The following is a 57,671-nucleotide window of genomic DNA, read 5'->3' as shown; positions in this document are numbered from 1 at the left end:
ATGTCGCTTTCCTCAATTATGATGGGGTTCACCATCTCTTCGAACCCCAGATTAATGTAAGCTTCGCGGAGCCTGTTCATCGTTTCATAGACGGGGTGGGCTTTACCCTGCTCCATTTTCATAGAATAGTCTTTAACTGGGTCCACCGGCGTCAGATATTTAGTGCTCTCGCTCCACGCCTTGTCAAAATCCTCTTTGGTCTCTGTCTTAACCTGTTCCGGATCGAACTTCATCGGAATTGCCTCAATTATTTTAACTGATGATGATTGGATACTACTTAAATTATTTAGCGTTTCCCTATATTCATGCTGTCAAAAAGATAAAATTAATCCATAAAGGGGTTCATAAATAACGATCTTTATCGTTCGTATTGTCAGCGTAAAATCTCATTTACTTATTCTTAGTTAGCGCTATCATTAATTGTTAAATTGTTATCGAGCCAGTCAAAATTACACGTGTTCTCTTTATATGTAACAATTGACCTATGCTATTCAGAGCAATCCTAAAACCGTTTATGGACCCTTTATCCTTATAACCTCGACATAATAAACTGGCAATTTACTGTAACTATTAGTTAACAGATCATAAAAAATATCGCTATAGTGTCAATATATTGAAAGATAATCGATTAAAGAAAAATTATTTATTATTTTATTACGTATATTATTCATTTCTTAATGTGGCTTCTATGAGGATTGACATTATCTCATTAAGAAAAACGGATGATGACAGGATCATAGAAAAATCTCCGGCTTTATTGTGGGAAAGGCTGATATGGGCACCTATCCTGTTAATGGCAGCAGCAATTGCTATTTTCTATTCATCAGGCATCAAGACTACCTATGAGTATCCGGTGCTTCTGACCACGCTCAACACCCTGTTCTGTGGTTCGGCCTCGCTTCTCATTGTATATCTGGCCGCGCGAAGCTATCTGAATACGGGCTCCAGGGCTGTATTGTTCATGGGTTGTGGCATGATGGCGTTTGCCATCACTTACCTGCTCGCTGGAAACTTGCTGTGGGACCTGAACGCGGCCGTCACAGTCCACAATATGGGCGTCTTTCTGACGGGACTATGCTTCCTGGGAAGTTCCTACTGGGCGTTAGCGGAGAGACCTCGCGAGAACATGTTGTCAACCACCACTCGTCAGTTGGGCTTAGCTTATCCGGGAATGTTTATGATCATGAGTATACTGGTCGCGGGCGCCCTGGTCGGGGCTTTTCCGGCGTTCTATGTAGACGGGCAGGGATTTACTCTCTTGCGCCAGGTAGTCCTCTTCGCAACGGTTGCCGAGTTCGTCATCGCATTCGCAAGCATCGGCTTCCTGTATCGCGAGTCCCGTACGCCGTTTCTGCTATGGTATGGTTTGGGCTTGTTACTGATCGGCCTGGGCATGGGTACGTTGATCATCGAGGGCAGCCCGGCCACGCTTCTGAGCTGGGTCGGACGGGGAGGCCAGTTCCTTGGCGGGTTGTATATGCTCGTAGCCGTCCGGAGCCTGAAGATGACCGGTGGCTATGTGGAAATACCGCTGGAGAAGGCTTTGCGGGAGAGCGAAGCGCGTTACAGCTCACTATTCGAAAATATGATGAATGGGTTTGCCTACTGCAAGATGCAATTTGATAACGGTGGAAATCCGATCGATTTTGTCTACATCAACGTCAATAACGCGTTCGGAAGGCTGATAGGGCTGGAAAATGTAGTCGGTAAAAAGGCTACAGAGATATTTCCCGGGATCAAAGAGTTACATCCTGAATTATTTGAGATATATGGAAGAGTCGCTCTGACCGGCCGGCCTGAGATGTTTGAGATCGAGTTCAAGCCTCTTGCAGCATGGTTTTCGATCTCAGTGTACAGTACAGAAAGGGGATACTTCACCACTGTTTTCGATAACATCACCGAGAGAAAGCGGGCTGAGGAAGCACTCCGGGAAAGCGAATATAATCTTGCCGCCGCCCAGGAAGTCGCGCACATTGGTAGTTATACATGGGATATAAACAATCATGTATTAACCTGGTCTGATGAGCTTTATCGCATCCTTGGCTTATGTCCGGGGCAAATACAACCATCCTTCGATGCATATGTCAGCTTTATTCACCCTGACGATAGGAATGAAGCGTTGGGAAAAATAATGACGGTGGTTAACGATGCGAAAGTTGAGCCTAACGAGCATCGTATCCTCCGAAGAGACGGCTCAGTAATAAATATACAGGTCCGTAGTAAAGTAATTTTTAATAATGGTAAGCCGTTAAAACTACATGGAACCGTTCATGATATCACCGAGCGCAAGCGGGTTGAGGAAGAGCTGACAGTCGCAAAACAGCAGGCTGAGTTGTATCTCGATTTGATGGGCCATGATATCAACAACATGCACCAGATCGCGCTGGGCTATCTCGAGCTTGTGCGGGATATGCAGGCTGAAGAATGCGAAAGGGAGCTTCTGGATAAGCCCATAGAGGTGCTACAGCGGAGCGCCCTGCTGATCAAGAACGTGAGGAAGCTGCAGAAGCTCCAGGACGGTGCATTCCAGAACAAGGAGGTCGACCTGGCGAATATACTCTCGGATGTGCAGCGGGAGTTCGGGGCGATGACCAAAAAGACGATCACCTTGAACCTGAACGGATGCGAGCATTATTGGGTCGGGGCGAACGAGCTGTTACACGACGTGTTTGCAAATCTTGTGAGTAATGCTATCAAGCACACCGGGGACTACGCTGATATTAGAATAGACCTGGACTCAGTAGAGGAGAAAGGCATTCGATATTGTCGTGTGATAGTTGAGGATAACGGTACGGGCATCCCCGATGAATTCAAGGCTAGAGTTTTCAAGCGATTGCTAAAGGGATCTATCAAGGTGAAAGGCATGGGCCTCGGATTATATCTGGTCAAATCGCTCGTAGAAAGCTACAATGGAAGGGTATGGGTTGAGGATCGGGTGCCGGGTGATCATACTAAGGGCGCGAAGTTCGTGGTCTTGCTGCCAGCCTTAGAACGATAATGAATTTAATATTCCCGAACCTGTTACGAGAGATGTTGTATCGATTACAAAACCAATTGATGGAGGCTATGTGGTGATCGTACGGGCCACAAAAATATGAGGATATAATATCATTTTATCGACTATTTTTCTCATCTTTGTTTTATAAGAGCCATAAAAGAAAAATAGATAATATAATAAGCATTTATTTTAAACGAAAGTTTTTAAATAGTATCAAATAATATTTTTTTGTTTCATTTTTTACTGGAGAGTATTAACATATGCAGTGGGTAAAATGAAGGAAGAAGATAGAGAAACCGGCATTGAAAAGATAGGAAAGGTCCCCTGGGGAACTCATTTCTGTCTATTTTATAAAACCAGGGATGATCTAATGGAAATTATTGTTCCCTATCTTGTAACCGGTCTGAAGAGCAATGAATACTGCATGTGTATAACCTCGGAGCCGTTCATCGGGGATGACGTTAAAGCGTCTATGAGATCGGCCGTACCGGATTATGATGAGTACGTAAAAAAGGGACAGATAGAGATCATACCATATAATGAGTGGTATCTTGCCGATGGCATATTAAACTTAAAACAAGTCCTGAACGGCTGGATCAAAAAGTTAAAGGAAGCGCTTGATCGGGGTTATGATGGCCTGAGAATTACCGGTAACGTTTTCTGGCTTAATAGATCGTCATGGAATGACTTCATGGATTATGAAAAAGAGGTCAACAGTATAATTCGTGATTACCGTATGCTTGCCATTTGCTCATATTCTCTTGATAAGTGCGATGCATGCGATGTCATGGATATCCTGAACACTCATCAATACGCTTTTTCTAAAAATAACGGTGAATGGAGACTTTACGAAAATTCCGATACCAAACATGCGAGACAGGCGTTGATAAAGAATGAGGAGACGTTTAAGCGTTTATTTGACCAGTCTCCGATAGGGAGTGCGATCGTTTCTTTAGATTATCGTTTTACTCGAGTCAACCCTGAACTTTGCCGCATTCTGGGATATTCCAGTGAAGAATTACTATCTTTAAGCTTTCCCGATATAACTCATCCCGATGATCTGACTGATGATATGGATAAAGTAAAAAAATTGTTATCAGGCGAGATAGCTCATTTTAGTAAGGAGAAGCGGTACATACGCAAGGACGGTAATGCTGTCTGGGTGAACATCTCCGTTCGAATGATAACAGGTCCTGACGGGCGCCCGCTATATTTCTTGCCCATGATAGAAGATATCACTGAGAGAAAGCGTGCAGAAGAAGCGCTTCGCAAGAGCGAGATAGATCTGGCGCGCGCACAGCATACAGCTCATATCGGTAACTGGGATTGGGACATTGAGAAAAACAGGGCGACCTGTAGTGATGAATTTTTCAGGATACTTGGCCAGAAGCCTGCGGAGTTTATTACACTGGAGACTTTTTTATCCTTTGTCCATGAAGATGATAGGGAAATTGTTGAACATTCTAATGAAATAGCTAAAAAAGGAACTCCCTATAGTATAAATTACCGTATCGTCAGGCCTGATGGTGTCGAGCGTATAGTTCAAGACGTTGGGGAAGCCATTTTTGATAAGTCCGGAAAACCTGTCCGTATGTTTGGCACTATACAGGATATTACCGAGCGTATAGAGGCTGACAGGGAGAAAGAGAAATTACTTAAACAGCTGGAATCGGGGCGAAGAAGGCTGGAGGCAGTGCTGCAGAACATGCCTTTAGGCGTGATCATCGTTGAAGTGCCCTCTTGCAAGGTCATTATGAAAAACAGGATAATGGAAAGACTGACCACCGGATTGCCGGAATCATTTGATATCAGTTACTATGATAAGCTAAAATTATTCCGGGCGGACGGGAAGCAATACCGTATCGATGAACTCCCGCTTGTAAGGTCGATAAAAAACGGTGAGGTTATCATAGGAGAAGAAATACAGGTCCCTTCCTGCGAAGGTGGCTATAAAGCATTTTCAATAAACTCTACGCCAATATACGATGATGCCGGTAATATCGTAAATGGCGTAGCCATAGTTGTAGACGTGACGGATAAAAAACGTGCCGAAAATGAGCTGTTTAGCGCGAAGGCACAAACCGAATTATATGTAGACCTCATGGGTCACGACATTAATAATCTCAACCAGATAGCCATGGGATACCTTGAGCTGGTGCATGAGATAATAGAATTAGAGGGGTTCCTGGACAAAGATCATGCCAGTCTTCTGGAAAAACCCGTTGAGTCTTTGAAGAGCAGTTCAAGGCTGATCGATAATGTTAGAAAGCTGCAGAGAGAAAAGATGGGCCACTATGAGCCGGGCTTTATAGATGTAGGTGAAGTTCTTAAGGACGTGAAGTCTCAATACGAGAGCGTAGAGGGAAGGGACATAATGATCAATTATACTCCCGTTAGCGGATATCTGGTAAATGCTAACGAGCTGCTATGGGATGTATTCTCAAATCTTGTGGGAAATGCCATCAAGCACTCGAGCGGGCCGCTTACAATCGACATCGGCGTCTCCCATATCCATGATAACGGTGCCGGGGAGTTTTATAAGGTCATGATCGACGATAACGGCCCGGGAATAACCGATGCTCTTAAATCAAAGTTATTCGACCGCCTGAACCTTATTAATACGCGGGCACGAGGAAAGGGATTCGGGTTGTGTCTGATAAAGATGCTAGTAGACGACTATAACGGGAAGTTCTGGGTGGAAGACCGCGTGCCGGGGGACCACACACAGGGATGCAGGTTCGTGGTCATGCTGCCTGCGGTTGTAAAGTAATTTTATCTTATCATGTAATTTCCATTAAACGCTGCTTATCTTGATAATGGTGATTTTTTTAGATGATCATTACTATGAAAATACTGTACTATCGGATCGGTATTCCGGTTATCTTTTGATATACGCCTGTCCTGTTTTTATTGTTATCCAATTAAGAACATTATTATGTACTTTACTCCGATACCTGTATCAATAACAATGTTTATTATATTATAAGGAAAAACCTAGCAAGCAAATATTAGGGGATGCTTTGATGAATAGTCCGGAAAAAATACTTGGTCCAGAGTGGAAAAAAGCTACGCATGGGAAGGTATCTGTCGTATCTATGACGCCAGACTCGTCATATCTCGCGGCAGGCTCCGAGGACCATGATGTTTATCTTATGGACCATAGCGGAAGATTGCTCTGGGCTACCACGACAGGCGACGACGTCGCTTTTGTAAAGGTCTCGGACGACGGAAGGTTCGTGGGCTCATACTCTAAGGATAACGTAGTATCATTCTTTAATAAGACCGGAGAATCGGTATGGTCTAGCCGTATAGGCAGAAAGGTCAACTGCATGGACATGTCAAGCGACGGCTCGCTTATCGTCGCAGGCTCGGATGACGGCGTCATAAGGGCTTTTGACCAGCGCGGCAATATAATATGGACAAAAGAGTGTCACAAGCCCGTTAACTCGGTTTGCATCTCGGGCAGCGGAGCCCTGGTCATAGCCGGCTCGAGCAACGGCAGGGCGTACATGTTCACCCGCGACGGCGACCTGAGGTGGGAGTTCATCGTTAACTCGCCCATAGTGTACGTGTATACTTCATATGACGGGGAGTTCAGCTTTGTGTTAGAGCACATGAACAACACTATCCATCAGGTAAGCGACAGGGGTAACGAGCTATCTAACAACACCTATTCGCAAAATATAATGGACCTGTCGATCACAGAGGACGGCCGGTATATAGCTATCGGTTTTTCTAACGCGTTCATTTATTTCACAGATAAGAACGGCTTGCTGATATGGAAGCAGAGTATTTACGGCCCTATACAGCGCATAAAAGTATCGCCGGACGGAAGCCTGATATTCGCTACGACGATATACAAGGAAGTCTGCGTGCTGAATAAAAAGGGCGAGCTTCTCCTGACCTATAAGTTCGATAACGAGGCATACGGTTTAACGGCATCATACGAAGGAGACTATTTTGCCGTAGGCGCGTCCGATACCGTGTATATGTTCAGCATAGCGAGATACCTGCAGTACATTGCCCGCGAACAGGTCAAGATATTAAAGCTGATGGAAGCCGATGCGCAGAAGGCAGGCAGTGGAGCTCCGGCCACTCACAAGGGCGCCCCGGCTAATATGAACTCATGCAGGCTATGCGGAGCCCCGATCCTTTCGGGCAAGGTCCTGTGCAATTACTGCGAGATGATGCAAAGAAGAAAAATGGGCGGACAGTAGGGTCAGAACTTCAGCGTGCTCTGCCTTGCGCCTTTCTTTTTATTTTTCTCATATCCCGAGAGCAGGTGGTCAAGCTCGTTCATCTGCATGACGACTCCGTTAGACCTGAAAAAAATTGAATTGATGAACCATTTCCTGATAAAATCATAAAGCATGCTATCGTCGATAGCACCGTCAGGTATTCCACATTCTCTTAAGACTGCCCTGCTAAAAGGCGGCCTTCTCTTTATGAACTGGCTCTCCTTGATCTTAACGAAACCTTCGCCTTCTTCCCTGTAAATGCCGACATATGACGGCAGCCATTTCGGTATCTTTTGCTCGCTGCCGACCACCAGCCAGATATAGTCCGCGAACAGGGAATAATGAGGCAGCTGTTCCATGAACCTGTTGACATTATCGTGGTCGCTCTTGAACTCGAACAGGTGCAGTCCCTGTTTCAGCCCGTAGCCCGCGAGAAAACCTTGCTCCCAGCCGAGCCTGTGATCCAGGTATTCGCATCCCTCGCCGTCTTCGTTCACGCCGCATGCCATATGCGAATAGGTCTGTTTTTTATCGTTAATAAGCTCGTTAAACTCCTTTTCTGATAACACGACGCCGGATCCGTTATCCTTGAACCCCATGAGAAGTAAATGGTCATCGTATAACGGCTCGAACTTTTTTAGAAAATCTCTCTTCTTTTCCGAGCATATGCCGTCAAGCTGGTACTTGTTACATGCTCTTACCGCGCTGATCTTTTTACTTTCTTCAATACCTTCGAATATTGTATCTTCCGGGATGTATACTGCCAGGTCGAACATGCCGAAACGCGCTTCTTCGAGCACATACGGGGTCTCCTTTGACAGAATATGAAGCATTCTTCTTTTAAGGACATCCTCGACGGTCATTACTCTCAGATATGAACTAATACTCTAAAAACATTCTCGAAAAACAGAAAAAGAGCAAAGCGTCATTCTTTGCTCTTAATATACTCATCTATTGCTACGGCTGCTTCTTTCGCCTGTCCCATCGCGCTTATGACCGTTGCCGCCCCGGACACGATGTCACCGCCGGCGAACACGCCTTCCCTGGAGGTCATGAACGTATATCCGTCCACGACGAGCGTGCCATCCTTGCTGGTCTCTAATCCCGGCGTGGTCTTGACTATCAGCGGGTTAGGCGATGTCCCTATCGCCACGACGACCGTATCTACATCCAGGATCTCTTCAGAGCCCTGCACGGGCTCAGGCCTGCATCTTCCCGACTCGTCAGGCTCGCATAAGCGCATATGGATACACTCGATGCCTTTGACCCAGCCATTGTCGTCCCCGATGATCCTTGTCGGGTTCATAAGGAGCTTAAACTCTATGCCCTCTTCTTTGGCATGCTCTGTCTCTTCACGCCTCGCAGGCATCTCTTCTTCACCGCGTCGGTATATCAGGTATACGTGGTCGGCTCCCATTCTCTTAGCCGTCCTGGCCGCGTCCATGGCGACATTCCCGCCTCCGATGACCGCGATATTTTTGCTTTTTTTGACAGGCGTATCAAATTCCGGGAACTGGTATGCTTTCATCAGGTTTACCCTTGTCAGGTATTCGTTAGCCGAGTATACTCCGTTCAGGTTCTCGCCTGGTATGCGCATGAACGAAGGTAATCCGGCGCCGCTGCCTATGAATACGGCCGAGAATCCCTGCCCGAACATCTCGTCTATCGTAATAGTCCTGCCAACGATCTCGTTCAGCCTTATCTCGACTCCCAGGCTTTTTACGTACTCTACCTCTTTTTCGACTATGGACTTCGGAAGCCTGAACTCCGGTATGCCGTAGATGAGCACGCCTCCCGGCGTATGTAATGCTTCAAATATGACCACTTTATAGCCCATCTTTGCAAGGTCAGCCGCTGCTGTCAGGCCTGCCGGCCCGGAGCCTACGACGGCCACCTTTTTACCGTTCCACTCCGGTAATTCTGGCTTTACATCGCTTTTCTCGTGATCGGCAGCGAAGCGCTCAAGCTTTCCTATAAAAAGAGGCTTCCATTTCATCCCAAGCGTACAAAGCTTTTCGCACTGAGATTCCTGCGGGCATACCCTGCCGCATATTGCGGGTAGATTATTCTTATCCTTGATGGTCTTGATCGCCTCGTCAAATTCACCTTTTGCTATCTCCGTGACGAATTTCGGTATATCGACTCCAACGGGGCATCCGTCAATACACAAAGGTGTTTTACAGTTAAGGCATCTTTTTGCCTCTTTCATAGCCTCTTCTTCATTATATCCATAAGAGACCTCGTCGAAATTCCCGACTCTTTCAGAGGGTTCCTGCTCTCTCACAGGCACGTGCTTTCGTCTGTCTATGACCTCGTCGGCAGGCATTTGCACTCTCCTCCCTCATGCGTATATTTATCCATCGCATCCTTTTCTTCCGTCCTGTAGAACTTCTGCCTGGCCATAAGCTCGTCGAAATCGACCTCATGCCCGTCAAACTCCGGGCCGTCCACGCAAGAGAATTTCATCTTTCCGCCTACAGTGACGCGGCATGATCCGCACATCCCTGTACCGTCGACCATTATCGGGTTGAGGCTGACTATTGTCTTTATATTATACGGCTTAGTGGTCTTTGCCACATTCTTCATCATGATAGTCGGGCCTATCGCTATTACGCGGTCGACCTTGACGCCTGAATTGATTATATCAAGAAGAGCATCTGTAACGAACCCTTTCTTTCCTTTTGAACCGTCGTCCGTAGCAATATACACTTCATCGCTGGCCTTGCGCATCCTGTCCTCCCAGAAAAGGAATGGTTCGCTTCTCGCTCCCATAATGGATAATACCCTGTTGCCTCTTGACTTGAGCTCTTTTGCTATGGGATATACCGGGGCTATACCAAGCCCTCCTCCTATGCAGACAACGGTGCTGTTCTCGACCATTTCCGTCGGGTTACCTAACGGCCCCGCAAAGTCGCGTATGGTTCCTCCGGCTTCCATCGAGCATAATTGTCCTGTCGTCTTGCCCACCGACTGAACAACTATCGTGACCGTGCCTTTGCCTGTGTCCGTATCGGCTATCGTGAGCGGTATACGCTCTCCCTTCTCGTCGATCCTGACCACCACGAACTGGCCCGGCCGTGCTTTCTTTGCCACTTCCGGCGCCTCAATATCGAATTGCACTGTATATTCAGCGAGTTCTGTTTTTGAAATGATACGATACAATTTTATTTCCATCCTTTCCCGATTTAGCGGCTCAATGTCAATCAAAATCATGATCACGGCTAAAAAATTTAGCCAATGTTAAAGATATCCTGTCATTGTCACTTTTATTTTGTACTAGGAAAATTTTTTCTTACATATAAAATTGTCCCTTGATATACTTTTATCTTGATTATATATAAAGAATTTATTTACATTTTAAGAAATCAACGAGGATTAACCTTATGTTTGGCTTATCTGCAAAAATATCTATTTTTACTGGCATTATATTGATTTATTCTAATATTTACCAAAAAACACCCCTTATAGACATTATTTTTGAGCTATGACTTCGAATTTAATCGTAGTCTAAGTAATATATTAATAGTATACCATTACGAGATTAGTATGACCGTATATGATAAGGACAGAAGAGCTTACTAAAGTGTACGACGGTGTCAAAGCGGTCGACTCATTGAACCTGACAGTCGAAAAAGGCGAAGTGTTCGGGTTCTTAGGCCCGAACGGAGCGGGCAAGACGACAGCCATCGGGATGATGGTAGGGTTGCTCGAGCCGACCGGTGGAAAATGCTTTGTGAATGGCATCGACGTGACAAAAAACCCATTAGAAGTAAAAAAGATCACAGGTTATCTCCCTGACGGGGTTGGATTTTATCCGAACCTGACGGCAGTGCAAAACCTGAAATATTTCTCAAGATTTTACGGGATGAAGGACTCGGAAGCTGAAACAAGGATAAAGGGGCTGCTCGAATACGTCGGGCTCGGCAATGTCGATAAGCCCGTAGGCAGCTATTCCCGTGGCATGAAACAGAGGTTAGGACTTGCCCAGGCCCTCCTGAACGACCCGGACGTGCTCTTTTTAGACGAGCCCACCAATGGGCTGGACCCCCAGGGAGTCATCCAGTTCAGGAAGATCATCAAAGAACAGGCAGAGAAAGGAAAGACAGTGTTCTTCTCATCACACATCCTCGATGAAGTGCAGCACGTATGCAGCACGATAGGCATCATATCAAAAGGCGTTCTGGTCGCGAGGGGAACGACGGACGAGGTCAGGAAGAAAATGAGCAAGGACGAGACCGTAACTATCATAGTTAAAGTCAAGGGCGATATGCCCAGGATGTCCGACCCGAGGATCATAAACGCGGTATACAACAACGGAAGCGCAGTGATACAGGCTTCGGATGACATCAGGGATGCGATATCGGAGGAACTCTTCAGTAAGAACATGAGAGTCAGAGAACTGAGGTTAGAGGAAAAATCGCTTGAGGAGATATTCCTCGAGACCGTCTACAGGAGCGAGTGAAATGAGATCGGAATTTATCGTGGCGGGGAAAGAGTTCAGGGACCATCTCACCAGTAAACGCTTCATCGTCGTATTTGCCATCCTGATGCTATTATCGATCATCGGAATGGTCAACGGCATGAACGATTACAATAACAATCTTGAAAGCTATAAAAAGATGCAGGCAGAGCCGTGGTACCAGGAACAGATAGCGGAACTGCAAAAAAGGATAGCGTACCTTGAGGCGAATGGTGCGTCCGAAGATGAAATAACCGAGATGAAATACCAGCTTGAAAAAATGATAAACCCTGACATGCCTTCGGTAATGTACGTGTTCAACAACATTAACCAGTATTTCGTATTCATAGGGGCTGTTTTGGGTATATCCCTGGGATTTGACCTTATATCGAGGGAAAAGGAAGAGGGCTCCTTAAAGTCGCTGTTGTCGCATCCTGTATTCCGCGACTCAATCCTGAACGGAAAAGCGCTGGGCGCGATCGGCATGCTTACTGCGGTCATGGCGTCGGTCTTCTTCATAATCGTCGCCATCATGTTATTCTACGGCGTCGTGCCTACCGGGAATGATTTTAGCAGGATAGTTGTGTACTTTATCATAGCCCTGGTATACTGCATGCTGTTCTTCGCAGTCTCCCTGATGATGTCCACCGTGGCAAAGAGTTCAGCGATGTCTATACTATATGTGCTCGGCGTGGTCGTAGCATTATTCGTCTTCGGGATGATGTCCTACCAGGTGGTCCAGATCATAGTGGGCCAGCCGCCTCAGCCGCCCGACGGCCCCTATCCCGTTCCTATTGTATATGAAAGCGTAAGCAGCGAGATCAAGTACCAGGAGATCGCTCCCGAAATACCGGATAAAGTTCCGCCTTTAGATCCTGACATACCTCCGATGAGCGACGAATGGAAAAAATACCAGGAAGACATGCAAAAGTACTGGGATAGATACAACATGGTCAGTAATGCGATCGGCATGGTCTCGCCGATGGATAATTTCAACCGGATCTCAGCTACTATCATTAACAGGTACGGGCCTGTGTACGGCCTGATGGATTCCAGGAGTATGATATCGTACCAGGAGCAGACAGTATGGGATTCACTGGTAAGCGTCTGGCCTAACCTGCTCGTCATCTTCGTCGAGATGATAATAGCGTTAGCAGTGTCATATGTAAAGTTCTTGAGGATGGATATAAGGTGAAAACGAATAAGGTCTTAATGCCGCTTCTGGCGCTATGCCTGATAATAAGCGGTATGATAGCGCCTGTCGCGGCGGACAGCGGGTACGAGACGATCTACTCGGACTGGGCGGACAACGGGGACACCGTCACTGCAAACGGCTGTTATGTGAAGTTCACGATACAGAACGGCAGCAGTAACGTGTACGTGTCCGTAAAAAGCCCAAGCTATCCGGATAAAGAGGTGACAGTATCCCCGGGCAACTGGTACTATTACTACAACTTACTGAGGATATACATAGTTGAGATAGATCAGGCTAAGAATAAAGTGCTGGTCGATATAGCCAGGCCGTCCGGTTCTCAGGGTGACACCTCTTCAAGCGGGACAAAGCTTTCCTGCGACGTCCCGGGCCAGCTCGCACTGGGCGGCGATATAGTCTCATTCCCGATATTGATACAGAACAATAATGACGAGGATAAGACCTACACGCTCTCATCGTCCAATAGCGCGAAATGGGACGTGACGTTCACATACGGGGATAAAGGCATCTATAAAGTGTATGTCCCGAAGCACCAGTCAAAAGTCGTCAACCTGATGATACAGACTACGGGCAGCACTTCCGTCGGTGAGAAAAAGGTCATCGCATATGTGGACAGCATGAGCATAGACCTGTATGTCTATATTACCAGCGTTAACCAGACCGTAGATGTCTCTACGAAGGTCACCTCAAAAATATCCTCCATAGGCGACAAGATATTTTATGACATACGCCTGAAAAACCTGCAGTCCAAAGAGAACATCTATAAGCTGTCCGTGACCGGCCTGCCTGAGAACTGGTATTTCAGGTATAAGGAAGACTCGACGAGTTTCGACGAGATGGCTGAAGTGATAGTCCCGGCATCGGGAGAGAAGAACCTTGTACTCGAGATCGTGCCGCCGTACAGCGTGGATGTCGGGGATTATAACTTTATCGCGGTAATAACATCCCCTGACGGCACGCAGATCACAAAAGACCTCACGTTAAGGCTGAAGAGCGGCGTCGGGATGAGCGTCACTACGTCGAAGCTCGCATATGAGGCAAAACCCGGAGAATCCTTCAACATAGACGTCTACGTCTCTAATACTGGAAAGGGCGCAGCTTTGACGAACGTATACCTTGAGACGAGCGCTCCTACCGGCTGGATCGTACAGGTGTCCCCCAACCAGACCAATTCAATAAAGGCGGGGGACATACAGACGTTCAGGGTAAACGTCGTACCTCCGGGAAACATCGTGGCAAGTGACTACGAGGTCAGCATAAAGGTAAAGAGCGACCAGGCTGAAAAGGAAAAGGATTTCCGCGTGACTATCAAGACCGAATCCTATATTCCGTATATCGGCGGCGCGATGATCCTGCTGGTCGTTGTAGGCCTGATATTCATGTTCAGAAAATACGGCCGCAGATAAGCATATAATGGGCCGGCTATTTGCCGGTTCAGTTAATTTTTTTTTGAAGCATCAGAAAATTTGCTTATGGTCTCTTACAATGTATCCTGTCTTAATGCACAACCTGCCGGATAATTATCATTGACACCATCTCCGACAATAAACGATCGGATCTACCTGACATCATCGAACTATGTCTATACGGTTTTCTATGGGGACACGAATAAGTTTATCTATATACGTAGTGATATTTAACCAATCACCAGCATGGAGAAAGGCCGCTATGGATGACCAGGTCTTACAGACAGTGCAACTGGACTCTTTAAAGACGTCCTCAAGTTTTTGCGTTCATTTAAAGGCTGACGGTAGTGTGGAAAAGTTAACAAATCTTTCTTTGACCGACTATCTCGCACCGATAAAGAACTCCAGCGTAGCCTGGATAGACTGCACTACTAAAGACCTGGAAAAAGAGCTGGAAAAAATATCTCACACGATGGGTTTCACCCAGATCCCCATACAAAAACTATTATCGGGTTTCTTCTCTTCTTACGAAGACGCGGACACTGAACTGGGGATAATGCTTCCGGCCGTCGCCCTTAACGGATTGGAGATCACTGTGCGTCCCCTGATAATTCTCGTAAGGGACAACTTCGTTGTGACCGTACATAATGAAGATATAGTGAGGCTGCTGAAATTCTCAAGGTATGCGGGGCCGTTCCTTAAGAAATTGAGGTCAGAGCCCAGGCTAGAGCAGATGACGCTCATCCTTGAAAGGATCATCGACGAGAACAATGACCGTAACTTTGAGTACCTCCGGGAGATAGAGAAACGCGGCGACGACATCAGCAAGAAGCTCATCGACGAGAATATCAGCAAAAAGCAGCTCGCACATGAGATCTATGAAATGAAGCACGTGCTGATAGATTATCTCAATGTACTGTGGGCGACCAAGGACGTGGTGGACTCGTTGCGTTACGGTGACGCGGACCTCATAACTGACGATGAAAAGCTGCTGGGCAGGATAGGCATACTATCGGATAACATTGACAGGCACATAGAGCTATCCGAACAAATGTCGAACGTGCTCGCGTCGGGACTTGAGGTGATGCAGAGCATATATAACAACCAGCTACAGACCATGAACAACAAGTTCGCGATCGTGACGGCTTATCTCACGGTCTTAGGTACGGCTTTCCTGGTCCCGAACACTATAGCTACGATAGTTAGCAGCAGCCCCAGGCTAAGCTCTATGGTGGAAGGTTCCGGGGACGTGTATTTTTATTTATTAGGATTGAGCACGCTGCTGGCTACAGTTATTTCCTACTTATGGGTGAGAAAGGTCTGGTCTAAAAAGGATGATAATTGAATCTTTTTTTCAAAAGATTATTAAATATATAATTAACACATATATTTAATTCAGGAGCTGGTAGATCTATCTAAACACCAGATCCTTGTATTATAATCGCAAAGTATTTAATATCAACATTTGAAAATTAGCCAAGGTGATTGAACCATGTATACAAAATGGGGGATGACAATCAGAAAGATCTTTGTCTACGGAACACTGTTCGTTCTGTTATTCCTCGCGGTAGGAGTACTTATCTATTTTAACGTAAGCCCGTTCTTAATAGCTCTCCTATCAGGAGGTTTCCTGTTCATACAATATTTCTTCTCGGACAAGCTCGTGCTCTGGAGTACCGGTGCGAAAGTAGTGAAAGATGTAGAAGCGCCGGCACTTCATGCTATAATAGAAAAGCTATGTTCGCAGATGGGACTTCCTAAGCCAAGGATCGCCATAATGCAAAACGATATGCCGAACGCTTTCGCGACGGGCAGGAACAGAAAGAACGCCGTAGTAGCCGTTACGACCGGCATCTTGCGCGTGCTTAACGAGCGTGAGCTTGAAGGCGTCCTTGCCCATGAGCTGTCACATATAAAGAACCGGGACATGTTCGTAGTGACCTTTGCCAGCTTTGTCGTATCTCTGGTAAGCTTTGTGATATATATCCTGCTGTCCTCGTTCATGGCCAGAGGAAGCGATAGTAGCTATGGGTCAAGCTACACTGCATGGATGATATCGATCCTGCTGTCCAACACTCTGGGAGTGATACTGGTAAACACCATATCCCGCTACAGGGAATATGGGGCGGACAGGGGAGCGGCTTATGCGACCGGAAATCCGGACGGGCTTATAAACGCCTTAAAAAAGATATCCGGTGCGAGGTATTCGCCTTCCAGCGTATCATCTTTAACCTCGGCAAAATGCCTTTGCATACAGTCCCTGACAGGACGGGGCTTAATGGAGCTTTTCTCCACTCACCCGCCCATTGAGAAGCGTATAGCTGAGCTTGAAAGGATAAGATCAGAGATTCGCGGTTATTAAACCGCATTTTCTTTTAATTTTATCAACTCATTTGCTTTATAGTATGATCTTTTTTAGGTTATTCCTTTCGGATGGCAGGTAGATACTAACCTCACAAGAACACGGAAACACTAAAATTTTTATATTATTTTTTAAGGTCTCAAAGACACCAAAAGATTGGCTCGCCAAACCTCTAAGGCTCTAGTATCACCGTCAACGCGCCAACGTCTCAAACGCTCGGCTCAACACACTAAATTCTCTAAGTCACTAACTCTAAAACAAGACTCGAACCTCCCCAAAACCACCAAAGTTTAATAACGCGGTTGACGTATGGATCGACTGAAGCATACCGGATATGATGATAAACAAGGCGCAACACAAACAGTGATCTATATTTTCGTGCTTTGGGGAGGTTCGGGGTTTGTTTTAGCGTTGGTGAATTAGGGCACTTTGAGCGTTGAGCCGTGCGTTTGAGACGTTGGCCCGTTGACGGTGATACTAGAGCCCTAGAGGTTTAGTTAGTTAATCTTTAGAGCTTTCGTGCCCTTAAAATCTGAAAAAATTTTAGTGTTTCCGTGTTTTTGTGAGGTTAGTATCTACCTGCCATCCGAAAAGGCACTACAAATATTTTTTAAATAGCTCAGAAGAACTAAAATTCATTAAATTATCAAGGACTTGACCTATAATTTTTTAATGTTCAAATTATTATTATGAAAAAATTTTTAATGTAGCCGGTTCAAACCTTATTTAAATGATCAGTGAAATAACCGACGCTATCTGTGTTATTGACCATGAGAACCGGGTAGTCTGGGTAAACAAGACCTTCGAAGACTGGTTCTCAAATCATGGTAGCTTGCTCGGTAAAAACTTAAATATGCTGTTCACGGGTGCATCGGAAGGATGCATCAAGGGCCAGGTGTTCTCGGACATCGGGCCTAATAACAGGAAGAGGTATTTTGAGATAGAGTGCCTCCCGACCTTCGATGAACTGGATAACAAGGTAAGCGACCTTATAGCGTTCAGGGACGTTACGACGCTTCAGACATTATTGAATATATCCGTCCTGACCGTATCGTCGACAACCTCTAAAGACCTGATAGCCAAAGCCCTCGATATTATAGGGGAGACACTGGGGTACAGGACCATCGCCATACTGATACATAATAACGGCGTCCTTGAACTCGCCGACAGTCGGGGATATAGCCCGATGCTTAAGTCACTCTTAGCCTATCAAAGGGTGAGCCCTAATGAAAAAGGCCTTGCAGGGAGGTCTGCATATCTTAATAAGATAATAATCAAAGACATCAGGGAAGGCACGGTGTCGGAAAAGCTGCTGGCTGAATCCAGGCGGCTTGGTATCACCACGGTCGTAACTGTTCCGCTCGTCGAGCGTGATGAACTTGTCGGGGTACTGGTCATATCGACATCATATAAGCCTTCGCCTGAAGAGGTCAATCTTTTAAAGATAGTCTCAAACCAGCTATCGGTAAGCCTGAGGAAGATCATATTCGAGGAAAACCTCGTGAACGCCCGTGATGAGATAGAGCTGTATATCGATCTCATGTGCCATGACATCACGAACGCGAACCAGGCCGCCCTCGGCTATCTGGAGTTTGTCCCGGGAAAGTCCAAGGAAGAGGCCGAGCAATATATATCCAGCGCAGTGAGCTCGATCTACCGCGTTAACTCATTGATAGAGAATGTGAGGAAATTACGCAGAGTAGAGCCTGAAATGATCGAATCCGTAAGCATCAAGGAGTCCATGGATAACGCGATAATAGACGCTTATGCCCTTGCGGAGTCGTTAAGGAAACCTGTCCGGATAAACTCGGAAGTCAATCCTGTGCACCGGGTCAGAGCAAATAAGCTGTTGAGAGACCTGTTCTATAACATCCTGGAAACTATCGTTAGAAGGATAGACAGGAACGGTGTGATCGACATAAGGGTAAAAATCGAGGGTGATACTTATAATGTCATCTTTGAGGATACGGGGCCAGGCCTTGAAAAAGCTAAAGACGGGATCATACTGAGCAAAGAGATCTATAAATGCCCCAGGACGGGGCAGATAGGTATCGGGATGTATTTTATCCGGAACCTTGTAGGCAGATTCCACGGCAGCATATCTATAGATGAAAGGGTGCCGGGAAAAATTCATGAGGGGAACAGGTATATTCTTACGCTCAAAGCAGGTTAATTATAATACTATTGATATATAAATAATTGTTATATATTAAAAGAGATGATGTTCATGGAGAACCAACCACTTTTCTTTACTATCGGGGATAATATGTTTCGTCTTCATCTTCCGCGCATGCTGGAAAATTTTAGTATAGGTATGATAGATCAGGATAACAGAGGGGAGATGTTCAACTCGGACGAGCGAGAGTATTACATCGAAGATTATGTCTTTAGTAACGTCCGTTACCGGATCCACGCGAGAGAGACGGGCTCGGAACTGATGCCTTCTAAGATAGAGGCGTGGTTCTATATTAACGACAAGAAGGTAGATCCTCCGCAAGAGCTCATACAAAAGATGAAGGAAAGGGATGAAGAGATCAGCGACGGTCGTATACTTTTATATGTGAACGGATTGCTTGCTCACGGAAGGATCTATTAAAGCGAATGTTTTTTGTGTGATCTGATCGGTACTGATAGGATTTTTAATCTGATTTTTTGGAATAATCCATATTTTTAAATACCATAAAAGCTATTAACTAATTATCGCTTGATAAGCGTAATACCGGGGGGTATATAGCATATGTCAGAAAATCTTGAAGATGTAGCAAAAGCTATTGGCTTAGGCAGGATAGACGTTTTTGAAGGTATCTGCTGCACAAGCTGTAAGAAGACCGTGAATGAAACGTACATGAAGATGTTCGGCAAATGTCCTTATTGCAGGAGCAGCGGCTTCGCAGGCATCAGGGAGTATAAAAACCATATTACCGGCAGGATCCTGTACGCAGAAAGCACAGATATTTAATAAATTCGATATTTACTTTTTCTTAATTATCCGTTACCGGAAAGTAATGTAAATATATGGTCTTTGATAATATATACTATAGAGGGTCTTACCATGACTAACGTTTACAATGAAGAAGTGAAAGAGGCGGACAGTAAGTATCAAAAGGAACCGACAGCACAGAACGAGCTGGAACTGGAGAAGGCCAAGCTGAATTTCTGGAAGAAAAAGATCGAGTCGGCCCCTGGCGACGCCGAAGCTTTAAAGAATCTCAAGTATCACCAGGCAGAGGTCGAAAGGCTCGAAAGCGAGATAAAGCTATTGTAGTATCCCGGCTATTTTTCTCCTAAAAACTATCTTTATTCTTTTTGTATCATATTATATACATATGCGAAAGCATATAAGAATATGAAGCTGATGATTGCCGCTTCTATTATCCCGCCGATAATGCCTGTTATGCTCAGGCCAAAGGACATGTGCCACTTTTCCATCTGCTCAACGGCTCCCATGTAAACGCCTAAATTACCGAGTATACCAAGCAAAAGCATGATAACGGCAGATATCACAGCACCGGCCACTCCGAATGCCATCGGATCCATCTTTGCTCCAGCCAGTTCCTCACCTCCTGATTTTATTTATATTTACAAAATATTATAAATATCTAGGTCCTTTTATTATTGTCTCTTATTAAAAGCATATCAGGGACGTATATTCGAGAGGATGGATATTATGAAAAGAATGGCATTAATATTAGGCATTCTGATGATCATGGTCGTAATATTATCAATTCAAACGTCATGCGCTGAACTGGACGGCCAGGTCGTGAGCGTTCCCGGAGGCAGTTATCGTATCATAAATTCTGAGCAACTTCACAGAGTTATGCCTGATGGAAATATCGTGATGATAAACGTTCACGTCCCTTACGAAGGAGAGATCCCGCACACAGACCTTTTCATACCCTATAATGAGATCGAAAAATATAGTGATAGGCTCCCTCAGGATAAAGGCGCGACTATAGTGATCTATTGCCGCAGCGGCAGGATGGGCGATATTGCTGCCGAGAAGCTGGTTCAAATGGGCTATACGAATGTCTATAACCTGAGAGAAGGCATGAAGGTGTGGGGACAGAAGGGTTATAGGGTTTTCTATAATCCACGAATGTCGTAGGCCCTTTTGCCTGTATTTTTTAATAAGAATCCCTCTATTTTACATATAAGTCTCATAATTAACCTAAAAATATTGGCTTGTAAGTTTAATTCATGCTTCAATAATTCACTCCCGGTCTCTATATAGAAAACCCTAAATAGAATGAGCGCTTATCGAAAGGTTTACCGCATTTTGACGGGAGAAAATATGGTAAACCAGTTGAATGATATAGAACTCCTGAATAAGGAAAAAACAAGTACAGCACTATTATCGATCATATCGAACACATGCCTGGTCATCCTGAAACTTGTAGCCGGGTTCATGATAGGCTCGGTAAGTGTGATATCAGAGGCGATCCACTCAGGCATAGACCTGGTGGCTGCTATCATCGCGTACTTTTCTGTCAGGACCTCGAGCAGGCCGCCTGACCGGAAACACGCTTTCGGCCACGGCAAGATAGAGAACATATCGGGGACAATAGAAGCGTTACTGATATTCATCGCAGCCGCGCTCATAATAAAGGAAGCTTACGGCAAGCTTTCGCACGGCGTAGAGATGGAGGACGTAAGCCTCGGTATCCTCGTAATGCTCATATCCATGATAGTGAACATCTTCGTATCACAGAAACTCATGAAGACCGCTAAGAAGACTGAAAGCATTGCCCTTGAAGCGGACGCATGGCACTTAAGGACTGACGTGCTCACATCCGGGGGAATATTCCTCGGGCTTGTCGCCATCAAGCTGACCGGAATCGCGATACTGGACCCGATACTGGCTATCCTTGTCGCGTTGTTCATCATCAAGGCCGCTATCGAGCTGACAGTCAAGTCCGTAAAAGACCTGCTTGACGCAAAGCTGCCGGAGGATGAGGAAAAGACGATCGAAGAGATCATTACAGGATATTCCGGCGAGCATGTAAGCTTCCATGAGATGCGTACCAGAAAGTCGGGATCGGACAGGTTCATCGACCTTCACCTGGTAGTATCCAGAAACCTTAGCGTAGAGGACGCGAACGCCATTTCGGAGCGCATTAAGAACGATATAAAGGAAAAGCTTCCGAGAACGAGCGTGGTCATACAGCTTGAACCATGCAGCGCCGATAAAATATGCAATAACTGCGGACAGGGGTGTAATATTGAAAGCTAAAATATTAATAGCAACTGACGGCTCGAAATACAGCAAAAAAGCCGTCGATCACGGGATACAGGTAGCCATCAAGCAGGGCTATGATGTACTTGCCCTGTATGTCATCAACATGAAATCGCTCGAGCTATTCGCTTTAAGCCACCATGATGATATAACAGGATATGAGGGGGCCAACGAGATGCTGAGGGCTGAAGGCGAAGAAGCCCTGGCATATGCCGTAGAAAAAGGGAAAGAGGCTGGCGTAAACGTCTCTACAAGTATAGTTCGCGGATATCCTGCTCAAGAGATAATCAAACAGGCCGAAAAAGAAGATGTCGGACTTATAGTCGTGGGTAACCTGGGTAAGACCGGCCTGGAGCACCTGCTGATGGGCAGCGTATCGGAAGAAGTGGTGAAAAAGGCACCATGCCCTGTGCTTGTGGTCAGGGGAGATGTTTAACAGGCTAATATCGGGGAAGCATTAAGCTTCCCATCTTGCTTTTTTAATCTGGAAAATTTTATTGAAAGTGCTGGGAACCGGATTCGAACCGATGAACCTCTGCAGGAGCAGATCTTGAGTCTGCCGCCGTTGACCTGACTTGGCTATCCCAGCGTATGTTAGGAAAAACTCTTCTATCAATTATATGACTATCCCGCAGGAATAAAACTATCCCTGTTAGATTTCGCGTCTTAACTTTATACACCATATCAAATATAAAAAGGTAACCCGATAATACTACAAAGGGCTCCCTGTGTGCATACTCGCTAAGTAATAGATATATATCATGAACGCATAATCATTTAAAAAAAATTGATAAAGCCCAATTTTTCCTTAACTACTGGTGAACTTATGGAAAAAACATCGTATAAGTGGACCATCATTATCGTCGTATTAATAATCGCTCTTATTTCCGTGGTAGTTATCTCCACTGCTATCGGCCCGGTCCAGATAAGCCCTGATAACGTCTTACTTATCATTTTATCAAATGTACCGCTATTATGTAAAGATCTGACATTTACATTGGGCATTGGCGATCTATCATTCCATGTCCAGCTTCCGCATATAATAAATATAGCGAAGACCTGGACGACAAGTCAAGAAAACATCATTATGGCAGTGAGGCTTCCCAGAGTCCTGCTTGGCATTCTCGTAGGCGCATCGCTTGCCGTCGCCGGCGTGACCGCCCAGGCCATATTCAGGAACCCGATGGCGGACCCGTATATTCTTGGAATATCCTCCGGGGCAGCGTTCGGGGCATCAATAGTCATAGTCATGGGCATCAGCGCCCAGTTCTTGACAGTAGGCGTTCCGCTGGGCTCGTTCATCGGGGCGATGATCTGCTCTTTCCTGGTATTCGGCATCGCAAAGAAAGGAAATAAGGTGCCTGTTGAGACATTGTTATTGTCCGGAATCGCCGTATCCGCATTTTTCTCGGCCATGACGTCTTTCATGATGTACGTAGGAGGCAACAGCTTACACCAGATCGTCTACTGGATAATGGGGGCCTTATGGAGCGGCGGATGGGACGATGTGATGGTGCTCGGTCCTGTAGCTATCATATCTATTCTGATCATCACGTTCTTTTCACGCGACCTGAACGTGCTGCTTCTCGGCGACGAGACAGCGTCGCATCTGGGCACGGACGTATCGATCATCAAGATTTTTATGATCGGCCTTACATCTCTCGTGGCTGCCGTGGCGGTATCGGTAAGCGGCATCATAGGATTTGTGGGGCTGGTCATACCTCACATAATGCGGCTGATAGTCGGCCCCGATCACCGGATATTAATTCCGTCCTCGGTGCTCATGGGAGCGATATTCTTAACTGTGGCGGATACGTTCTCAAGAGTGATCATACAGCCTACGGAGTTGCCGGTAGGCATTATAACGGCTTTGATAGGCGCGCCGTTCTTCATTTACTTGCTGAGGAAAAAGAAAAAGAGTCCTTTATAGGGTGAGACAGTGCTAAACGTTAAAGATATAAGCTGTAACTATGGGGAAATAAAAGTCCTGGAGAACATAGATTTCGGAACGAACAGGGGAGAGTGTATAGGCATAATCGGCCCCAACGGATCCGGAAAATCCACCCTGCTCAAGGCGATCAGTAAGATAATAAAGCCCGCCTCGGGAAATATCATACTATGTGAAAAGGATATCTCTAAGATGTCCAGTAAAGATCTGGCCAAAAACCTGGCAGTCGTCCCCCAGGACACTAACGTTGATTTTGAGTTCTCGTGCCTTGACATCGTGCTCATGGGCAGGAACCCGCATATAAAGCGGTTCGGCATGGAGAGTAAAAAAGACTATGACGTCGCATATACATGCATGGAGCAAACCGGTACGCTGCATCTCAAGGACCGGCTCATATCCGAATTGAGCGGTGGCGAGAGACAAAGGGTCATAATCGCCAGGGCGCTGGCACAGGAGCCGGGCGTGCTGCTTCTGGACGAGCCTGTCTCACATCTTGACATTAACCATCAGATAGAGGTCCTCGAGCTCATCGAGCGATTAAAGAAGAACAACGGGCTTGAGGTCATAATGGTCATCCATGACCTTAACCTCGCGGCCAGATACTGCGACCGCCTCATACTTCTGCATGAGAATAAGATATTGTGCGCGGGAAGACCGGAAGACGTCCTTACCCGGGATAATATACGGAAGGCATTCTGCGCGAACGTCCTTGTCAGAAGGCATCCGCTGACAGGTTTCGTGTATATAACTCTCCTTAACTCGAACGAGCCTAAAGAAAAAGTATCCGGAAAGAAAGTGCACCTTATATCAGGTGCCGGTACCGGCACACAGATAATGTATTCATTGCTTTCAAAAGGCTATGACGTGTCCGCTGGCGTGCTTAACGTGCTGGACTCTGATTATGAGGCAGCCATGCAGCTAAACATCAAGACCGTGATAGAGGCTCCTTTCTCACCGATAACCCCCGAGGCGTATGCACAAAATATCGAGATGATGAAAAACGCCGACGTGATAGTCGTCTCCGACGTGCCGGTCGGCTGGGGTAACCTTAAGAACCTTGAGGCAGTGAGCGAGATCGCCGGCTCGAAGCCCGTCATTATGGTCGAGGATGAGATATCTACGGAAAAGGATTTCACAAACGGCGAGGCCAGTAAAATAAGGGAAAAGATAATGTCCGCAGGGGCTGTTATCGCACATGGTGCCGGCGAGTTGCCTGACATCATTAAAAATAAGCTGGATGCCTAGTCAACAGTAGCTTTTCTAAAAATAATGACGCTGACAGATACCATAATAATGGCCATCAGCGCTATTTTTAAGATTCCTTCGATCCCCGCTCCCCAATCCCCGAGGAATAACGCCCTTATCGCGTTGATGATATGGCTGACCGGGTTTATGGATGCAAGGACTCTTAACCATCCGGGCATAGTGTCCAGCGGCATGAGCGCAGTGCTGGCAAAGAATAGCGGCATGCTTATCAGGCCGTTAATGGCAGAATATGTCTCGAAATCTTCTGCAAGTATCGCGATGGTTATGGCAAAAGAAGAGATAAGGCAGCCGAACAGGAAGAGTCCGATATATATCGCGGCCATTCCGGCCATCCCGGTATTAACTACCGCGCCCAGAAGCAGCGCTATCGTAAATATGATGGTTACCTGTAAAAGGCTTCTTGTAATAATGAAAAGCACTTTTCCGAAAAGGATGCTCTCACGGGGCGACGGCAGCGCAAGGAACTTATTAAGATATCCGAGGACTTTGTCAAATGACAGGAATATCCCGCCCTGCAAAGAGGAAAACAGGACCGTCATTACAAGGATCCCCGGGGCGATAAAATTAAGATAGTCGTTCGTGAACTTTGCAGGCAGCGTGAGCCCTACAAATATGAGCCATGCGGTAGGCGTGATCAAAGATGTGAATATAGTCACTCTGCCCCTTATCCATCTTTTTATGTCCCGCTCAAAATGCGAGTATGCTCCGGGTAATAGGCCGCTCATCATTTTCGCCTTCGCACCATTCTTTTGAATCTCAATCCCGCATTCTTATTCCACATTTCCTCTACAGGCTCTATATTCTTTAAAAACACCTCATTCAGTGTCGGCTGCTGAACGGATATCGATGCGATCTTGATGCCGTTCTTTATCATGATTTCCGAAAGATAGGGAATTGCCTGCTGATCGTTGTCGACCATGAACCTTAACGCACCCGCTTCCGAACCCACAAGAGATATTCCTTCTACGTCATAGTAAAGGTCGGGGAAAAACGAATTTGTGTCCTGCACTTTTATTGTGACTATGGGCTTTGACAGCTTGCTTTTTAAATTTGACGGCGAATCTATGGCTTTAATGCTGCCATGATCTATGATCGCCACCCTGTCACAGAACATATCCGCCTCATCCATATAATGCGTCGTAATAAATATCGTGACACCTTCTGCCGCCAGCTTTCTTAAATGTGACCATATTCGTGTCCGGGAGGCGACATCAAGGCCCACGGTAGGCTCATCGAAAAACAGGACCTTGGGCTCGTGTACAAGCGCCTGGGCCAGCTCGAGTCTTCTTTTCATACCTCCCGAGTAGGTGTTAGTTCGCATATCCGCCTTATCAGTAAGCTCCAGAAGATCAAGCACCTCATTGACCTTTTTCGCAGGGTCCCTGATACCGTAAAGCCTGGCGAACATAGTGACGTTCTCCCTGCCTGTAAGCTTATCGTCGACTGCAAGGTCCTGCGGTACATAGCTGATACATTCCCTGACCTTAACAGGTTCCTTTTTTATGTCATAGCCGCATATGAAAGCATTCCCGGATGTCGGCTTAAGCAGGGTGGTCAGCATCAGCACTATGGTGCTCTTACCAGCCCCGTTAGGGCCAAGAAGCCCGAATATGCCGCTTTCTATCTCAAAGCTGACACTGTCGACCGCTACGAAATCCCTGAAACGTTTACATAAGCCGTATACTGCGATAGGTACATCTGTCATATAACATTAAAAATTAAACTTTTTCTGCCTATAAACATAGTTCAAAGTATTAACGGCATTTGCCATTTCGATGCACCAGTGTTATTAATGTTCAGTTCATAATCAGATATTGTTATTTATGATCAGTATCGGGATAGCGGGGATACCCCAGGGAGCAAAAGGCGGGGGCACCGAAGCAGGAATACAATACCTTTGTGACATCGGCCTGGATGCAATGGAAGTGCAGTTCGTAAGGAACGTATATATGACCCCGAAGACTGCAAAGGCCGGGGCCGAAGCCGCGGAGCGATGCGGGCTCAAGCTTTCCGTTCACGCTCCATATTATATCAATCTCGCAAGTAAAAAGAAAGAGACCCAGGAAAAGAGTAAAGACTGGCTTGTCAGGTCTGCAAGGATAGCTCATGTTCTCGGGGCCGGTATAGTTGTATTTCATCCGGCGCGTGAAGTTGAACCCGGGGTCATAAAAGGGCATTTGACGGAAGTCAGTAAAACGCTCTCGGGCGAAGGTATAAACACCGTACTCGGCCTGGAGACGACCGGGGACGAAGTTGAATTCGGCAGCATTGACGACATCATGGATGTCATCCGGGAGGTTCCGGGCACTGACATCGTCCTGGATTTTGCCCATCTCCATTCCAGGGGGAACGGCGCATTAAAGACAAAGGCCGATTTCGAAGAAGTTTTCGATAAACTATCGTCAGTTAAAAAGAATGATTTTCATATCCATTTTTCCGGTATTGAATATAAAAACGCCCGGGAAGTAAGGCATCTTCCGATAGACGCCGGCCCTGATTTCAGGCTGCTTGCAGAAGTGCTAACGGAAAGGGATTATAATGCAAGGATAATATGCGAGTCGCCGGAACTTGAGAATGACGCGCTAAAGATGAAAAAGATCATCAAAGAACTAAATGGCAAGTCCCATTGATCCATTGTTCCATTATCTCTTTTTTCACCACGAAATCTTTGATGAGCGGTGTTTTGCTCAGGTTTTAAGAATGAAAGAACGTGTCTTACTAAATGGTCTTTGAGATGAAGTTTTTATGGTTGTTCCTGTCGGATGGCAGGTAGGCACGTAACCTCACAGAAACACGGAAACACAAAATTTTTTTATATGATTTTTAAGGGCACAAAAAGCACTAAGAATTTACTCACCAAACCACAAAGGGCTCTAGTATCACCGTCAACGCTCTAATATCCCTAACGCCCGGCTCAACGCACTAACCTCTCTAAGTCACTAACGCTAAAACAAGACCCGAACATTCTCCAAACCACTAAAGTCTAATATCCCGGTTTGTGTTCCCCTTGACCTATAGCAGGGATATTAGTCGTGTAAGCGTCAACCGTGCAGTTAAAATTTAGTGTTTTTGGAGAATGTTCGGGTCTTGTTTTAGCGTTAGTGAATTAGAGCACTTCGAGCATTAAGCCGTGCATTAGAGACTTTAGTGCGTTGACGGTGATACTGGAGCCATTTGTGGTTTGGTGAGTGAACCTTTGGGTTTTCGTGACCTTAAATTCTAAAAAAAAATTTGTGGTTCTGTGTTTCTGTGAGGTTACGTGCCTACCTGCCATCCGACAGGCACAACTGCAGAACATCGATCCCATAATGAATGTTACATGCAAGTCTTTACAGAGACCATCAAAAAGTTTTTCATGGGAGGACACGAAGACGACCAGGAAATACAAATTTTTTAAGTATGTGATAACTCTCTAAAAAAGTCCTTTGTATTTTCTGGTTGCCTTTGTGATGGACTTGATCGATAATAACTGTCGTATACTTATGAACTATGAGACAGATTACTAAGCAGATAATAAAAATAGTTGTCAATAAAATGTAAAAAAAGGGCTTCCTATTCGTTTTTAGCTTTATTTTAAATCTAAAAATGAGTTTTCTGCTAATAATATATACCAATATTATAATATTAAATGATACCTTTAAATAGAAATAGTCTTCTTTTCAATACATAGGGGAACATGGATTGATAGAGGCAGCGATTCTATTTGCTTTAGTGTTAATGCTACTTCTAGGGAAAGCTTTTGGCGAACTATTCCACAAGCTAGGCTTCTCTCCCTTGATCGGCCAGATGGTGGCCGGTATAGCTCTGGGTCCCATGTGCCTCAACGTCGTCACTCTGACAGGCGACTTCGAACTACTGTTCAACATAAGCGTATTGTTCATGATGTTCCTCATGGGGCTCGCCGTAGATTTTGAAAAGGTCATGAGCGAGAATGTTTACAAGGCATCTTTCATGTCCCTGATAGGCGGCTGCCTGACGTTCTTTTCGGCATCTACGATAACGGCGTTGCTGGGCTTCGACATCAACGTGGCGCTTCTTGTCGGCATTTCTTTCATATCCACATCCACCGCGATCGGATTTATGGTCCTCACGAAGCTCGGGGATAACTACAGCAGGGTGTTCAAGAGCATCGTGGCTGTCGGTATAACGGATGATATTTTTGCGATGCTCGCGCTGTCGCTGTTTCTCTCTTACCTGTCTACGGGCGTAGACCTCGAGTCCGCGTTCAAGCTATTCCTGCTTGTACTGGGCTTTATAATATTCGTCCTCAGTTTCGGAAGGTCCATAACGGAGAGGCTGATAAAGTACTCGAGAAAGTCGACCGACGAGCAATCCATCATATCTTACTCGCTCATAATATTATTCTTCGTGGCGTTCCTCAGCGACAGCATCGGCGTAGCATCGGTAACGGGGGCCTTCCTTGCAGGGACTCTTCTGGCAAGGTCCCAATTCTCATACAAGGTCATAACCCCTAAGATAGAGGCAGTAAGCGAAGGGTTCTTCGTCCCCATATTTTTCGTTTATACTGGTGCGAGGATCAATATCCTGGAGATACTATCCTCGGAGAACATTGACCTTATGATCGCCGCGATACCTATAGACGTGGTCTTATTCCTCGGCCTCCTCATGGCGGTATTAGCGAGTAAGCTAATAGGCACATATATATCGGCATCTATGATAGGCGAGTACAAAGATGAAGAAATAAAAAAAATGGGGCTTGCAATGACGCCAATGGGCGAATATACGCTTGTCATCGGACAGTTAGGGCTTGTGATCGGTATACTCACTACCCAGATCTATTCAGTCCTGGCACTTATCGTGCTTGCCACTTCAATATTCACTCCCATCATGCTTCGAAAAGCATATGACAGGTAGCGTATCATGCTACTATCATGCGGTCAAAACAAAAATATAGGTTGGGAACCTATGTTTTTGAAGACATTATCAATCGGCTGATCTGCTATTTTTCTCCTTCTCCCATAGCCTCTTTTCCACGTTTTATGAGCTCACGGACCTTTTGTCCGCCCTTTCGCCCAATTTCCTCGTAGAATCCTTCTCCATAGCGCTCTTTTGTGGTGGTCCCACCTTTTTTCCCACCTATCTTTCCTCCCTTTTTACCGATCTCCTCGTAGAAGCTTTCACCATAACGCTCCTTTGTCGTGGACCCACCTTTATGTCCGGCCTCTCTTACTGTCATTTCTGCCTTTTTTTCGTTCATAAAAACACCCCACTCTATGCCATACTATCCCTAAAATTTTATTATTTTTCAATCTTGCCCGATTAAAGAGCGTATAAAATAGTTTGATGCCAGATTTATTGCGTATATGGCTTAAGAATTCGGCGAGTTCACTAAAAGACCGCTTTGATGTACGAAAACAATAATATGTCCTGATGAATTATATCCTTACAGGATACCCGAACATTCTAATGTTACCCTTATAATTACCCTCCCTTTGATCATGGATTGATAATAATGGATTTGAGGAAGCGTGGAAATCTCTTTTTGGAGTTTATCCGTCAAAGGACGATATTCCGGCATTGGCCAAGTCCCTGATACGCTGTCCGCCTGTGAGCCCGCATTTTCTCCCTATCCTCTTGTAATATTCTTCCTCACCATATCCTTTCATAGAGGCTCATCGAATTTACGGCCAGCATCTCTTACGGACGATATCCTTTATCAGATGCCTTTCGCCCTTCCCTATCCCTATCCTACCCCACCTATTTCTCACCCCGCATGGTTTTTCCGCGCTCAATAAGCTCTTTCACCTTTTGTCCCCCTTTATGGCCGATGTCTTCGTAAAAACTTCCGCCATAGCGCTCCTTTGTAGTCTCTCCGCCGATCTTTCCACCTTTTCTCCCGATCTCTTCGTAAAATTTTTCACCGTACCGGGATTTAGTGGTCTCGCCACCTTTGTGACCGGCTTCACGGACAGTCATCGCTCCTTTTTGTTTATCTGTCATTTCCACACCTCAACTTACCAATATATTATAATTATGTATTCAATTCAAGGTTACTCACGGATAACACGATATTACGCTTGATTTTTAAATCATACTTTAGATGTCCGAGTTAATCGTTAAATAAGGTTCATTTATAGCCGTAAATTGTAAAACAATAATTTATTCTGATACTGATCCATCAATTTATATTATTTTATTAAGCGGTTAATGACCAATATATTAAAATATAACCACTTGACAACATATTCCTGAAACATTTAATATTGTGTAAATTATATCTGTCATCAATAATAACAACTAAATTCACGAATAGCAAAGTCTTAAATAGTTTAAGTCTAAAAAAATTGCTACTACTAAAATTTGGCTAATATGAAAAATTCATAATGTCTTTTTGGGTTAATTGTTATAAGGTTATGACTATGACGGTAAAGGAGATGAACATATCAGAGAGGGTCACTCAAGAGTTCGGTTCCGTCCCGGAGCCAGATATATCTCTCGTCATAGCGAATCCTTACATATATAAGCAATCATCGATCGAGATCCTGAAATATTTCGTGAACGTAAAAAAGATGCCGGGTGTTTACGTCACAGTAAACATGCCATATGAAAGCGTCAGGCAGTCGCTGGCAGATGCCGGGATCGATACCAGGATGATAATATTCGTAGATGCTATCACGAAGACCGTGGGCGGCAACGTGGATAAGGTGAACGGGTGTTTCTTCCTGAACCGTATCAACGACCTTACGGATATGGCTGTTGCGATAAGTAATGCCATTCAGGCTATATCGACCGATAATAAGTTCATCATGCTGGATTCGGTCTCCACGCTTTTGATCTATAACAATAACACCAGTGTAAGCAAGTTCATCCATTTCCTTACCGGAAAGATGAGGATGTGGAAAATGAACGGCATACTATTGTCGCTTAGCACGGTCAACGACACTGACTTCTTATCTCAGCTTACGCTTTTCTGCGACAGGCGTATCGAGCTGGATAATTAGATGGTGTTGAAGAAATAATTGATCGATCTATATTTTCATCGCCGGATTGGATGTCAAAGATAGCGATCCGGAAGGTGTACAGTATGTCCGGGTATGGCATTATCACATCACAAGCCATCATATCCGATAATTATCATTTAAACCAATGACTTTACCGGGCAGAGCACTAAAAGTATGACTGCTCCGGGCCTCAGCCTATACGGAGCATCCAATTAACAACAGGATGTATGATGGCTTTTAGCTCTTTAGCTCTATGAGGTCTTTAGAAAAGCCATATGAAACGAGCAGTTTTTTGACCTCTTCCCGATGATCTCCCTGGAGCTCTATGCGGCCATCCTTGATAGTGCCGCCGCATGCGAACTTGGTCTTTAATTTTTGGGAGAGCTCTTTAATGTTCACGTTCTTCGGATCGATGCCGTCTATCACCGTTGTCAGTTTCTTGAAACGGCGGGTATTTGTATAAACTCTTATTTTTTGCGTCTCTTTAGAAAGGTCTTCACATATACACAGGTCTTTAGGTAAACCACATTTATTACAGATTTCCATATTTCCTCTCGTTGGGTTATATTAATTTTCGTGTTTATAAATATTTTTAATGTCTCTTATACGAATTTAAAGCCGCATTTACTGCTGATGTCGTCCTCATAGTCTTCTTCGGGGTAATGTCTGCAGATTTCCGGCTTATTTTCCTGAATGGCGCATGAATAAGTTCCGTCACCATTGTCCACCAGATGCTTACACGGGTTCTTTACCTGTATCTCTATCTTCCGGCGCTTATGGTCCTTTACCTTTACTTCAACGTTCATATGGCAGCTAAGCCATTTTATATAGTCCATGAACTCATAGTCAGTGACCTGATCAAGATTAACGTCGATGAAAAAATCTCTGCAGCAATTGCCACACTGATTGCATTTTCCGGTCTTTTTCTTTAAGCTCATTTATATCCTGTCCTCAATCCCTTTTTCGTTTCTCTTCCCTCGAATAGATCTTCCTGATCATGTTCAGCCATCTTCGGCCTTCTTCTATCTTAGCTTTTTTTATTTCCTCATCTACTGATGTCTTCGGCTCGGTCGCCATATATAGCGTGTCGATAGCCCTGTTAATACCTAATGCATTCTCGTATAGCTCTTTTGCCTGTCCCGCAGTGAGGTCTTCACGCGTAAGCCTGTCCACTATCTCCTTTCTTTTTTTCCGGGCAATGGATATGGCTTCATCTATCTTTGATATTTCTTCGGAAGTCAGGCTTCCTCTTTTCTTAGACATCTCAAAAACGAATTTTTTTAAATACAGGCGCCTGCCTTCTATGACTATTTCCGAAGGTATCACGGCGCCGGCGAACGCGAATTCTTTTTGAAGCTTTATCAGATAGTTCTGCCTTTCGATATCCGATAATTTTTCCTCTACAGACACCATTTTCTCCTGAAATATTCTGGTGTCATCATTTCTTAATATCTTTTTCATACGATCTGGCGCGTGCTTTCATGCCTTGCAATGATATCTACAGATGGACGGCAGTGACATCATACATAACACTTTTGTCAAAACTTCATTCATGTCGTCGATGCATGCCTTATCGTTATATGCCCATGTGCAAAGCTTCTTCCATCCGCTATGCTCCAGGTCAAACTCGAACATATGTTCGCATCTGTCATCACGCATATATTCAAGGTCAGAATCCAGAAAAACGCTTACGTCGTTTATTGACGTATCATATAAAAACAGGATGTCCGTGCTTTCTTTATTCCAGTCATCGCTTAAGCGGACATTCTTTATGACTATCCAGCATTTCGTGTCATCGAACTCGACACGTTCTTTCATGTTCCGGGATAATCCGGCTATTATGCCGGCCATGATGTCAGGGCTGGAAAAGTGCATTTTGTTACCCGCTACCTGCAATGTTCTTTATTCGCGGCCTTGATTGCTTCTTAATGTCCCCTGCTCCAAGTATCCCTCCATTCCCGCACATCGGGCATGAGGGGTCCTTTTCAAATATCATCCTCTCCAGAACAGGCTCCACAGAGTCATACTTAATGTAGTTATACTCTTTTGGGCGCGAGCCATTGCCTGTGACCATATCCACAAATTCCTGGACAGCCATCGATGCGATCATATTATTTAGCGATATCACCGATGGTACCGGAGTAATATCCGTCCCATTGACATAGCCGGTTTTTTCCCGAATGTTCATCTCTTCGGGCCTCAGCAGGTCCATTTCTGCTTTCCCTTTGTCTATGCCTCCCATACACTCGAGACATCCGGTCACTGAAGGGATCACCACCCTGACCTGACCTCCCATGTCGAGGCTATTAGAGCCACTATCGGCATTTCTACAAAATATCTCAGTCCCGGTATCGATATAAGGTATAAAATATTTTAGAGATATTTCGTTAAGTATCAGCCTTGCGCCCTCAGAATCGACACATCCGAAAAGAATATCGCACCCTTTTAGCTTTTCTTTGTGCTCCTGCACCTTGCCGTTAAGAAGGGTAGTATCAATGTCCTTTGACAGCTTTTTTAAGTAATTTTGTGCTGCTTTTATCTTCTTCTTGCCTATGTCTGAATTAAATGTATAAGGAAGCCTGTTAAGGTTTGACCTCTCTATGATATCATCGTCGCAGAGCACGAACTTTTTCACTCCCATCCTTGCCAGCATCTGTAAGAGGACAGAACCCGTTCCGCCCAGCCCCACTATCCCTGCGCATACGTTACATATGCGTTCCTGGCCTTCTTTGCCCCACATTAACACTTGCCTGTCATAGACCGGGGATATCTCTATGGATGATCCGGTCGATGTTTCTCCGGGAAGTACATCTTTTATACCGCTGCGCGTCATTATGCTGATAACCGCTTTTTTAGGCAAGTCGAGAGAATCATGGTCGCTGTCATACTCTGCGATGGAAAAACCCTCCGTGCCGATAACGCACATTACGAACTTGATCTTACACGACCTTAGAAACCGGCCGTTGTCTATGCCGTGGTCGATGTCCACCCATGAAAAGTTCGGCGACTTTGAGTCAACGTGAGAATGTATCTCTATTATTGTGCTATTGTTTTCATAAGCTTCAGAAAAGATCTTTTCTAAAAAATCCGCCTTTGGCGTGACAGTTACGCTGGATTGCTCAAGCAGGTCTTCCCGTCCCGGGATGTAAAGGTCTTTAACCATATATGTCAGGTTTTTTTTAGACTCGTCGACCTTATACCCGCATTGTGCAAGAATGTAGCATTCATGCGATGCTTTTTCTTCGTTGATCAGCGATCCGGACATAGCTTCATACAGCGGTTCTGGAAAAACGACCCTGATATTCCTGTCTATCTTCCTCTGTTTTTTAGAAGACGATACTCTAAACTTCTGCTGGCTTTTCATCATTTTCCGATACTTCCGCTGACATTCCATTCTGTTCGTTCAACATTATGTCCAGTGTCATGAGGAACGTAAAGATATTGTCGATCTTTGAGTTCCAGTGCATTTTTCCCGTGCATAGCCATGCCCAATACTTTCCGAACATGGTGCGTTCGATGGAGTCATAATAATTAGGCAACTTTTTTCCATTGTATAAAAGGCCAAGATCCATGTATACCCCGTACACGTTCCCCGGCGGAAGGTACGGAAAGCCTTCGACGTTCAATAATATGTCGCTTGTCTCTTTGTTAAATCCCGAAGGGAGGCCATAATCATGTATAAGGACCCAGTTTAGCTTATCGTCCACTTCTATGTTGAACACATATGATAGATGATCCAGGTCATTCAATAACCTGGAATCATCCATAGACCCCTTTGTAAAGGAGCGGCCTACTGTGAAAGAGTCCCCGTCCGAGACCTTTATATCGCCATGGACTATCTTGTTCAGCCCTTCCGTCGATCTTGCAAGCACATGGCTCTGGTCCAGGCCTGAGATCTTTCTTATCTGTGAAGTGCTGGTGTTCCTGGGCACCTTCACGTTTTTACCTCCGACCGATATTGTCACCAGTTCCTGGGTCTCCATAAATAGGTTCACCTCCGGTAAATACTGTTTAATTGTATCTCAGGCTGTTAAGCTTTAATTTATTATTATATTATATATTAATATAATTTTCTGTATATACTATTGTTGTTTTGTGGTTTACTCTTGAGAATAAATAGCCAGGAAAATGTTCCGTATTTTAAAAGAGTGTTAACATTAAACAGAGATCGTCTTTGTAATTATAAAGAAAAAGAAAAGAATAGCGATGATTTAACGCATCGCTTTCTTAGCCGGTATGTAGAGTATGTGTGCCAGTATCATGTTTATGATGGCGCATCCAATTACGATTGGCAGTGCAGATAAGACGAATACGTCAAGGGGAGGCACTTTTGTCGTATAAAGGAATCCGGGCATCTGGAATATCACTATCGCTGCCACGATTATAAATGATAATCCGCTCGCAAGCGTGGCTGTAAGTGCCGTTATTGCTGCTTTATATTCCTGAAGTTTCTTCGGAATAAGATAAAGCCCTGCGAGTGTGACCAGCACAGATACAGCTCCGAATATTATCTTATTGATCGAGGTGGTCAGGAACGTTAATCCAAAAGCGTTTGTCGGGTCCAGTGAGACCACCGCTGCGAAGACCAGCATGAGTATTAGGCCCAATCCCGTTAAGACCATTCCAACCGTGCTGTCCTTTCTTTCTTTCTGTCCTGCGATCTTTGTTATTCCCAGGACCGTTAAAACCGCCACAAGAGCACCTATCGGCTCGCTAATAAGGTTAGCGGGCGGGAACAGGGAATGGCTGATAAGCGCGCAGATGATCCCTGCCACAATACCGATCCCCACCGCTTCCATTATCGTTACGCTCACTAAAACGATGGCGAGGCTATAGAACGCTATCACCAAGTTGCTCGTGATCGGCCCCGGGGCTATAAGAGAAAAGTATCTTACTATAGCTCCTATTCCCAGTAAGATACCGACAATTACTATATCCTTTGATTTCATAAGATATCACTCTTTCATAATAATCTGTATATGATTGTACTTCAATGTACTTATGTGTACATATGTGTATAACTATATAAGCTTATCGTATAAGTTTTAACGAATGAAAATCTTTATATTGTTTGACAATTTATTATGCTATGCTATAGCATGGCATATGGCATGATATAGCATGTCAATGTAATGAACGGCGTGGTGTTAATTTGTTAGGAATCGACGATCCCTGGATATGGTTAGGTTATCTTTTTACGATCGGTCTGGCATTAGCCTGTGTATTGTACGGCCTGTTGAACTGGAATAAAGAGGGGGGACAATAGGGATGGCGGTAGATACATTAACATTCGCCATAATGACCGCAGTATATCTTGTCATAGTTATGGTCCTCGGGTATATGGGATATAAAAAGACGAAAGAAGCCGAAGACTTCATGCTTGCAGGCAGGAACGTACATCCCGCGTTAATAGCGTTATCCTATGGCGCCACGTTCATAAGCACATCGGCAATAGTCGGGTTCGGAGGCGTAGCTGCGAATCTCGGCATGGGCCTGATATGGCTGGTAGGCTTAAATATCGGCGTCGGCATCCTGCTGGCGTTTGTAGTATACGGAAAAAAGACACGTGAGATCGGCAGCAGATTAAAAGCCGTCACCTTCCCTGATTTTATGGGAAAGGTATATGGTTCCTCTTTTATGAGATATGCCAGCGGCTTGATCATAATAATCGGTATGCCGCTTTACGCTTCGGCTGTTATGATAGGCGGAGCCCGTTTTATCGAGACTACTTTCAGCATGTCTTTTACCACGGCGCTTTTGGTCCTGGCCGCGATCACGGCGATATATGTGATAGTCGGCGGCTTGCTCGCTGTGATATATACTGACGCTTTCCAGGGAATAATCATGCTTATAGGCATGATAATATTGCTTATTTTCACATATGTGACCCTTGGAGGTATAGGTCCTGCGCATGAAGCGCTTACTAACATGGCCAGCCTTGTGCCTGAAAGCTTATCGGCTAGCGGCCATACCGGGTGGACTTCCATGCCTGACCTCGGCTCGCCTTTATGGTATACGCTCGTAACGACCATAATACTCGGTGTAGGCATCGGGGTTCTTGCGCAGCCTCAGCTTGTAGTCCGCTTCATGACGGCAAAAGATAATAAATCTCTGAACAGGGCAATACCGGTCGGCGGATTGTTCATATTATTGATCCCCGGTGTCATCTATACGGTCGGCGCCCTGACTAACGTGTATTTCTTTGATAATAAAGGAATGCTGGCCGTTCAGGCGGCAGGAGCAAACATCGACTCTGTCATACCGACATATATCAACGCGATCATGCCCGACTGGTTCGTCGTGCTGTTCTTATTGACATTGCTGGCTGCAGCTATGTCCACGCTTAGCGCACTGTTCCATACGATGGGCACTGCGATAGGACATGACATAATCGGGCAGAAAAACGGTGAAAAGCCGTCATTGAAAAAGAACCGTATCGGTGTTTTAGTTATGATCGTCGTCAGCGTCCTCCTGGCTTTCATCATGCCCGGCAGCATCATTGCCAGGGCGACCGCGATGTTCATGGGATTATGCGCTTCAGCATTCCTTCCGGCTTTCACGCATGCCATATTCAGTAAAAAGCCGTCCACGAAGGCAGCGGTAGTCAGCCTTATCGTAGGCGCGGTCACATGGTTCGCCTGGACCGCGTTCGTACATGTGAAAGAATCCGAAGCACTTGGATTATGCCAGTTCTTGTTCGGGCAGCCGACACTGTTGCAAAATCCATGGCCTGTCGTCGATCCGCTTATCATAGCGTTACCGCTGGCGACTATCTCTCTGATACTTGTACTGATAATCGAAGGCCAATCAGCGGTAGATAAGAATGAGGCAATGAAAAAGAGCCAGGTATGACTGCCGGCTCTTTATTTTTAATTTTTATCCAAACGGTTTTTGTAACTATTAAATAGGTGCTCGTTACTATTATCTTAACGATCGTCCTGAAATCAAAACCTTTATATTTGATGACTATACATTATGCTAAGCTATAGCATGGCACGGCATGAAAAATATATATCCATGTCTGCATACAAACACTAACGCTTTGATAGATAGGGGATTCACATGGATCAATTAACAGGATTTACATTAGCAGTATTACCTATTCTTATCATCTTCATCGGCCTTGTATTTCTAAAGAAGTCCGGGACGCTGATGGGAGTGATCGGCTGGATCGCTACCCTCGTGATAGCGATCATATTCTTTAACACGTCTCCGGAAATTGCGGCATATGCGTCGATAAACGGCTTTTTATCATCTCTCGGGATATCACTGATGGTGCTCTTCACGATCCTGCAGGTCACTATGATGGACCTCACAGGTGCGATAAAAAGAATAACGGAGTTCATCAAGAGTATAGCCGCGGAGAGATACGAGCAGATCATGATACTAAATATCGGCCTGGGCTCTTTCCTCGTCTCGATAGGCGCGACGCCCGTGACCATGCTGCCGCCGATCATGCTCGCACTGGGTTTTTCACCGCTTGCCGCGGTAGCCCTGCCGTGCCTTGGGTATGACCCTCTCACGTCTTTTTCGCTGCTGGCGATACCGATAACCTTGCCGGCACAGGTGTTCGGCATGGACGTCGGAAGTCTCTCGAAAAATATCGCCATATTTTTACCGCTGGTATCGACCGGTTTCGCTATGGGGATGCTTTGGATCGCCGACGGTATTGAAGGCGTTAAAAAAGGCTTTGTACCGGCCCTCATAGCCGGCGGGACTCTCGGGCTATCATGCATAGCGTTCGTGAACCTGCTGCCTGTAAGCGCGATAGGTCTTGTCGGAGTATTTTCCGGACTGACGACAATAGCGGTACTGTTCCTTATAAGGGTCATACAGGGGAAGCCGATATTCTATAAGACGAAGGTAGCCCCGAGGGCAAATGTTCTCGCAGACGGTCCCGCTCCAATGCCATTATGGAAAGCGGCTTTCCCATGGATACTGCTTGTAATGTTCTGCATTGTCATATGCATACCCGACATATCCGCTTTCCTTCATGGGTTGCTCGGGGATTCCCAAAAGATACATATCGTGGCCAACAAATACGTAGACCTTAAAATATTGAACCAGGCATACTTCTGGGTGCTGATCAGTACAGTTCTTTCTGCGCCGTTCCTGATAAGGTCTAAAGAAGAGGCCAATAAGATCGTGAGACTATGGCTTAAGAGGGCATGGAGCCCCACTCTTGCAGCGGCTGTCTTTTTCGCTATCGCATACGTGATGGACTGGTCCGCGCAATCCGTTGTGGACGGTATACTGACATTCGCCCCCGGAGCCGCCGATTTTAACATGAACGCGGTAATAGGCCTTACGTTCGCCCTGTTCTTCGGTGCCGCGGCATTTCCTGCCATAAGCCCGCTGCTAGGCCTTTTCGGCTCTTTCGTATCGGGAAGCGAGACATCGTCTAACGTGATGTTCTACGGGATACTGAAAAAATCAACGGACGTACTGGACCTTGACTTTATGAACGTATACTCGGCACATGCCGTATCGGGCGGAATAGCCTCTGCCATAGCTCCTGCGAAGATCATTAACGCGGCCGCGGTGATCGATAAGCTTGGTATAGAGGGAGAAGTGATACAAAAGTCAGCAGTGATAGCGATATTGCTGACGATCGTAACAGGCGCGGTATTGCTCATTTTGCTCGCGCTTTAGCTTTTTTAAGGTATACGGCTGCGCTCACTGCGGCGCATGCCCCTTCCCCCACCGCTTTTGATATCTGGTGAATGCCGCCGGTTATGTCCCCTGCTGCAAAAACACCGTCTATATTGGTCGTATGGTCGGGACGGTTAACGATAATGTAGCTTTTTTTATCCAGCTCAAGGCCTAATTCGCTTGCAAGGACCGAATTAGGGATCCCGCCTTCTATGAACACGCCGTCTACTTTGATTGTCGTTTCCGGCTCTTCCTTGACAATGTACTTTATCTGGCTCACGACGTCTTTGCCTTCAATCGCAGTGACCTTTGCATTATATACGACTGTAATGTTCGGCTGGGCGTTCACCTGGTCTATATACATCGTCTCCAGGTCTGCTTTAGCCGTCAATAACACAACATCCTTGCATAATCCGGCGAGATATATGGCGCCTTTTGCCGCATGATCTCCTGTGCCGATGAGTGCCACTTTCCTGTTCTTATAGAACGACCCGTCGCAGACGGCGCAATATGACACCCCTTTATACGTGAACTCTTTTTCGCCGGGAATATTTAAAGACTTGAACTTTGAACCTGTCGCGATTATGACGCTTCTACACCTGTATTTTGCATTGTCGGTTACGAGCGTGAACATATCGTCCCTGCGCATGATGCGGGTAATATAAGTGGGTATCTGGATCACGTTATACTTGCCTAACTGGTTGTTGAACCTTTCCACGAGCTCGATACCTTTAATGGAGTCAAATCCCGGATAGTTCTCGACGTCGCCGGCCTTTGCAAGCTGGGAGTCAAAAATGTTCCCGAAGACAACAGTCTTAAGGTTCGCCCTGCCGGTGTATAATGCTGCGGTCATCCCTGCCGGTCCGGCGCCGATGATCCCTACGTCATAGGTCGTATCGGCCAATCCCTCTTCTTCCACGGTGTTCTCATCTGGCATGATCATGGCTCCTTTCCCTTAGGGTATCAGCCTTTGAATTAATATTAAAGAGGCTAAGACCATTTGTTATATGTTTTTGTATTTTAAACATTGACCATATATTTTTCTAGGAGTTATACACAATTTTCTTCTCATAAGTATCGATTTTTTAGCATCTTTAAAAAATATTATAATCTTTAAAGGGCTTATTTGTCATAGGTGTTTAAACTAATGGATATAGGTGAGATGTTCACTGACGCATTGCCCTGGCTGAAAAAGTACAGGGACGCCATAATAGTCATCAAGGTCGGCGGGCACGCCATGGTCGACTCCGAGGCAAGGAACGGGATCATAAAAGATATTGTGACACTGCGCTACATGGGCATGAAGCCGGTCATCGTGCACGGCGGAGGCCCCGAGATAGACGCCATGATGAAAAAACTGGGCAAGACGCCCAGCTTCGTGTCCGGGCTTAGGGTAACTGACGATGAGACTATGGACATAGTCCGCATGGTTCTTGTCGGCAAGGTCAACACAGACCTTGTGGCGTTAATATCCAGGCATGGCGGAAAGGGAATCGGGCTAAAAGGTATAGACGGCAATCTTTTACTGGCAAAGAAAAAAGGCCCGGAGAGGATAACAGTCGAGGGTAAAGATGTCGACGTGGACTACGGATGGGTAGGAGAGACCGAGAAGATAGACCCGGATATTCTGTTCACTATGCTCGAAAAAGGGTTCATACCCGTCATATCTCCCATAGGCTACGACAGGGACGGCAGGGCGCTTAATATCAATGCGGATACTGCCGCAGGTGACATCGCAGCATCGCTAAAAGCTGTCAGCCTGCTTTCGCTCACGGACGTTGACGGCATATTGATGGACCCGAACGATAAGGCCAGCCTGCTGTCACACCTGAACATAATGGATTGTTACGATCTTATCAAAAAAGGCGTCATCTCAAAGGGCATGATACCGAAGGTACTTTCAAGCATCACCGTGCTGAACGCCGGTATCGAGAGCGTGCGCATCATCAACGGGAATGTCAAGCATGCGGTATTGCTAGAGCTGCTGACAGAGAAAGGTATCGGGACGCAGATCGTGAAAGAATGACACAATATTGATTTTTATGGGAGGTAAAGATTAATTGTGACCATTCCATCGTATAATAAGATACTCGTACCGACTGACGGCTCGGATTATTCATTCCACGCAGGCGAGCATGCAGTGTACCTGGCAAAGAACCTTGGCGCAAAGGTATACGTATTGAATGTGGTAAACGTCGACCTGGCATTCCATACCGGGATACATTATGCGGAAGGCGTGACTGAACTTGAGGCTGAGGGCAAGAAAGCAACAGATAAGATAAGAGCGCTTTGCGCCGATAACGGCGTAGAATGCGAGGAGATCATCATCAAAGGCCAGCCGTCTGATTCCATAATCAGTTTCTCGGAAGAGATCAAAGCTGACTGTATAGTCATTGGCTCAATTGGGATGTCCGCATTAGAGAGAGTGCTCGTGGGCAGCGTATCTGAAAAGGTCATGAGACATGCAAAATGCCCTGTTCTCATGGTCAGGAAACAGTAGACCGGAGGTATCATTACGGCCGATACTCCCTGGCATTCGCTGGAACTATCCGAGGCTATCGAAAAGCTGAAAACCAGGGAATCAGGGCTATCTGCGGAAGAGGCAAAAAAACGCCTGGAACAATATGGCCCTAATGTGCTGAAGAGCGGCAAGGCAAAATCTCCGATAATAATATTTTTTAGCCAGTTTAACAATTTTTTAATATACATACTGCTTGCGGCGACCATCATCTCTTTTTTCATAGGCGAGATACTCGACGCCGAAATAATATTCGCTATAGTCATACTGAACGCCATCCTTGGCTTTGTACAGGAATATAAGGCGGAAAAGGCTATAGAATCGCTGCGCTCGATGATCGTGCCGACAGCGAACGTGATCCGGGGCGGGCATAAGATCCGCATCAACTCCTCGGAACTTGTCCCCGGCGACGTCATAGAGATAGAGGAAGGGGAGAACGTTCCTGCCGATGTCCGTATCATAGAGTCTATGAGCCTGAAAGTCGACGAATCTGCGCTGACGGGCGAATCCGAGCCGTCTGAAAAATATCCTGACGTTGTCCCGGAAAAAACCTCGCCTGGCGACCGCGTCAACATGATGTTCATGGGGACCAGCGCGCTTCAGGGGAGATGCAAAGCGCTTGTGGCCGACACCGGCATGAAGACGGAACTCGGTAAGATCGCTACGCTGGTCGAGACCGGGGAGGAGACCGAGACCCCGCTGCAGATCAGCCTGGACAGGCTCGGGAAATTTTTTGGCGTTGCTGCGATATTCATTTGTATACTCATATTTATCGTCGGGATACTGACGGGAAAAACGTATTACGAGATGTTCCTTACCTCTGTGAGCCTTGCAGTGGCCGCAATACCCGAAGGCCTTCCGGCCACGGTCACTATCGTTCTGGCTCTCGGCGTCCAGAGAATGGCAAAGAGGAAAGCCATAATCAGGAAACTTTCGGCAGTAGAGACACTCGGCAGCACAAATATCATAAGCTCTGATAAGACCGGAACGCTGACGCAAAATATCATCACGGTAAAACAGCTTATCACGGCAGATCATGATATTCGCGTAACCGGGACAGGCTACTCCAGCGAAGGGGACTTCCTGATAGAGAACGAGAGCATTGATGTCACTTCATATGAAGATGTGATGAAACTGCTGATAGCAGGGATCCTTTGTAATAACGCCACTTTTGAAAGGCTGGAGGATACATGGAACGTCAACGGCGATTCGACCGAGGTCGCATTGCTCGTGGCCGGCGCAAAATCCGAGCTTTTCAAGGAGAAGCTTGAATCGGTATGCCCGAGAACGTTCGAAGTCCCGTTCAGTTCCAGGGCTAAGACGATGACTACCATTAACTTATGCGATGAAAAAAGGTACGTCTACCTGAAAGGAGCCCCCGAGGTAGTTCTCGAAAGATGTAAATATGTATATAAGGATGAAAAGTTCGTCCCGCTTGACGATAAGCTGAAAAAGTACTTCCTCGACTTCAATTACAGCATGGCGATGGACGGCATGCGTGTCCTCGGATTTGCGTACGAGGAGGATGAAGTCGTAACGGATGCGGAAAACGTCGGTAAAAACTTCGTCTATCTGGGCCTCGCGGGGATGATAGATCCTCCGAGACAGGAAGTAAAAGGCGCTGTGGATCTTTGTAAGGACGCCGGAATAGACGTCGTCATGATAACGGGAGACCAAAAGCTTACCGCGATAGCGATAGCAAAGGAACTGGACATTTACCATGAAGGCGACATGGCCATTACTGGCGTAGAGCTGGATGCTATGTCAGAAACGGACCTTGAAGAGAATATCGATAAGATCAAAGTTTATGCGAGAACGTCCCCAGAACAAAAATTAAGGATTGTAGAAGCGCTTAAAAAGAAAGAGAGGATAGTCGCGATGACCGGGGACGGCGTCAACGACGCTCCGGCCCTTAAGCGCTCGGATATCGGGATCGCGATGGGGCTTACGGGGACCGATGTCTCCCGCCAGGCCTCGGACATGATACTTGCCGACGATAATTTTGCCACCATAGTGAACGCTATGGAGGAAGGAAGGAGCATTTACGATAATATAAGGAAGTTCGTAAAGTTTCTGTTCTCAAGTAATCTGGGCGAAGTACTGACCGTGTTCATAGGCATACTGCTCGGATTGCCGCTTCCGTTGTTAGCTATACAGATATTATGGGTTAATCTTATAACGGACGGCCTTCCGGCGCTCGCGTTGAGCGTAGACCCGGCCGACCCGGACATAATGAAGAGGAAGCCCAGGCCGAGATCCGAAGGCATCATCACGAAACTGATGGTCTTTGATATGCTGCTCGTGGGCGCGATAATATCGGCGGGAACGCTTGGCATTTTCTATTATTACCTGCCGCAGGGTGTGGAAACAGCCCGTTCCATGGCGTTCACCGTGCTCGTAGTGTTCCAGCTATGGAACGCCATAAACTGCAGGTCTGAGACAAAATCCCTGTTCCAGATAGGCATATTCAGCAACGGTTACCTGCTGCTGGCGATCGCCTTATCGATAATGCTTCAGCTTATAATATTATACGTGCCTTTCCTCGAGGGGATATTCGCGACCACCGAGCCGGGATTGTATGATATTTTGCTGATAATGGCAGTCTCATCTACGGTTTTCATAGGGATAGAAATAAGGAAGCTCATAATGGGGCATAAGTCTCTTTAAGAGCTCCGGGCCCGTTTTTTCATATAACTTATATTTGGTATAATTTATATTGATGGCTCTTTATCATATATTATAAAAATAAAAACCGGTGTTAATCTTCATGGAATTAAAAGAACGTTTCAGGACCTATAAAGAAATGACAAACATCCTGGACGAGCACGGGATACCATTTCTCGTAGGCGGAGGCATAGCCGTGATGTCTTACTGTAACAGGCGGCCTACGAAGGACATCGATCTTTATATCGAGCCGGATAAAAAGACAGCGGCACTTGAGGCGCTTCGCGAGAACGGTTATGATATCAACGAGATGGATGAAGTCCACTGGATATCCAAAGCATATAAGAAAGGCCTTATCATAGATTTCATTCTTGAGAACGTCGGCGGCGTCATTACCACTGCCGATACAATAAGACACGGGAAGAAGAGAGATATATTCGGATATGAGTTTAACGTGATGTCTCCAGAGGATCTTATACTGAGAAAAATACTGGCAATGAGAAGTACCCGGAATGACTGGTATGATGCCATCGTAGTCCTCTGGAATACCTATGAGGCCATGGACTGGGATTATTTCCTGAGCATCATCGGCGAGCATTACGAAAGAGCGTTGTCTTTTTTGTTATATGTAAGAAGCGACAACGAGCATATTATCCCGATACCTGACTATGTGGTCTCTACGCTGATCAAAAAGATGTAGTGTCGTAAACGACATATTTTTTATTATGCAACGGCAAGGCCACGTTGCGGACAGGGATGCCCAGCACTGTTCTCCCTTTTTCAACTCCGTTATGGGCATGTCCGTGAAGTACCAGGTTAGCTTTAAAGGAGTTCGGCGGGTCCGAGAGAATGGAACTACCAAGGAACGGCAGCACTTCAAGGCTTTCGCCATAGCATGTATCTTTTATCGGCGCATAATGGTATACGACGACCTTGAACTCCGCGGTCATATCCTTTAATGCTTTATTGACCTTGTTCGCCTCTCTGTATGTCTCTTCTACGAATGCCTTCAATACCTTTTCTCCGAACGGTGCCAGCCTGTGATTTAAAAATCCTCCGCCGAATCCTTTCGTTCCTGCGAAGCCATATTTTCCTCCGGGATATACGTAGGAGCCTCTTTCAAGCATTTTTACGTTCGCTTCCTCGAGTATGTCCATGATCTCCTCATTATTGTCCGCCTCATGATCATGATTACCCAGCACCGCCACTACAGGTATCTCGACGTTCATGATGTCCTCGGCAAGTATTTTCGCCTCTTCTATCAGGCCGTGGCTCGTCAGGTCTCCGCATAATACAAGCACATCGGCATCATTGTTGACCATCCTTAATAAACTCTGGAATGATTTTAATGATCTGTCTTTAAAATGCAGGTCTCCCATTGCAGCTATCCTAATAGATATCATCTCCGGTGCTTATTCTTGTTCCAGTGCCCAGTTATGGCGATGTCCACGCCATTTTAAGCGCATTTACCTTGAGGCATTTTAAAAAGCCTGGAAAATTATCCATATTAATTCAATATTTTATATTATAATATTATATATTGTTTTATTAAATTATTAGCCGGTACAAAACTATAAATCCCTTGTACGTCAATAATTTCTCATAAAAATTTATTTAAAGAGAATAATATATAAATAATTACAAAGGATAAAAGCGATTTTTATGACATGCAAGAGATTAAAGCTACTGTTCGTAATACCGGCGATCATCTCGATGGCTATGGTCGCGGGATGTGCGGGCAACAATGAAAAGATAGTGAAATCCGGAGATACGATCAAGGTGGATTATATCGGTACATTCCCCGACGGCATTGTATTTGATACATCCATTGAAAAAGTGGCTAAAGAGTCAGGCGTTTATAACGAATACAGGACCTATGAGCCGCTGGAGTTCACCGTAGGCGCAGGCCAGATGATAAAAGGCTTTGACAGCGCTGTCATTGGCATGAAGGAAGGAGACACTAAGAACATTACATTATCGCCAGTGGAAGCATATGGCGAGTGGAACCCGGATCTGGTGCAGCCGGTGTCTCTCGAGCAGCTTAAAGCGAATAATATTACCCCTACCGTCAACATGACGCTCTATACCTCTAACGGTATGGAGGTCCGCGTAGTATCGATAGACGAGCAGAATGGTACGGTCGCCATCGATATGAATAATCCGATGGCAGGTAAGACCCTGTTATTCAGCATTACAGTTAAGGAAATTGTGCCCGCGAAATAATTGATATTGTGACCTTGCTGCCATGTTTATGGCAAGCAAGGTTTTCTTTTATTTATTGTAAAGCCTATTCCTATCCTTTTACGGTAATTTTCACGTCAAATTTTATTTAACTTTCTTGAATTAAAGGATAAGTGTATAAATGTGTTTTCATAAATAATGTATTGATAACATGATAGTCAGGGATGAATTGGTCACGACAGCCGAAGAGCTATCCAAACGTATCAATGCGGGGGCAATAATTATCATTTCCCATGATGCGAAGGATATAAAAGATCAATTAACGACAGATATCCCTGTCATCATAGCGAAGCTCAGAAGCGGCCGGGAAGAAGAGGTCGAGGAAGAAAAATCCGTTATCAATATCTATGCAAAGATCCCGCGCAGGATTTCCGATGAATATCTTTTCCATAAAGTATCCCGTATCGAACTGATGAGCGAGGCCGTTGAAATGGCGTATCTCAAGGGCCTGATACCGAATAGGGTTGTAGTCGGCATCGTGAGCCTCGGCGAGATAAACTCGATCATAACGATGGGTGTCACCAATATACCGCTGATCCAGAAGACCGCGGACATTGCGTCGAGCATTGACTATGACCTGTTCAAGGCAGTGCTTAACCTTGCCATAGAGATCGGAAGGGAAGGCAGGGAACATAAGAACGTCGGCACCGCTTTCATTATCGGCGACATAGAGAAAGTGTTGAAAATGTCCCATCAGATCATCCTTAATCCTTACGAGGGCCATAAAAAGAAAGACCGTAACATCAGGGATGAGACTAACTGGGAGTCCGTTAAGGAGTTCGCCCAGCTTGACGGCATGTTCCTCGTGGACGAGCAGGGATATATCGTCGCTGCGGGAAGATATCTTGACGTAAGAGCAAAGGGTATCACGCTTGTTCCGGGGCTTGGGGGGCGTCATTTGGCGGCAGCGTCTATGACAAAGATCACTAAAAGTATAGCTATAACGGTATCTGAATCGACAAGCATCGTCACTATCTACAAAGACGGTGAAGAAGTGTTCCATATAGACCCACGGGTATCTATAACATGATGATACTGTTGTCTGTTTATTTTTACAATATCTTTCATTTAAATACTCAAAAAATCAATTTGTCCTTACTTTAACCACTAAGCGCACGAAGGCGAACAAGGAACACCAAGGACGATTTTAGAAGATATGCAAATAATTAAAAAAATTAGTGTACCTTGTTCGCCTTTGTGCGCTCCCATGAAAAACTTTTAGATGGTTTCTTTTAAAATGGGCATGTAACATCTGTTCTGAGATAGATGTTCTGGTGTTGTTCCTGTCGGATGGCAGGCAGACACATAACCTCACAGAAACACGGAAACACAAAAAATTTTTTATATGATATTTTAAGAGCTCCAAAACACCAAAATCTCACTCACTAAATCACAAAGGCTCCAGTATCACAGTCAACGCTCTAACACCTCTAACACTCGGCCCAACGCACTAACCTCTCTAAGTCACCAACGCTAAAACAAGACCCCGAACATTCTCCAAGGGCACGAAGGTCTAATTGCACGGTTGACGCTTACATGATCGATATACTCTTGTTGATGGATCAGGGATACACAAACCGCGGTTTTCAACTTTAGTGTTTTTGGAGAATGTTCGGGTCTTGTTTTAGCGTTGGTGACTTAGAGCGCTTCGAGCATTAAGCCGTGCATTTGAGACTTTAGAGCGTTGACGGTGATATTGGAGCCTTTGTGATTTGGTGAGCATTTTTTGTGATTTAGAGACCTTAAAAAATCATATAAAAATTTTTGTGTTTCCGTGTTTCTGTGAGGTTACGTGTCTACCTGCCATCCGACAGGCACAACCATAAAAAACTTCATCTTAAAGACCGGGTAAGTACGACACGTTCTTTCATTCTTAAAGCCTGAGCAAGACCCCGCTCATCAAAGATTTCGTGGTTAACAGTTTAATGTACTTTGTGCCCATTGTAGTAAAAAAGGGTAATTTTCTTAGACTTTATATTAATAAAATTTTCATGTTTCCTTTTACATCCTTTATTCAGCCTATGACAATATTACTCACGGTTATTTCTTGACCGATAAATATTAATGCTTGGTAATTCTATTTTAACATAAAGTAAGGGAAAACCATGAGCGTAGAAAAGCATCTTTTCACTTCCGAGTCGGTAACCGAAGGGCACCCGGACAAGATAGCGGACCAGATATCCGACGCTGTCCTGGACGCTATTCTTGCTAAAGACCCTCTCGGCAGAGTAGCATGCGAGACTCTAGTAACGACCGGAATGGCGATAGTCGCCGGAGAGATAACGACAAACTGTTATGTCGACATACCCAAGCTGGTACGTTCGACCATCAAGGATATTGGTTATACGAGAGCAAAGTTTGGTTTCGATTCAGAGACATGTGCTGTTATAACATCTATCGATGAGCAGTCGCCCGATATATCCATGGGTGTTAACAATCTTGGCGCAGGCGACCAGGGCATGATGTTCGGATTTGCCTGTAACGAGACGCCGGAACTAATGCCTATGCCGATAATGCTCGCCCACAAGCTGACCATGAAATTATCGGAGTCCAGGAAGAGCGGCAAGCTGGACTATCTCAGGCCGGACGGTAAGTCTCAGGTGACGATCGAGTACGAGGACGATAAACCCATAAGGGTAGACACTGTTGTAGTATCCTCGCAGCACAGCCCTGACGTTGAACAGAGCCAGATCAGGAAAGACATTATTGAAGAGGTCATAAAGCCTGTCATGCCCGAAGGGTTCTTTGATGAGAACACAACCAAGATATTCATCAACCCGACAGGCAGGTTCACCGTAGGCGGCCCTCAGGCTGATACCGGTCTTACCGGACGTAAGATCATCGTCGATACTTACGGCGGCATGGGAAGGCATGGCGGAGGAGCGTTCTCGGGCAAAGACCCGACCAAGGTGGACAGGTCAGCCTGTTATATGGCGAGATATATCGCGAAGAATATCGTCGCTGCAGGCCTTGCCACGAAGTGTGAAGTCCAGCTCGCTTACGCGATAGGTGTCGCAGAGCCTGTGTCCGTGATGGTAGACACGTTCAGGACTAACACTGTATCCCATAAGAAGATAGTGGAGCTTATCAGGGAGAACTTTGAAATGACTCCCCAGGGCATCATAAAATCGTTAGACCTGCGCAGGCCGATTTACAAGCAGACGGCAGCATACGGTCACTTTGGCCGTACCGGTAAAGACTTCACATGGGAACGCACTGATAAAGCAGAACAGATGAGAAAGGACGCTGGCTTCTGAGCCCGGCGTTATCTTTTTTTATTTTTGTAAAATTTTATTTGCATTTTATTAAGTTTTATTATATTGTATATAATTATATATTATTTAATATTCAATTAGTATCTGCCTGCCAACTGAAATGTACAACCTAAAAGATCTTTGAAGAACAGTTTAAAAATTGATGAAGAGATAAAGGACTTTATTCTCCCTTTATGCTTTTTATGGTCTCTTCAAGGTCTCTTGTAACGCGATATTTTCTTTCGAAGTAGGTCAGTATGTTGCTTATATCCCTGTTCAGCAGGCTTTCCGCTGTTTTAGATCCTACTGTAACATATTGAGGCCAGTCTATTATGGTGATGCCCTTATCGCTTACCATCACATTATATTCTGACAGGTCCCCGTGGATATAGCCGAGGTCGTATGCGATCTTAACCTGCTTCAATATCTCATCCAGGTACCACTCCGGGTCCGCCACCTGCGCCCTGACAAGGTCCGCACCGTCAACGATGCTCATGACTATCGCATGGCGGTTATAATCGATAGGCTGTGGTATTCGGACTTCCGGATAGAGCTTTTGCATCGCCTCGAACTCACGGTTCGCGGCGAGCTTTGCCGCGTACTGCCATGAATAATGCTCTATATTGATAAGATGCTCTCTAGTCCTCTTGACCTGCTTAAAGCTGGTCCTGCCTTCCCTGTGGAATTTGATCGCGACCTCACCGGTAACGCTCATGGCGGCGATTATCACGGACTCTTTTCCGACGCCGATGACATTACCGAGAGCTTCGATGGTGTCTTTTTTGACGAAAGTGTTGATCGCCAGTATGTCATATCCGTTAAACTTTAACCTGTATCCTGTATACGAAAGCGTAAGCCACTCTATAAGCTCCTGCTTGGAAAGCTTCTTGAGCCTGAACTCGACTTCTTTCTGGTTAAGCCCGGTGTAGGATACTATTGACTCTACCGGTACCCATTCGTGGGTCTTCATGCCGTTCTCGATCCCTTTCATCACTTCTATCTCTATAGGTAACAGGGACCTGTAAACGGCGGCGTGGTCTATCATCTGATCTAATGCTCCGTCAATTGATACTTTTAAGAACAGGGGGATTGGATTTGATCTATTCCCCTGAGACTGCTTTCTTTGCCTGCTTTAGTCTTTCTTTTGCAGAATAGCCGGTGGCCTCTTCTAAAAAGTCCCTGAACCTCTTGTTAGTGTCAAGTATGACCTTTTCATCCTTCACATCACGGTCGGACTCTGTCTCAACGAAAAGCTTCTTATCATCCACCCATGCTTTCAGCTCTTTTATTGCGCCATACTGTATCGTATACTTTCCGGCGTTTTCTGTCGCAGGGATACCAAAAGTCTCTTCCATAACGTTTTTAATTCTCTCCCCTTCAGGTTTAAAGCCACGCTTAAATTTGTATTCGCTGATAATATCACCTATTCTATATTTTATTTCCAGAACGTAAAAAGATTTTCTATTTGTTTTAAGTTTAACTTGCCCGATAATTAATTGATACTTTAGATGGATCTAAATTCTTTTTATCAATTTTTGAACTTTTAATGGCATTTAGCTTTGATTTGATTTAATACTTACGTGATAAGTTTTATATTTTTTAAAGACCGACCTTAAATATTGATGGTCGATAAAATGAAAAGCGTCGGTAATCACGATGAGGATCTGGTCGAAGTCATCGCTGAAAGTCTGGAATGTAAAAACCCGACGGTGCTGGGCGGATTTCCCGGCATGGGGCTGGTAGGAAATATTGTTACCCAGCATCTGATCGAGCAGTTCAAGATGAAAAACGTGGGTTTTGTGGACTCAAAGCTTTTCCCGCCTGTAGCCGTGATATATGGCGGCAGGGTTAAAGGGGCTGTCCGTATCTATGAAAGCGCAGAAAAGGAGCTCGTGGTCCTGTTTTCCGATATCCCTATCGAGCCGCTTATCAGTAAAGAAGTCGGCAGTACCATAGTGCAATGGATCAAGACGCTGAACCCGAAAGAGGTGGTCTCCATCGCCGGGCTTGCGACGCCGGGACTGGATTATAATGTATATTGCGCAGCGACGACCGACGAAGAGTTCGAGAAGATCAAAGATGTCGCATTGACGTTCGAGATGGGAACGATAGCAGGTGTCCCCGGTGTGTTGATGAATGAATGCATGGAACATGATATCCCTGCATACTGCCTGCTTGGCGAGACCAGGGGGCCGAACCCGGACCCTAGAGCCGCGGCCGAAGTGGTGAAGGCTCTTAACAAGATCTACGGGTGGGACATTAGCACCGAGCCGTTAATGGAGCAGGCGGACCAGATAGAAAAGCTGTTGCATAAGCTCTCCGAACAGATGGCTCAGACCGAGAAGAAGCCTGGAAAAGACTTCACAATGTATGGGTGATCCGGAATGAAAATGATAGCATTGACCGGGATAAGCAGGGATGCCTTAGACGATCTTTTCAAGAGAGGCATAAGGACCTTCGAAGTGCGCAGCACCCATAACGTCATCGCGTTCTCTGATATTACTCCGGGCGACAAGGTCTTTATCACCGATGTCATACCGTCCGACCTTAATACCGGCGACTGCGGGTATATTACGACCGTGAGGAGCACGGACATACGTATGCACCGTATAACTTACGGTACCTCCGACTCATTAGAGGAACGCGAGACTATGTCTGCGAGGATACAGCTTGTGGTTAACGCCCGCGGGAAGGTAAGATCCGTAACGCAGCTGGAGAACTATAAGCCTGTGATCGTCGATGTCATAGACGTACATACCTGTGAAGCCCGCTAAACCCGTATTCATTTACATTTATTTTAAAAAATAGTAAGGGCTTTTTGTTTTTTAAGCCCCTATCTTTTTATATTGCAGTCGCAGCCTTTACAGACACCGTCTTATTAGCATGGGACCCGAACCAGTCGTGGCCTTCCCATTTCATCCGGAATTTCACGCTGTACGAGCCTGCCTGTGTCGGTGCTTTCATCGTAAAGCTCCACGTATATTGCTCGCCCGGCAAAATGACCTTACCTGCAGGAATGTAGAGCTTTGTCGCTGTGAATTTGGATGCATCGTTGGTCGCATAATCGATAGCTCCCAGGTAGACTCCGTTATCGTTTGACCACGGCAGCAAGCCAGTATTTTTCATCGTTACGGATGCAGTATATGTATTGCCTTTAAGCATGCTTGACGGAATGTTGTTCGATATAAGCACCGAATCCGCATATGGCTGTGAAACAGCTACATTGACACTCAATAATTCGCCTATATGCGTGCCATTCGGCCCTTTCATCCCGAACCTGTAAATGTAATTTCCGGGCGTAGTTGACGCAGTGACCGTACCGTTCCATATATAGTACTGGCCGGGCTGAACTGATATGTTCGCAGGGATCGTATATGTAGCATTGCCTGTGTTGGCGGTGTTGTTTTTGTCGGTGACAGACATCCAGGTCGAGACTGTCGAGCCGGTCCATTCCACGTTACCTGTGTTCTTGAACTTTATAGTGAACGGGTAAGTACAGCCGGTGCCCATTTTATCCTGAATATTCTCGTTAATGATATCCGTGTCATATACCCGGTTTTCTACAACGATCTTCTTTACGACAGTGTCGCCGAACCAGGTATGGTTTTCCCAGATCATCCTGTATTGAACGTAATATGTCCCTGCTTCCGGGGCCGTCATCGTAAAGTTCCATGTATATTTAGATGAAGGCGCTACTGATGTGCTGCCGGATATTTTTTGCCTTAATCCGTCGAACATCGCGGCGTCCCCGGAACTTTCATTCACCGATCCCAGCCTTATCTTATCGCTTTCAGTCCAGGCTATGTTTCCGGTGTTTTTCATCGTGACAGAGACATTATAGGAATTACCCTGTATCATGGTAGACGGGATGGTATTGGATATTATTGCAGCGTCGGGTCTAGGCCCTGTGCTTACAATAGTGCTGTTGACAGTATAGGCTTTTATGCAAATGTTCGTCGTGTTAAATTGAATATTTGTATCATACCATCGCGTTCCGTCGCTGCTGATGAAGCTCTGGTTATTGCTCGCCGTAGCCTTGCTACTATAACCATATCTATACGTCTCGACAGCCACAGGATGGGTGCTTCCGGGAGTCTTTATTTTAATGACTATCGCAAATCTTTGATCCCGGAATACCGGTACTGCACGGTCAAGTTTTACTACATGATAGCCCGGTATCTCTATAGTGCCTCTTGTGACCGATGAGGAACTGACGTTAGATATCGGCCCGTCCGTCGGGTCTAAATAGACATATATCTCATACTCGGTGTTAAATCCAAGTGTATAGAATCCTATCGCATTGATATTCTGGTCCGATGTCGCTTTAAAGATGTTAGACATCCACGCCGTATTTCTGTTAAAGCCGGCGGGCTTTACATAGCCCAGTGGATCATACTGGTAAATATTATTCATTTCCAGGTCATTGCAGGTGAAGACCGTATTATCCTTCCCTATGCCGATGTCATAATATGATACGTAGAAATATCCGCCATCTCCCCAGCCGGTGCCCCAGCTATTTCTTACTATGAATGCCCCATCAGCGGGTGCAGGTGTCTTAAAGTTATATTTACTGTACTTATCATCCCAGCCGACTATGTCAACCGCGTGATTATTATGGCTCAGGAAAGAGGCCGCGCCGTAATAATATGAGCTGTTATTCGCATCGAAGTACTTACTATCGTAACACATGCTGGTATATACCGCGCCGTACTTTATGATCGCCCATTTGATGTTGTCGTTATCTGTAGCATTTTTCCTGTTCGGCAGGAACAGTACTTCGTTCACATATTTACGTACCTGCCTGTTCGCAGGGGATGATGTGGAGCTGGCGTTATACCTGTCATCCGACTCGTATACGGGCCCGCTTCTTCGCGTAAGGTATGCTGTCGAGATAAAATGGTTGCCGCCGTCATTGGGTCCCCAGTCGAAGCTGTGAGTGTTTTTCATGTTGTTTTCTGAGAAGTCCTTGTTTTGTGACGGTAAAATGTATGATTCCATAGAACCGTATGTGGAGAAAGCCCAGCAGGAGCCTGAACTGCCCTGGTCTTTTACGGGTGTGAGCTTGTTTTGTTCCCTGAGGTCGTATCTTGAATACGTTGATCCTGCTCTTTGTACCTCTTCGGTCTCGTGTATGGTGCCTTCAAGATATGACATGTCTGCCGCAGGCGGGATATAGCCTAAATAATGACCGTCATCGGTGGTTTCCTTTATTTTTCCTTGCTTTACGTCATCCATGTATTTTATCAGGTCGGGATTATCCGGTGCGATCGAGAAAGTTTCCGGAGGAGGGGCAGAGACCGGTGCAGTACTACTTTTGTCTTGTTGTTCTTCTGAGATACAGCCACAGCATGACAGGAATAATGTCAGAATTATAAATAATGCGAATGTTTTCTTAATGGAAAGCCCCCCGACACCTCGAATAATAATTAATTATGGGGCTTACAGATTATAAATTTATTTTATCGATTAATAATTGTGTATTTTAAATAATAATGCTTGATACTTTATTGTTGAGGTTTTTTATTTTATGTTTTGTGGTTATGCCTGACGGATGGCAGGTAGACACCTAACCTCACGAAAACACAGAAACACTAAAATTTTTTTAATGTTTTTTTAAGTCTCAAAGGCACTAAGAGTTCACTCACTAAACCACTAAAGCTCTAGTAACACCGTCAACGCACTAACATCCCTAAGGCTCGACTCAATGCACTAACCTCTCAAATTCACTAACGCTAAAACAAATCCCGAACTTCTCTAAAACACTAAAGTTTAACGTCACGGTCGACGTTTACACGATTGATATATATCCTGATGGTTATAGATCAGATGCAACACGGTGATGTCCCAATTTTGCTGTAATTTGGGAATCTATACACGTGCTAAAAGGTTGTCACAAAAGATTTACAGACAAATATAGATACTACCGCAACACAAACCGGGATATTAAACCTTTGTGTTTTGGAGAGGTTCGGGATTTGTTTTAGCGTTAGTGACTTAGGGCACTTCGAGCATTGAGCTGAGTATTCGTGATGTTTGTGCGTTGACGGTGTTACTAGAGCCTTGGTGGTTTAGTGAGTGAACTCTTAGAGTTTTCGTGACCTTAAAAAATCATATAAAAAATTTTGTGGTTCCAGTGTTCCCGTGCTTGTGTTTTTTGGGTTTGGTTGGTAGTGGTCGTGTTTTTTGGTGGTTGGTATGCGGATGGTTGTGGGGTTTGTTGGTTTTTTTGTGATTTTTTGTCTGAAAACGGTCTTTTT

53 protein-coding genes and 1 tRNA gene (1 of these 54 running past the window's edge) are annotated in these 57,671 nt (G+C 45.4%); 32 read left to right on the top strand and 22 right to left on the bottom strand.

The window, feature by feature from the left end:
* Positions 1–233: the beginning of an O-phosphoserine--tRNA ligase gene (gene sepS, locus CUJ83_RS08310; RefSeq protein WP_230741835.1), read on the bottom strand. The gene continues 1,369 nt to the left of window position 1, outside the view; only the first 233 of its 1,602 coding nucleotides appear in the window; the start codon lies at positions 231–233; the stop codon falls past the left edge of the window.
* Positions 234–688: 455 nt separating this feature from the next.
* Between sepS and CUJ83_RS08305 the strand changes: the two genes are divergently transcribed.
* The 3 genes from CUJ83_RS08305 to CUJ83_RS08295 all read left to right on the top strand — a co-directional run bounded on the left by CUJ83_RS08305 (position 689) and on the right by CUJ83_RS08295 (position 7,215).
* Positions 689–2,998 carry an ATP-binding protein gene (locus CUJ83_RS08305; protein WP_230741834.1) on the top strand — a complete coding sequence of 770 codons (2,310 nt, stop codon included), beginning with the start codon at positions 689–691 and terminating at the stop codon, positions 2,996–2,998.
* A gap of 274 nt (positions 2,999–3,272) precedes the next feature.
* Entirely contained in the window at positions 3,273–5,768 is a 2,496-nt protein-coding gene (locus CUJ83_RS08300; RefSeq protein ID WP_230741833.1) for a PAS domain S-box protein, read from the top strand.
* 253 nt (positions 5,769–6,021) lie between these two features.
* On the top strand, positions 6,022–7,215 hold the full coding sequence (locus tag CUJ83_RS08295) for a WD40 repeat domain-containing protein (protein WP_230741832.1): 1,194 nt from the start codon (positions 6,022–6,024) through the stop codon (positions 7,213–7,215).
* 2 nt (positions 7,216–7,217) lie between these two features.
* Here the strand turns inward: CUJ83_RS08295 and CUJ83_RS08290 are convergent, their stop codons facing one another.
* From CUJ83_RS08290 to CUJ83_RS08280, 3 genes are all read right to left on the bottom strand, one after another.
* Complete coding sequence (locus CUJ83_RS08290; protein WP_230741831.1) at positions 7,218–8,099, bottom strand: hypothetical protein; 882 nt, start codon at positions 8,097–8,099, stop codon at positions 7,218–7,220.
* A gap of 62 nt (positions 8,100–8,161) precedes the next feature.
* Entirely contained in the window at positions 8,162–9,562 is a 1,401-nt protein-coding gene (gene gltA / locus CUJ83_RS08285) for an NADPH-dependent glutamate synthase (RefSeq protein WP_230741830.1), read from the bottom strand.
* Positions 9,541–10,398 carry a sulfide/dihydroorotate dehydrogenase-like FAD/NAD-binding protein gene (locus tag CUJ83_RS08280; RefSeq protein WP_369424025.1) on the bottom strand — a complete coding sequence of 286 codons (858 nt, stop codon included), beginning with the start codon at positions 10,396–10,398 and terminating at the stop codon, positions 9,541–9,543. Before CUJ83_RS08280 ends, gltA begins: the two co-directional genes overlap by 22 nt.
* A gap of 394 nt (positions 10,399–10,792) precedes the next feature.
* On the opposite strand from CUJ83_RS08280, the gene CUJ83_RS08275 reads away from it, so the two are divergent.
* The 9 genes from CUJ83_RS08275 to CUJ83_RS08235 all read left to right on the top strand — a co-directional run bounded on the left by CUJ83_RS08275 (position 10,793) and on the right by CUJ83_RS08235 (position 19,941).
* Complete coding sequence (locus CUJ83_RS08275; RefSeq protein ID WP_230741828.1) at positions 10,793–11,698, top strand: ABC transporter ATP-binding protein; 906 nt, start codon at positions 10,793–10,795, stop codon at positions 11,696–11,698.
* Position 11,699: 1 nt separating this feature from the next.
* Entirely contained in the window at positions 11,700–12,890 is a 1,191-nt protein-coding gene (locus CUJ83_RS08270) for an ABC transporter permease subunit (protein ID WP_230741827.1), read from the top strand.
* Positions 12,887–14,314: a COG1470 family protein gene (locus CUJ83_RS08265; protein WP_230741826.1), complete on the top strand. Its 1,428-nt coding sequence runs from the start codon at positions 12,887–12,889 to the stop codon at positions 14,312–14,314. Before CUJ83_RS08270 ends, CUJ83_RS08265 begins: the two co-directional genes overlap by 4 nt.
* A gap of 262 nt (positions 14,315–14,576) precedes the next feature.
* Complete coding sequence (locus tag CUJ83_RS08260) at positions 14,577–15,659, top strand: CorA family divalent cation transporter (protein ID WP_230741825.1); 1,083 nt, start codon at positions 14,577–14,579, stop codon at positions 15,657–15,659.
* Between the two features lie 147 nt (positions 15,660–15,806).
* Complete coding sequence (locus CUJ83_RS08255) at positions 15,807–16,676, top strand: M48 family metalloprotease (RefSeq protein ID WP_230741824.1); 870 nt, start codon at positions 15,807–15,809, stop codon at positions 16,674–16,676.
* 730 nt (positions 16,677–17,406) lie between these two features.
* Positions 17,407–18,849, top strand: a complete 1,443-nt coding sequence (locus tag CUJ83_RS08250; protein ID WP_230741823.1) for a GAF domain-containing protein — start codon at positions 17,407–17,409, stop codon at positions 18,847–18,849.
* Positions 18,850–18,903: 54 nt separating this feature from the next.
* A complete protein-coding gene (locus tag CUJ83_RS08245) occupies positions 18,904–19,272 on the top strand; it encodes a hypothetical protein (RefSeq protein WP_230741822.1) in 369 nt (122 codons plus the stop codon).
* A 141-nt stretch (positions 19,273–19,413) separates the two neighbouring features.
* The gene (locus CUJ83_RS08240) at positions 19,414–19,635 is read left to right on the top strand and encodes a hypothetical protein (RefSeq protein ID WP_230741821.1); all 222 of its coding nucleotides are present in this window, start codon (positions 19,414–19,416) and stop codon (positions 19,633–19,635) included.
* 93 nt (positions 19,636–19,728) lie between these two features.
* Positions 19,729–19,941: a hypothetical protein gene (locus tag CUJ83_RS08235; RefSeq protein ID WP_230741820.1), complete on the top strand. Its 213-nt coding sequence runs from the start codon at positions 19,729–19,731 to the stop codon at positions 19,939–19,941.
* Between the two features lie 32 nt (positions 19,942–19,973).
* On the opposite strand, the gene CUJ83_RS08230 is transcribed toward CUJ83_RS08235, so the two are convergent.
* Positions 19,974–20,213, bottom strand: a complete 240-nt coding sequence (locus tag CUJ83_RS08230; RefSeq protein ID WP_230741819.1) for a hypothetical protein — start codon at positions 20,211–20,213, stop codon at positions 19,974–19,976.
* 130 nt (positions 20,214–20,343) lie between these two features.
* On the opposite strand from CUJ83_RS08230, the gene CUJ83_RS08225 reads away from it, so the two are divergent.
* From CUJ83_RS08225 to CUJ83_RS08215, 3 genes are all read left to right on the top strand, one after another.
* On the top strand, positions 20,344–20,781 hold the full coding sequence (locus CUJ83_RS08225) for a rhodanese-like domain-containing protein (RefSeq protein ID WP_230741818.1): 438 nt from the start codon (positions 20,344–20,346) through the stop codon (positions 20,779–20,781).
* 186 nt (positions 20,782–20,967) lie between these two features.
* Positions 20,968–21,906 (top strand): cation diffusion facilitator family transporter, encoded by a 939-nt coding sequence (locus CUJ83_RS08220; protein WP_230741817.1) that lies wholly within the window; start codon positions 20,968–20,970, stop codon positions 21,904–21,906.
* Positions 21,896–22,345, top strand: a complete 450-nt coding sequence (locus tag CUJ83_RS08215) for a universal stress protein (protein ID WP_230741816.1) — start codon at positions 21,896–21,898, stop codon at positions 22,343–22,345. The genes CUJ83_RS08220 and CUJ83_RS08215 overlap by 11 nt, the downstream gene beginning before the upstream one ends.
* A 68-nt stretch (positions 22,346–22,413) precedes the next feature.
* On the opposite strand, the gene CUJ83_RS08210 is transcribed toward CUJ83_RS08215, so the two are convergent.
* Positions 22,414–22,498, bottom strand: a tRNA-Leu gene (locus tag CUJ83_RS08210).
* A 237-nt stretch (positions 22,499–22,735) separates the two neighbouring features.
* On the opposite strand from CUJ83_RS08210, the gene CUJ83_RS08205 reads away from it, so the two are divergent.
* On the top strand, positions 22,736–23,839 hold the full coding sequence (locus tag CUJ83_RS08205; RefSeq protein ID WP_230741815.1) for a FecCD family ABC transporter permease: 1,104 nt from the start codon (positions 22,736–22,738) through the stop codon (positions 23,837–23,839).
* 9 nt (positions 23,840–23,848) lie between these two features.
* On the top strand, positions 23,849–25,102 hold the full coding sequence (locus CUJ83_RS08200) for a heme ABC transporter ATP-binding protein (RefSeq protein ID WP_230741814.1): 1,254 nt from the start codon (positions 23,849–23,851) through the stop codon (positions 25,100–25,102).
* On the opposite strand, the gene CUJ83_RS08195 is transcribed toward CUJ83_RS08200, so the two are convergent.
* Positions 25,099–25,848: an ABC transporter permease gene (locus CUJ83_RS08195; RefSeq protein WP_230741813.1), complete on the bottom strand. Its 750-nt coding sequence runs from the start codon at positions 25,846–25,848 to the stop codon at positions 25,099–25,101. The two genes, CUJ83_RS08200 and CUJ83_RS08195, sit on opposite strands and share 4 nt — an antisense overlap.
* A complete protein-coding gene (locus CUJ83_RS08190) occupies positions 25,848–26,828 on the bottom strand; it encodes an ATP-binding cassette domain-containing protein (RefSeq protein ID WP_230741812.1) in 981 nt (326 codons plus the stop codon). The genes CUJ83_RS08195 and CUJ83_RS08190 overlap by 1 nt, the downstream gene beginning before the upstream one ends.
* Positions 26,829–26,946: 118 nt before the next feature.
* Between CUJ83_RS08190 and CUJ83_RS08185 the strand changes: the two genes are divergently transcribed.
* On the top strand, positions 26,947–27,753 hold the full coding sequence (locus CUJ83_RS08185) for a TIM barrel protein (protein WP_230741811.1): 807 nt from the start codon (positions 26,947–26,949) through the stop codon (positions 27,751–27,753).
* A gap of 1,051 nt (positions 27,754–28,804) precedes the next feature.
* Positions 28,805–29,998: a cation:proton antiporter gene (locus CUJ83_RS08180; protein ID WP_230741810.1), complete on the top strand. Its 1,194-nt coding sequence runs from the start codon at positions 28,805–28,807 to the stop codon at positions 29,996–29,998.
* Between the two features lie 85 nt (positions 29,999–30,083).
* Here the strand turns inward: CUJ83_RS08180 and CUJ83_RS08175 are convergent, their stop codons facing one another.
* Positions 30,084–30,341, bottom strand: coding sequence for a hypothetical protein (locus CUJ83_RS08175; protein ID WP_230741809.1), 258 nt, complete (start codon positions 30,339–30,341; stop codon positions 30,084–30,086).
* A 500-nt stretch (positions 30,342–30,841) separates the two neighbouring features.
* Positions 30,842–31,084: a hypothetical protein gene (locus tag CUJ83_RS08170; RefSeq protein WP_230741808.1), complete on the bottom strand. Its 243-nt coding sequence runs from the start codon at positions 31,082–31,084 to the stop codon at positions 30,842–30,844.
* 434 nt (positions 31,085–31,518) lie between these two features.
* Between CUJ83_RS08170 and CUJ83_RS08165 the strand changes: the two genes are divergently transcribed.
* The gene (locus tag CUJ83_RS08165; protein ID WP_230741807.1) at positions 31,519–32,085 is read left to right on the top strand and encodes a DUF7504 family protein; all 567 of its coding nucleotides are present in this window, start codon (positions 31,519–31,521) and stop codon (positions 32,083–32,085) included.
* Between the two features lie 237 nt (positions 32,086–32,322).
* Here CUJ83_RS08165 and yciH read toward each other — a convergent pair whose 3' ends face one another.
* The 7 genes from yciH to CUJ83_RS16000 all read right to left on the bottom strand — a co-directional run bounded on the left by yciH (position 32,323) and on the right by CUJ83_RS16000 (position 37,034).
* A complete protein-coding gene (gene yciH / locus CUJ83_RS08160; protein ID WP_230741806.1) occupies positions 32,323–32,631 on the bottom strand; it encodes a stress response translation initiation inhibitor YciH in 309 nt (102 codons plus the stop codon).
* A gap of 56 nt (positions 32,632–32,687) precedes the next feature.
* Positions 32,688–33,023, bottom strand: coding sequence for a YkgJ family cysteine cluster protein (locus tag CUJ83_RS08155; protein ID WP_230741805.1), 336 nt, complete (start codon positions 33,021–33,023; stop codon positions 32,688–32,690).
* Positions 33,024–33,036: 13 nt separating this feature from the next.
* Entirely contained in the window at positions 33,037–33,546 is a 510-nt protein-coding gene (locus CUJ83_RS08150; protein ID WP_230741804.1) for a DUF5788 family protein, read from the bottom strand.
* An 18-nt stretch (positions 33,547–33,564) separates the two neighbouring features.
* Positions 33,565–33,960 carry a hypothetical protein gene (locus CUJ83_RS08145; protein ID WP_230741803.1) on the bottom strand — a complete coding sequence of 132 codons (396 nt, stop codon included), beginning with the start codon at positions 33,958–33,960 and terminating at the stop codon, positions 33,565–33,567.
* 4 nt (positions 33,961–33,964) lie between these two features.
* Positions 33,965–35,452, bottom strand: a complete 1,488-nt coding sequence (locus CUJ83_RS08140) for a HesA/MoeB/ThiF family protein (RefSeq protein WP_230741802.1) — start codon at positions 35,450–35,452, stop codon at positions 33,965–33,967.
* On the bottom strand, positions 35,427–36,068 hold the full coding sequence (locus CUJ83_RS08135; protein ID WP_230741801.1) for an E2/UBC family protein: 642 nt from the start codon (positions 36,066–36,068) through the stop codon (positions 35,427–35,429). Before CUJ83_RS08135 ends, CUJ83_RS08140 begins: the two co-directional genes overlap by 26 nt.
* 228 nt (positions 36,069–36,296) lie before the next feature.
* Complete coding sequence (locus tag CUJ83_RS16000) at positions 36,297–37,034, bottom strand: hypothetical protein (protein WP_230741800.1); 738 nt, start codon at positions 37,032–37,034, stop codon at positions 36,297–36,299.
* Positions 37,035–37,237: 203 nt separating this feature from the next.
* Here CUJ83_RS16000 and CUJ83_RS15900 point away from each other — a divergent pair, with 203 nt between their 5' ends.
* The 3 genes from CUJ83_RS15900 (at position 37,238) to CUJ83_RS08120 (ending at position 40,737) form a co-directional block, all read left to right on the top strand.
* Positions 37,238–37,351: a symporter small accessory protein gene (locus tag CUJ83_RS15900; RefSeq protein WP_369423968.1), complete on the top strand. Its 114-nt coding sequence runs from the start codon at positions 37,238–37,240 to the stop codon at positions 37,349–37,351.
* 2 nt (positions 37,352–37,353) lie between these two features.
* Complete coding sequence (locus CUJ83_RS08125; RefSeq protein WP_230741799.1) at positions 37,354–38,937, top strand: sodium:solute symporter family protein; 1,584 nt, start codon at positions 37,354–37,356, stop codon at positions 38,935–38,937.
* 210 nt (positions 38,938–39,147) lie between these two features.
* Positions 39,148–40,737 (top strand): L-lactate permease, encoded by a 1,590-nt coding sequence (locus CUJ83_RS08120; protein WP_230741798.1) that lies wholly within the window; start codon positions 39,148–39,150, stop codon positions 40,735–40,737.
* Here the strand turns inward: CUJ83_RS08120 and CUJ83_RS08115 are convergent.
* Positions 40,718–41,674 (bottom strand): NAD(P)/FAD-dependent oxidoreductase, encoded by a 957-nt coding sequence (locus CUJ83_RS08115; RefSeq protein ID WP_230741797.1) that lies wholly within the window; start codon positions 41,672–41,674, stop codon positions 40,718–40,720. The two genes, CUJ83_RS08120 and CUJ83_RS08115, sit on opposite strands and share 20 nt — an antisense overlap.
* Positions 41,675–41,884: 210 nt before the next feature.
* Here CUJ83_RS08115 and argB point away from each other — a divergent pair, with 210 nt between their 5' ends.
* The 4 genes from argB (at position 41,885) to CUJ83_RS08095 (ending at position 46,619) form a co-directional block, all read left to right on the top strand.
* Positions 41,885–42,763: an acetylglutamate kinase gene (gene argB, locus CUJ83_RS08110; protein WP_230741796.1), complete on the top strand. Its 879-nt coding sequence runs from the start codon at positions 41,885–41,887 to the stop codon at positions 42,761–42,763.
* Positions 42,764–42,799: 36 nt separating this feature from the next.
* Positions 42,800–43,237: a universal stress protein gene (locus CUJ83_RS08105; protein ID WP_230741795.1), complete on the top strand. Its 438-nt coding sequence runs from the start codon at positions 42,800–42,802 to the stop codon at positions 43,235–43,237.
* A gap of 9 nt (positions 43,238–43,246) precedes the next feature.
* Positions 43,247–45,922, top strand: coding sequence for a calcium-transporting P-type ATPase, PMR1-type (locus tag CUJ83_RS08100; protein ID WP_369424023.1), 2,676 nt, complete (start codon positions 43,247–43,249; stop codon positions 45,920–45,922).
* 100 nt (positions 45,923–46,022) lie between these two features.
* Complete coding sequence (locus CUJ83_RS08095; RefSeq protein ID WP_230741794.1) at positions 46,023–46,619, top strand: nucleotidyltransferase; 597 nt, start codon at positions 46,023–46,025, stop codon at positions 46,617–46,619.
* On the opposite strand, the gene CUJ83_RS08090 is transcribed toward CUJ83_RS08095, so the two are convergent.
* Entirely contained in the window at positions 46,606–47,322 is a 717-nt protein-coding gene (locus CUJ83_RS08090; RefSeq protein ID WP_230741793.1) for a metallophosphoesterase family protein, read from the bottom strand. The genes CUJ83_RS08095 and CUJ83_RS08090 overlap by 14 nt on opposite strands.
* A 259-nt stretch (positions 47,323–47,581) precedes the next feature.
* Between CUJ83_RS08090 and CUJ83_RS08085 the strand changes: the two genes are divergently transcribed.
* The 3 genes from CUJ83_RS08085 to metK all read left to right on the top strand — a co-directional run bounded on the left by CUJ83_RS08085 (position 47,582) and on the right by metK (position 51,417).
* Positions 47,582–48,142, top strand: coding sequence for an FKBP-type peptidyl-prolyl cis-trans isomerase (locus tag CUJ83_RS08085; RefSeq protein WP_230741792.1), 561 nt, complete (start codon positions 47,582–47,584; stop codon positions 48,140–48,142).
* 169 nt (positions 48,143–48,311) lie between these two features.
* Positions 48,312–49,190: a DNA integrity scanning protein DisA nucleotide-binding domain protein gene (locus CUJ83_RS08080; protein WP_230741791.1), complete on the top strand. Its 879-nt coding sequence runs from the start codon at positions 48,312–48,314 to the stop codon at positions 49,188–49,190.
* A 1,075-nt stretch (positions 49,191–50,265) separates the two neighbouring features.
* On the top strand, positions 50,266–51,417 hold the full coding sequence (gene metK, locus CUJ83_RS08075; RefSeq protein ID WP_230741790.1) for a methionine adenosyltransferase: 1,152 nt from the start codon (positions 50,266–50,268) through the stop codon (positions 51,415–51,417).
* A gap of 178 nt (positions 51,418–51,595) precedes the next feature.
* Here metK and CUJ83_RS08070 read toward each other — a convergent pair whose 3' ends face one another.
* Together CUJ83_RS08070 and CUJ83_RS08065 are read right to left on the bottom strand one after the other, a co-directional pair.
* Positions 51,596–52,459 carry an RIO1 family regulatory kinase/ATPase domain-containing protein gene (locus CUJ83_RS08070; RefSeq protein WP_230741789.1) on the bottom strand — a complete coding sequence of 288 codons (864 nt, stop codon included), beginning with the start codon at positions 52,457–52,459 and terminating at the stop codon, positions 51,596–51,598.
* Between the two features lie 55 nt (positions 52,460–52,514).
* Positions 52,515–52,829 (bottom strand): DUF5611 family protein, encoded by a 315-nt coding sequence (locus tag CUJ83_RS08065; protein ID WP_369424021.1) that lies wholly within the window; start codon positions 52,827–52,829, stop codon positions 52,515–52,517.
* 207 nt (positions 52,830–53,036) lie between these two features.
* Between CUJ83_RS08065 and CUJ83_RS08060 the strand changes: the two genes are divergently transcribed.
* Together CUJ83_RS08060 and CUJ83_RS08055 are read left to right on the top strand one after the other, a co-directional pair.
* Positions 53,037–53,792, top strand: coding sequence for a proteasome assembly chaperone family protein (locus tag CUJ83_RS08060; protein ID WP_230741963.1), 756 nt, complete (start codon positions 53,037–53,039; stop codon positions 53,790–53,792).
* Positions 53,793–53,798: 6 nt separating this feature from the next.
* Positions 53,799–54,188 (top strand): DUF473 domain-containing protein, encoded by a 390-nt coding sequence (locus tag CUJ83_RS08055; protein ID WP_230741787.1) that lies wholly within the window; start codon positions 53,799–53,801, stop codon positions 54,186–54,188.
* Positions 54,189–54,255: 67 nt separating this feature from the next.
* On the opposite strand, the gene CUJ83_RS08050 is transcribed toward CUJ83_RS08055, so the two are convergent.
* Positions 54,256–56,649, bottom strand: a complete 2,394-nt coding sequence (locus CUJ83_RS08050) for a lectin like domain-containing protein (protein WP_230741786.1) — start codon at positions 56,647–56,649, stop codon at positions 54,256–54,258.
* Positions 56,650–57,671 lie beyond the last annotated feature (1,022 nt).

It is taken from the genome of Methanooceanicella nereidis, from assembly GCF_021023085.1.
Classification (GTDB): Archaea; Halobacteriota; Methanocellia; order Methanocellales; family Methanocellaceae; genus Methanooceanicella; species Methanooceanicella nereidis.
The sequence above is the reverse complement of the archived record's forward strand: the minus strand, read 5'-3'. Positions and strand labels throughout refer to the sequence as shown.

What these genes read in the sequence shown, in the direction of transcription:
- CUJ83_RS08090 (WP_230741793.1), bottom strand. Translation starts at nt 47,322, where the DNA reads ATGATATCTATTAGGATAGCTGCAATGGGAGACCTGCATTTTAAAGAC.
- yciH (WP_230741806.1), bottom strand. Translation starts at nt 32,631, where the DNA reads ATGGAAATCTGTAATAAATGTGGTTTACCTAAAGACCTGTGTATATGT.
- CUJ83_RS08070 (WP_230741789.1), bottom strand. Translation starts at nt 52,459, where the DNA reads ATGATAGACCACGCCGCCGTTTACAGGTCCCTGTTACCTATAGAGATA.
- CUJ83_RS08165 (WP_230741807.1), top strand. Translation starts at nt 31,519, where the DNA reads ATGAACATATCAGAGAGGGTCACTCAAGAGTTCGGTTCCGTCCCGGAG.
- CUJ83_RS08095 (WP_230741794.1), top strand. Translation starts at nt 46,023, where the DNA reads ATGGAATTAAAAGAACGTTTCAGGACCTATAAAGAAATGACAAACATC.
- CUJ83_RS08250 (WP_230741823.1), top strand. Translation starts at nt 17,407, where the DNA reads ATGATCAGTGAAATAACCGACGCTATCTGTGTTATTGACCATGAGAAC.
- CUJ83_RS08170 (WP_230741808.1), bottom strand. Translation starts at nt 31,084, where the DNA reads ATGACAGATAAACAAAAAGGAGCGATGACTGTCCGTGAAGCCGGTCAC.
- CUJ83_RS08080 (WP_230741791.1), top strand. Translation starts at nt 48,312, where the DNA reads ATGATAGTCAGGGATGAATTGGTCACGACAGCCGAAGAGCTATCCAAA.
- CUJ83_RS08115 (WP_230741797.1), bottom strand. Translation starts at nt 41,674, where the DNA reads ATGCCAGATGAGAACACCGTGGAAGAAGAGGGATTGGCCGATACGACC.
- CUJ83_RS08255 (WP_230741824.1), top strand. Translation starts at nt 15,807, where the DNA reads ATGTATACAAAATGGGGGATGACAATCAGAAAGATCTTTGTCTACGGA.
- CUJ83_RS08290 (WP_230741831.1), bottom strand. Translation starts at nt 8,099, where the DNA reads ATGACCGTCGAGGATGTCCTTAAAAGAAGAATGCTTCATATTCTGTCA.
- metK (WP_230741790.1), top strand. Translation starts at nt 50,266, where the DNA reads ATGAGCGTAGAAAAGCATCTTTTCACTTCCGAGTCGGTAACCGAAGGG.
- CUJ83_RS08050 (WP_230741786.1), bottom strand. Translation starts at nt 56,649, where the DNA reads ATGGATGACGTAAAGCAAGGAAAAATAAAGGAAACCACCGATGACGGT.
- CUJ83_RS08235 (WP_230741820.1), top strand. Translation starts at nt 19,729, where the DNA reads ATGACTAACGTTTACAATGAAGAAGTGAAAGAGGCGGACAGTAAGTAT.
- gltA (WP_230741830.1), bottom strand. Translation starts at nt 9,562, where the DNA reads ATGCCTGCCGACGAGGTCATAGACAGACGAAAGCACGTGCCTGTGAGA.
- CUJ83_RS08145 (WP_230741803.1), bottom strand. Translation starts at nt 33,960, where the DNA reads ATGCACTTTTCCAGCCCTGACATCATGGCCGGCATAATAGCCGGATTA.
- CUJ83_RS08220 (WP_230741817.1), top strand. Translation starts at nt 20,968, where the DNA reads ATGGTAAACCAGTTGAATGATATAGAACTCCTGAATAAGGAAAAAACA.
- argB (WP_230741796.1), top strand. Translation starts at nt 41,885, where the DNA reads ATGGATATAGGTGAGATGTTCACTGACGCATTGCCCTGGCTGAAAAAG.
- CUJ83_RS16000 (WP_230741800.1), bottom strand. Translation starts at nt 37,034, where the DNA reads ATGAAATCAAAGGATATAGTAATTGTCGGTATCTTACTGGGAATAGGA.
- CUJ83_RS08120 (WP_230741798.1), top strand. Translation starts at nt 39,148, where the DNA reads ATGGATCAATTAACAGGATTTACATTAGCAGTATTACCTATTCTTATC.
- CUJ83_RS08195 (WP_230741813.1), bottom strand. Translation starts at nt 25,848, where the DNA reads ATGAGCGGCCTATTACCCGGAGCATACTCGCATTTTGAGCGGGACATA.
- CUJ83_RS08260 (WP_230741825.1), top strand. Translation starts at nt 14,577, where the DNA reads ATGGATGACCAGGTCTTACAGACAGTGCAACTGGACTCTTTAAAGACG.
- CUJ83_RS08155 (WP_230741805.1), bottom strand. Translation starts at nt 33,023, where the DNA reads ATGAGCTTAAAGAAAAAGACCGGAAAATGCAATCAGTGTGGCAATTGC.
- CUJ83_RS08205 (WP_230741815.1), top strand. Translation starts at nt 22,736, where the DNA reads ATGGAAAAAACATCGTATAAGTGGACCATCATTATCGTCGTATTAATA.
- CUJ83_RS08085 (WP_230741792.1), top strand. Translation starts at nt 47,582, where the DNA reads ATGACATGCAAGAGATTAAAGCTACTGTTCGTAATACCGGCGATCATC.
- CUJ83_RS08225 (WP_230741818.1), top strand. Translation starts at nt 20,344, where the DNA reads ATGAAAAGAATGGCATTAATATTAGGCATTCTGATGATCATGGTCGTA.
- CUJ83_RS08125 (WP_230741799.1), top strand. Translation starts at nt 37,354, where the DNA reads ATGGCGGTAGATACATTAACATTCGCCATAATGACCGCAGTATATCTT.
- CUJ83_RS08230 (WP_230741819.1), bottom strand. Translation starts at nt 20,213, where the DNA reads ATGGATCCGATGGCATTCGGAGTGGCCGGTGCTGTGATATCTGCCGTT.
- CUJ83_RS08175 (WP_230741809.1), bottom strand. Translation starts at nt 30,341, where the DNA reads ATGAACGAAAAAAAGGCAGAAATGACAGTAAGAGAGGCCGGACATAAA.
- CUJ83_RS08240 (WP_230741821.1), top strand. Translation starts at nt 19,414, where the DNA reads ATGTCAGAAAATCTTGAAGATGTAGCAAAAGCTATTGGCTTAGGCAGG.
- CUJ83_RS08135 (WP_230741801.1), bottom strand. Translation starts at nt 36,068, where the DNA reads ATGGAGACCCAGGAACTGGTGACAATATCGGTCGGAGGTAAAAACGTG.
- CUJ83_RS08055 (WP_230741787.1), top strand. Translation starts at nt 53,799, where the DNA reads ATGAAAATGATAGCATTGACCGGGATAAGCAGGGATGCCTTAGACGAT.
- CUJ83_RS08185 (WP_230741811.1), top strand. Translation starts at nt 26,947, where the DNA reads ATGATCAGTATCGGGATAGCGGGGATACCCCAGGGAGCAAAAGGCGGG.
- CUJ83_RS08305 (WP_230741834.1), top strand. Translation starts at nt 689, where the DNA reads ATGAGGATTGACATTATCTCATTAAGAAAAACGGATGATGACAGGATC.
- CUJ83_RS08150 (WP_230741804.1), bottom strand. Translation starts at nt 33,546, where the DNA reads ATGAAAAAGATATTAAGAAATGATGACACCAGAATATTTCAGGAGAAA.
- CUJ83_RS08295 (WP_230741832.1), top strand. Translation starts at nt 6,022, where the DNA reads ATGAATAGTCCGGAAAAAATACTTGGTCCAGAGTGGAAAAAAGCTACG.
- CUJ83_RS08270 (WP_230741827.1), top strand. Translation starts at nt 11,700, where the DNA reads ATGAGATCGGAATTTATCGTGGCGGGGAAAGAGTTCAGGGACCATCTC.
- CUJ83_RS08140 (WP_230741802.1), bottom strand. Translation starts at nt 35,452, where the DNA reads ATGATGAAAAGCCAGCAGAAGTTTAGAGTATCGTCTTCTAAAAAACAG.
- CUJ83_RS08275 (WP_230741828.1), top strand. Translation starts at nt 10,793, where the DNA reads ATGATAAGGACAGAAGAGCTTACTAAAGTGTACGACGGTGTCAAAGCG.
- CUJ83_RS08190 (WP_230741812.1), bottom strand. Translation starts at nt 26,828, where the DNA reads ATGACAGATGTACCTATCGCAGTATACGGCTTATGTAAACGTTTCAGG.
- CUJ83_RS08060 (WP_230741963.1), top strand. Translation starts at nt 53,037, where the DNA reads ATGGTCGATAAAATGAAAAGCGTCGGTAATCACGATGAGGATCTGGTC.
- CUJ83_RS08300 (WP_230741833.1), top strand. Translation starts at nt 3,273, where the DNA reads ATGAAGGAAGAAGATAGAGAAACCGGCATTGAAAAGATAGGAAAGGTC.
- CUJ83_RS08245 (WP_230741822.1), top strand. Translation starts at nt 18,904, where the DNA reads ATGGAGAACCAACCACTTTTCTTTACTATCGGGGATAATATGTTTCGT.